The sequence below is a fragment of the Bacillus paranthracis genome (genome assembly GCF_024296885.1).
GTDB classification, from domain to species: domain Bacteria; phylum Bacillota; class Bacilli; order Bacillales; family Bacillaceae_G; genus Bacillus_A; species Bacillus_A paranthracis.
In genome coordinates, this window is record NZ_CP101135.1 from 2,738,937 (window position 1) to 2,796,304 (window position 57,368).

Annotated in this window: 64 protein-coding genes and 3 pseudogenes (2 of these 67 cut by a window edge); 13 read left to right on the forward strand and 54 right to left on the reverse strand. The window is 33.5% G+C overall.

Annotation, left to right across the window (positions count from 1 at the left end):
- Together NLJ82_RS14075 and NLJ82_RS14080 are read left to right on the forward strand one after the other, a co-directional pair.
- Positions 1-241, forward strand: partial view of a DUF2975 domain-containing protein gene (locus tag NLJ82_RS14075; protein WP_000809096.1) — the 3' end only. 242 nt of this gene lie to the left of the window's left edge; 241 of the gene's 483 nt are visible here — the last part of the coding sequence; its start codon lies off the left edge, out of view; it ends in the stop codon at positions 239-241.
- A gap of 10 nt (positions 242-251) precedes the next feature.
- A complete protein-coding gene (locus tag NLJ82_RS14080; RefSeq protein WP_000974621.1) occupies positions 252-467 on the forward strand; it encodes a helix-turn-helix domain-containing protein in 216 nt (71 codons plus the stop codon).
- A 40-nt stretch (positions 468-507) separates the two neighbouring features.
- Here the strand turns inward: NLJ82_RS14080 and NLJ82_RS14085 are convergent, their stop codons facing one another.
- The 8 genes from NLJ82_RS14085 to NLJ82_RS14120 all read right to left on the reverse strand — a co-directional run bounded on the left by NLJ82_RS14085 (position 508) and on the right by NLJ82_RS14120 (position 5,820).
- Complete coding sequence (locus NLJ82_RS14085) at positions 508-819, reverse strand: hypothetical protein (RefSeq protein WP_000845971.1); 312 nt, start codon at positions 817-819, stop codon at positions 508-510.
- 110 nt (positions 820-929) lie between these two features.
- Positions 930-1,316, reverse strand: a complete 387-nt coding sequence (locus tag NLJ82_RS14090; RefSeq protein WP_001253793.1) for a DUF3887 domain-containing protein — start codon at positions 1,314-1,316, stop codon at positions 930-932.
- A gap of 2 nt (positions 1,317-1,318) precedes the next feature.
- Positions 1,319-1,996, reverse strand: a complete 678-nt coding sequence (locus NLJ82_RS14095; RefSeq protein WP_001013696.1) for a YhfC family glutamic-type intramembrane protease — start codon at positions 1,994-1,996, stop codon at positions 1,319-1,321.
- A gap of 89 nt (positions 1,997-2,085) precedes the next feature.
- Positions 2,086-3,402, reverse strand: coding sequence for a GHKL domain-containing protein (locus NLJ82_RS14100; RefSeq protein ID WP_254754511.1), 1,317 nt, complete (start codon positions 3,400-3,402; stop codon positions 2,086-2,088).
- On the reverse strand, positions 3,402-4,136 hold the full coding sequence (locus NLJ82_RS14105; RefSeq protein ID WP_000021640.1) for a response regulator transcription factor: 735 nt from the start codon (positions 4,134-4,136) through the stop codon (positions 3,402-3,404). The genes NLJ82_RS14100 and NLJ82_RS14105 overlap by 1 nt, the downstream gene beginning before the upstream one ends.
- Positions 4,137-4,298: 162 nt before the next feature.
- Positions 4,299-4,880: a kinase gene (locus tag NLJ82_RS14110; protein WP_000107744.1), complete on the reverse strand. Its 582-nt coding sequence runs from the start codon at positions 4,878-4,880 to the stop codon at positions 4,299-4,301.
- Positions 4,880-5,422 (reverse strand): GNAT family N-acetyltransferase, encoded by a 543-nt coding sequence (locus tag NLJ82_RS14115; RefSeq protein ID WP_000506662.1) that lies wholly within the window; start codon positions 5,420-5,422, stop codon positions 4,880-4,882. Before NLJ82_RS14115 ends, NLJ82_RS14110 begins: the two co-directional genes overlap by 1 nt.
- 14 nt (positions 5,423-5,436) lie before the next feature.
- Complete coding sequence (locus tag NLJ82_RS14120) at positions 5,437-5,820, reverse strand: VOC family protein (protein ID WP_001049848.1); 384 nt, start codon at positions 5,818-5,820, stop codon at positions 5,437-5,439.
- Between the two features lie 283 nt (positions 5,821-6,103).
- Here NLJ82_RS14120 and NLJ82_RS14125 point away from each other — a divergent pair, with 283 nt between their 5' ends.
- A complete protein-coding gene (locus NLJ82_RS14125; protein WP_000433609.1) occupies positions 6,104-6,349 on the forward strand; it encodes a hypothetical protein in 246 nt (81 codons plus the stop codon).
- 373 nt (positions 6,350-6,722) lie between these two features.
- On the opposite strand, the gene NLJ82_RS14130 is transcribed toward NLJ82_RS14125, so the two are convergent.
- The gene (locus NLJ82_RS14130; RefSeq protein WP_000448688.1) at positions 6,723-7,250 is read right to left on the reverse strand and encodes a DUF2812 domain-containing protein; all 528 of its coding nucleotides are present in this window, start codon (positions 7,248-7,250) and stop codon (positions 6,723-6,725) included.
- A gap of 7 nt (positions 7,251-7,257) precedes the next feature.
- Positions 7,258-7,575, reverse strand: a complete 318-nt coding sequence (locus NLJ82_RS14135; protein ID WP_001092642.1) for a PadR family transcriptional regulator — start codon at positions 7,573-7,575, stop codon at positions 7,258-7,260.
- A gap of 206 nt (positions 7,576-7,781) precedes the next feature.
- Here NLJ82_RS14135 and NLJ82_RS14140 point away from each other — a divergent pair, with 206 nt between their 5' ends.
- From NLJ82_RS14140 to NLJ82_RS14150, 3 genes are read left to right on the forward strand one after another with little or no spacing between them, the layout of a single operon-like run.
- Positions 7,782-8,711, forward strand: a complete 930-nt coding sequence (locus NLJ82_RS14140) for an AAA family ATPase (protein WP_000608757.1) — start codon at positions 7,782-7,784, stop codon at positions 8,709-8,711.
- The gene (locus NLJ82_RS14145) at positions 8,708-9,871 is read left to right on the forward strand and encodes a DUF58 domain-containing protein (protein WP_001014372.1); all 1,164 of its coding nucleotides are present in this window, start codon (positions 8,708-8,710) and stop codon (positions 9,869-9,871) included. Before NLJ82_RS14140 ends, NLJ82_RS14145 begins: the two co-directional genes overlap by 4 nt.
- Positions 9,846-10,955, forward strand: a complete 1,110-nt coding sequence (locus NLJ82_RS14150) for a DUF4018 domain-containing protein (RefSeq protein ID WP_000708194.1) — start codon at positions 9,846-9,848, stop codon at positions 10,953-10,955. Before NLJ82_RS14145 ends, NLJ82_RS14150 begins: the two co-directional genes overlap by 26 nt.
- A gap of 56 nt (positions 10,956-11,011) precedes the next feature.
- Here the strand turns inward: NLJ82_RS14150 and NLJ82_RS14155 are convergent, their stop codons facing one another.
- A complete protein-coding gene (locus tag NLJ82_RS14155) occupies positions 11,012-12,469 on the reverse strand; it encodes an MFS transporter (RefSeq protein ID WP_001186942.1) in 1,458 nt (485 codons plus the stop codon).
- A gap of 238 nt (positions 12,470-12,707) precedes the next feature.
- Entirely contained in the window at positions 12,708-13,925 is a 1,218-nt protein-coding gene (locus NLJ82_RS14160; protein WP_001286496.1) for an aspartate aminotransferase family protein, read from the reverse strand.
- Between the two features lie 272 nt (positions 13,926-14,197).
- On the opposite strand from NLJ82_RS14160, the gene NLJ82_RS14165 reads away from it, so the two are divergent.
- Positions 14,198-15,574, forward strand: a complete 1,377-nt coding sequence (locus tag NLJ82_RS14165; protein WP_000344202.1) for a catalase — start codon at positions 14,198-14,200, stop codon at positions 15,572-15,574.
- Between the two features lie 81 nt (positions 15,575-15,655).
- Here the strand turns inward: NLJ82_RS14165 and NLJ82_RS14170 are convergent, their stop codons facing one another.
- The 14 genes from NLJ82_RS14170 to NLJ82_RS14235 form a co-directional block, all read right to left on the reverse strand.
- On the reverse strand, positions 15,656-16,480 hold the full coding sequence (locus NLJ82_RS14170) for an ABC transporter permease (protein ID WP_000114664.1): 825 nt from the start codon (positions 16,478-16,480) through the stop codon (positions 15,656-15,658).
- Between the two features lie 14 nt (positions 16,481-16,494).
- Positions 16,495-17,274, reverse strand: coding sequence for an ABC transporter ATP-binding protein (locus NLJ82_RS14175; RefSeq protein WP_000255349.1), 780 nt, complete (start codon positions 17,272-17,274; stop codon positions 16,495-16,497).
- Positions 17,275-17,288: 14 nt separating this feature from the next.
- Positions 17,289-18,311, reverse strand: a complete 1,023-nt coding sequence (locus tag NLJ82_RS14180; protein ID WP_000239835.1) for an ABC transporter substrate-binding protein — start codon at positions 18,309-18,311, stop codon at positions 17,289-17,291.
- Positions 18,312-18,485: 174 nt separating this feature from the next.
- Positions 18,486-19,931, reverse strand: a complete 1,446-nt coding sequence (locus NLJ82_RS14185) for an aryl-sulfate sulfotransferase (protein ID WP_000509955.1) — start codon at positions 19,929-19,931, stop codon at positions 18,486-18,488.
- Between the two features lie 89 nt (positions 19,932-20,020).
- A complete protein-coding gene (locus NLJ82_RS14190) occupies positions 20,021-20,500 on the reverse strand; it encodes a MarR family winged helix-turn-helix transcriptional regulator (RefSeq protein WP_001044427.1) in 480 nt (159 codons plus the stop codon).
- Positions 20,501-20,836: 336 nt separating this feature from the next.
- Positions 20,837-22,585, reverse strand: coding sequence for an adenine deaminase C-terminal domain-containing protein (locus NLJ82_RS14195; RefSeq protein ID WP_000531412.1), 1,749 nt, complete (start codon positions 22,583-22,585; stop codon positions 20,837-20,839).
- A gap of 370 nt (positions 22,586-22,955) precedes the next feature.
- Positions 22,956-24,122, reverse strand: a complete 1,167-nt coding sequence (locus NLJ82_RS14200; protein ID WP_000747140.1) for a serine hydrolase domain-containing protein — start codon at positions 24,120-24,122, stop codon at positions 22,956-22,958.
- Between the two features lie 327 nt (positions 24,123-24,449).
- Entirely contained in the window at positions 24,450-24,956 is a 507-nt protein-coding gene (locus NLJ82_RS14205; RefSeq protein ID WP_000843808.1) for a DUF3902 family protein, read from the reverse strand.
- Positions 24,957-25,214: 258 nt separating this feature from the next.
- Positions 25,215-25,943 carry a hypothetical protein gene (locus NLJ82_RS14210; protein ID WP_001284543.1) on the reverse strand — a complete coding sequence of 243 codons (729 nt, stop codon included), beginning with the start codon at positions 25,941-25,943 and terminating at the stop codon, positions 25,215-25,217.
- 15 nt (positions 25,944-25,958) lie between these two features.
- Complete coding sequence (locus NLJ82_RS14215; RefSeq protein WP_001075919.1) at positions 25,959-27,068, reverse strand: DUF58 domain-containing protein; 1,110 nt, start codon at positions 27,066-27,068, stop codon at positions 25,959-25,961.
- Positions 27,065-27,997 (reverse strand): AAA family ATPase, encoded by a 933-nt coding sequence (locus NLJ82_RS14220; RefSeq protein WP_001094248.1) that lies wholly within the window; start codon positions 27,995-27,997, stop codon positions 27,065-27,067. Before NLJ82_RS14220 ends, NLJ82_RS14215 begins: the two co-directional genes overlap by 4 nt.
- 144 nt (positions 27,998-28,141) lie before the next feature.
- Positions 28,142-28,435 carry a putative quinol monooxygenase gene (locus NLJ82_RS14225; RefSeq protein WP_000583825.1) on the reverse strand — a complete coding sequence of 98 codons (294 nt, stop codon included), beginning with the start codon at positions 28,433-28,435 and terminating at the stop codon, positions 28,142-28,144.
- A 46-nt stretch (positions 28,436-28,481) separates the two neighbouring features.
- Positions 28,482-29,120 (reverse strand): nitroreductase family protein, encoded by a 639-nt coding sequence (locus tag NLJ82_RS14230; protein WP_000185399.1) that lies wholly within the window; start codon positions 29,118-29,120, stop codon positions 28,482-28,484.
- 18 nt (positions 29,121-29,138) lie between these two features.
- Positions 29,139-29,567 (reverse strand): MarR family winged helix-turn-helix transcriptional regulator, encoded by a 429-nt coding sequence (locus NLJ82_RS14235; protein WP_000204172.1) that lies wholly within the window; start codon positions 29,565-29,567, stop codon positions 29,139-29,141.
- 266 nt (positions 29,568-29,833) lie between these two features.
- On the opposite strand from NLJ82_RS14235, the gene NLJ82_RS14240 reads away from it, so the two are divergent.
- Positions 29,834-31,777 carry an elongation factor G gene (locus NLJ82_RS14240; RefSeq protein ID WP_000207774.1) on the forward strand — a complete coding sequence of 648 codons (1,944 nt, stop codon included), beginning with the start codon at positions 29,834-29,836 and terminating at the stop codon, positions 31,775-31,777.
- A gap of 46 nt (positions 31,778-31,823) precedes the next feature.
- Here the strand turns inward: NLJ82_RS14240 and NLJ82_RS14245 are convergent, their stop codons facing one another.
- From NLJ82_RS14245 to NLJ82_RS14270, 6 genes are all read right to left on the reverse strand, one after another.
- Positions 31,824-32,471, reverse strand: coding sequence for a hypothetical protein (locus NLJ82_RS14245; protein WP_000238502.1), 648 nt, complete (start codon positions 32,469-32,471; stop codon positions 31,824-31,826).
- A gap of 18 nt (positions 32,472-32,489) precedes the next feature.
- Positions 32,490-32,957: an NUDIX hydrolase gene (locus tag NLJ82_RS14250; RefSeq protein WP_000366239.1), complete on the reverse strand. Its 468-nt coding sequence runs from the start codon at positions 32,955-32,957 to the stop codon at positions 32,490-32,492.
- Positions 32,958-33,317: 360 nt separating this feature from the next.
- Positions 33,318-33,611, reverse strand: coding sequence for a YfzA family protein (locus NLJ82_RS14255; RefSeq protein ID WP_000768433.1), 294 nt, complete (start codon positions 33,609-33,611; stop codon positions 33,318-33,320).
- A 29-nt stretch (positions 33,612-33,640) separates the two neighbouring features.
- Complete coding sequence (locus NLJ82_RS14260; RefSeq protein ID WP_000933347.1) at positions 33,641-34,258, reverse strand: ABC-2 transporter permease; 618 nt, start codon at positions 34,256-34,258, stop codon at positions 33,641-33,643.
- Positions 34,246-35,118 carry an ABC transporter ATP-binding protein gene (locus NLJ82_RS14265; RefSeq protein WP_000432461.1) on the reverse strand — a complete coding sequence of 291 codons (873 nt, stop codon included), beginning with the start codon at positions 35,116-35,118 and terminating at the stop codon, positions 34,246-34,248. Before NLJ82_RS14265 ends, NLJ82_RS14260 begins: the two co-directional genes overlap by 13 nt.
- Complete coding sequence (locus NLJ82_RS14270; RefSeq protein WP_001167463.1) at positions 35,106-35,495, reverse strand: GntR family transcriptional regulator; 390 nt, start codon at positions 35,493-35,495, stop codon at positions 35,106-35,108. Before NLJ82_RS14270 ends, NLJ82_RS14265 begins: the two co-directional genes overlap by 13 nt.
- Positions 35,496-35,797: 302 nt before the next feature.
- Here NLJ82_RS14270 and NLJ82_RS28905 point away from each other — a divergent pair.
- Positions 35,798-35,884: pseudogene (locus NLJ82_RS28905) on the forward strand (DUF4240 domain-containing protein); the annotation flags it as partial.
- Between the two features lie 89 nt (positions 35,885-35,973).
- Here NLJ82_RS28905 and NLJ82_RS14275 read toward each other — a convergent pair.
- The 5 genes from NLJ82_RS14275 to NLJ82_RS14295 form a co-directional block, all read right to left on the reverse strand.
- Entirely contained in the window at positions 35,974-36,996 is a 1,023-nt protein-coding gene (locus NLJ82_RS14275) for an SDR family oxidoreductase (protein ID WP_000697719.1), read from the reverse strand.
- Positions 36,997-37,158: 162 nt separating this feature from the next.
- Entirely contained in the window at positions 37,159-37,830 is a 672-nt protein-coding gene (locus NLJ82_RS14280) for an ABC transporter ATP-binding protein (protein ID WP_000053193.1), read from the reverse strand.
- The gene (locus NLJ82_RS14285) at positions 37,830-39,095 is read right to left on the reverse strand and encodes an ABC transporter permease (RefSeq protein WP_000984542.1); all 1,266 of its coding nucleotides are present in this window, start codon (positions 39,093-39,095) and stop codon (positions 37,830-37,832) included. The genes NLJ82_RS14280 and NLJ82_RS14285 overlap by 1 nt, the downstream gene beginning before the upstream one ends.
- A complete protein-coding gene (locus tag NLJ82_RS14290; RefSeq protein ID WP_001048977.1) occupies positions 39,092-40,186 on the reverse strand; it encodes an FtsX-like permease family protein in 1,095 nt (364 codons plus the stop codon). Before NLJ82_RS14290 ends, NLJ82_RS14285 begins: the two co-directional genes overlap by 4 nt.
- A 74-nt stretch (positions 40,187-40,260) precedes the next feature.
- A complete protein-coding gene (locus NLJ82_RS14295; protein ID WP_000838457.1) occupies positions 40,261-40,629 on the reverse strand; it encodes a hypothetical protein in 369 nt (122 codons plus the stop codon).
- Between the two features lie 460 nt (positions 40,630-41,089).
- On the opposite strand from NLJ82_RS14295, the pseudogene NLJ82_RS14300 reads away from it, so the two are divergent.
- Positions 41,090-41,227: pseudogene (locus tag NLJ82_RS14300) on the forward strand (IS3-like element ISBt2 family transposase); the annotation flags it as partial.
- Positions 41,228-41,427: 200 nt separating this feature from the next.
- On the opposite strand, the gene NLJ82_RS14305 reads toward NLJ82_RS14300, so the two are convergent.
- From NLJ82_RS14305 to NLJ82_RS14340, 8 genes are all read right to left on the reverse strand, one after another.
- A complete protein-coding gene (locus NLJ82_RS14305; RefSeq protein ID WP_000053193.1) occupies positions 41,428-42,099 on the reverse strand; it encodes an ABC transporter ATP-binding protein in 672 nt (223 codons plus the stop codon).
- The gene (locus tag NLJ82_RS14310) at positions 42,099-43,364 is read right to left on the reverse strand and encodes an ABC transporter permease (protein WP_041185179.1); all 1,266 of its coding nucleotides are present in this window, start codon (positions 43,362-43,364) and stop codon (positions 42,099-42,101) included. Before NLJ82_RS14310 ends, NLJ82_RS14305 begins: the two co-directional genes overlap by 1 nt.
- A gap of 2 nt (positions 43,365-43,366) precedes the next feature.
- The gene (locus NLJ82_RS14315) at positions 43,367-44,452 is read right to left on the reverse strand and encodes an FtsX-like permease family protein (RefSeq protein ID WP_001055045.1); all 1,086 of its coding nucleotides are present in this window, start codon (positions 44,450-44,452) and stop codon (positions 43,367-43,369) included.
- Positions 44,453-44,517: 65 nt separating this feature from the next.
- Positions 44,518-44,889 (reverse strand): hypothetical protein, encoded by a 372-nt coding sequence (locus NLJ82_RS14320; protein ID WP_000838697.1) that lies wholly within the window; start codon positions 44,887-44,889, stop codon positions 44,518-44,520.
- A 207-nt stretch (positions 44,890-45,096) separates the two neighbouring features.
- The gene (locus tag NLJ82_RS14325; protein ID WP_000844674.1) at positions 45,097-46,044 is read right to left on the reverse strand and encodes a serine hydrolase domain-containing protein; all 948 of its coding nucleotides are present in this window, start codon (positions 46,042-46,044) and stop codon (positions 45,097-45,099) included.
- A 24-nt stretch (positions 46,045-46,068) separates the two neighbouring features.
- The gene (locus tag NLJ82_RS14330) at positions 46,069-46,959 is read right to left on the reverse strand and encodes an AraC family transcriptional regulator (RefSeq protein WP_000428662.1); all 891 of its coding nucleotides are present in this window, start codon (positions 46,957-46,959) and stop codon (positions 46,069-46,071) included.
- A gap of 49 nt (positions 46,960-47,008) precedes the next feature.
- Positions 47,009-47,479: a GNAT family N-acetyltransferase gene (locus tag NLJ82_RS14335; RefSeq protein ID WP_001266035.1), complete on the reverse strand. Its 471-nt coding sequence runs from the start codon at positions 47,477-47,479 to the stop codon at positions 47,009-47,011.
- Positions 47,480-47,496: 17 nt separating this feature from the next.
- Complete coding sequence (locus NLJ82_RS14340; protein ID WP_000610475.1) at positions 47,497-47,904, reverse strand: DUF3980 domain-containing protein; 408 nt, start codon at positions 47,902-47,904, stop codon at positions 47,497-47,499.
- A 96-nt stretch (positions 47,905-48,000) separates the two neighbouring features.
- Between NLJ82_RS14340 and NLJ82_RS14345 the strand changes: the two genes are divergently transcribed.
- Entirely contained in the window at positions 48,001-48,453 is a 453-nt protein-coding gene (locus NLJ82_RS14345) for an NUDIX hydrolase (protein WP_000624033.1), read from the forward strand.
- A gap of 33 nt (positions 48,454-48,486) precedes the next feature.
- Here NLJ82_RS14345 and NLJ82_RS14350 read toward each other — a convergent pair whose 3' ends face one another.
- Complete coding sequence (locus tag NLJ82_RS14350) at positions 48,487-49,398, reverse strand: DMT family transporter (RefSeq protein WP_000832969.1); 912 nt, start codon at positions 49,396-49,398, stop codon at positions 48,487-48,489.
- A 124-nt stretch (positions 49,399-49,522) separates the two neighbouring features.
- Here NLJ82_RS14350 and pdxR point away from each other — a divergent pair, with 124 nt between their 5' ends.
- Both pdxR and NLJ82_RS14360 read left to right on the forward strand, forming a co-directional pair.
- On the forward strand, positions 49,523-50,965 hold the full coding sequence (gene pdxR, locus NLJ82_RS14355) for a MocR-like pyridoxine biosynthesis transcription factor PdxR (protein ID WP_000454924.1): 1,443 nt from the start codon (positions 49,523-49,525) through the stop codon (positions 50,963-50,965).
- Positions 50,966-51,045: 80 nt separating this feature from the next.
- Complete coding sequence (locus NLJ82_RS14360; RefSeq protein ID WP_000708746.1) at positions 51,046-51,486, forward strand: YaiI/YqxD family protein; 441 nt, start codon at positions 51,046-51,048, stop codon at positions 51,484-51,486.
- Between the two features lie 86 nt (positions 51,487-51,572).
- Here NLJ82_RS14360 and NLJ82_RS14365 read toward each other — a convergent pair whose 3' ends face one another.
- From NLJ82_RS14365 to NLJ82_RS14400, 8 genes and pseudogenes are all read right to left on the reverse strand, one after another.
- The gene (locus tag NLJ82_RS14365) at positions 51,573-51,887 is read right to left on the reverse strand and encodes a DUF3892 domain-containing protein (protein ID WP_000358165.1); all 315 of its coding nucleotides are present in this window, start codon (positions 51,885-51,887) and stop codon (positions 51,573-51,575) included.
- A gap of 63 nt (positions 51,888-51,950) precedes the next feature.
- Positions 51,951-52,945 (reverse strand): annotated as a pseudogene (locus tag NLJ82_RS14370) (sensor histidine kinase).
- Positions 52,942-53,613, reverse strand: a complete 672-nt coding sequence (locus NLJ82_RS14375; RefSeq protein ID WP_000870359.1) for a response regulator transcription factor — start codon at positions 53,611-53,613, stop codon at positions 52,942-52,944. Before NLJ82_RS14375 ends, NLJ82_RS14370 begins: the two are co-directional and overlap by 4 nt.
- Before the next feature lie 34 nt (positions 53,614-53,647).
- A complete protein-coding gene (locus NLJ82_RS14380; protein WP_000722773.1) occupies positions 53,648-54,634 on the reverse strand; it encodes an alpha/beta fold hydrolase in 987 nt (328 codons plus the stop codon).
- 106 nt (positions 54,635-54,740) lie between these two features.
- A complete protein-coding gene (locus NLJ82_RS14385; RefSeq protein WP_001006694.1) occupies positions 54,741-55,565 on the reverse strand; it encodes a DUF2785 domain-containing protein in 825 nt (274 codons plus the stop codon).
- Positions 55,566-55,693: 128 nt separating this feature from the next.
- The gene (locus NLJ82_RS14390) at positions 55,694-56,365 is read right to left on the reverse strand and encodes a nucleoside/nucleotide kinase family protein (protein WP_001080540.1); all 672 of its coding nucleotides are present in this window, start codon (positions 56,363-56,365) and stop codon (positions 55,694-55,696) included.
- A 173-nt stretch (positions 56,366-56,538) separates the two neighbouring features.
- Positions 56,539-57,282 carry a metallophosphoesterase family protein gene (locus NLJ82_RS14395; RefSeq protein WP_000357615.1) on the reverse strand — a complete coding sequence of 248 codons (744 nt, stop codon included), beginning with the start codon at positions 57,280-57,282 and terminating at the stop codon, positions 56,539-56,541.
- Positions 57,283-57,295: 13 nt separating this feature from the next.
- Positions 57,296-57,368 carry the end of an aminoglycoside phosphotransferase family protein gene (locus tag NLJ82_RS14400; RefSeq protein ID WP_001002791.1) on the reverse strand. It continues 854 nt past the right edge of the window, so only the last 73 of its 927 coding nucleotides appear in the window; its start codon lies beyond the right edge, outside the window; its stop codon occupies positions 57,296-57,298.

Genomic DNA, 57,368 nt, shown 5'->3' on the forward strand with positions numbered 1-57,368 from the left:
TGAGCTGTCTGTTAAAGCTTTAAAAAATATTAAGTACAGCGCACTAGCCATTAGTGTATTATATGTATTAGGTATGCCACTTTTCTATCTTGTGGCAGAGAGAGATGACGCCCCTGGCATTATTATTATTGGAATGATTATAATTTTTGCTTCAATGGTAATCGCGGTCTTTGCTGCCGTACTCCAAAGACTATTAAAAGATGCGATAGATATAAAATCAGAAAATGATTTAACGGTCTGAGGTGAATAATATGGCAATTATTATTAATATTGATGTAATGTTAGCGAAAAGAAAAATGAGTGTAACAGAGCTTTCGGAGAAGGTTGGAATTACAATGGCTAACCTTTCGATCTTGAAAAATGGAAAAGCAAAAGCAGTCCGTTTTTCAACTTTAGAAGCCATTTGTAAAGCATTAGAATGCCAACCTGGAGATATTTTAGAATATCAACCGGAAGAAAGCGAATAAAAAGAGTCCTTCATACGAGAAGGACTCTTTTTACTGCACATTACGGCGCAAAACTAATTTGACCAGTAAACAATAAGATAATTGCGATGATCCAAAATATAAAAAATGATGAGGACAGTATGAATGAAAGAATAGCAATCCCCTTCTTCTCTGTTTTTTTCGTCATTGTAATGATAGAAAGTATGATACCTGCAACTGTCAGGGCAACGGTAATATAATCTCCCACTATATTACCTGCATTCGCTATCCTTGTCGGTGTAATAAATACGAACAAAAAACATAAAATACCGATGAGTAAACATATGTAGCTTATTATACTGTACTTCTTTTTAGGAACTAGTTCAGTTTTCATACTAACTCACCCCTTCTATATAGCTATAAGTTCATATTAGCACAAATAACCATAATTTGGTTAAATCAATAAAGAACAGATACAGCGGGAACTTCCACTGTATCTGTTTTTTATTTAATAACTAAACCTGCTATTTCTTCTTTATCATTATAAGTTATAATGAATGTCCGTTGTTCTTTACTATATTTTGCTACAAGAATAACAGTATATAAGCCATCTTTTTCTTCAATCGATTGTTTTTCAATTTTTTCAAATGTACCAGCTTTCTCTATTATAGGTGTAAGATCTTTCATCTTTTCTTCTGACAATGCAGCTTTCATTTTACTATCAATTTTTTCACGCACGTCTTTATACTTTGCCTCATTTAATAATGATACAATTTCTTCCGCCTTTGGAATAAACTTTTTTGACGTACTTTCATCTACTTTATTACCGGTACATGCTGCGAGCGCGAACGCCGCGATAGCACTTATAATAATAAGTAACATTCTTCTCATTTTCATACACCCTTTCTTTTTAAAATGAAACTATAACTAAAAGTGAGTAACGCAAAAATTGCTATTGAAACTTCTGACATAATAATCCCGCTTTTCCCTGGCACATATAGCGATATAATGCCAGCTAATGCATTTACAGTCCCATGGATGAGAATTGCATATACAACATAACGAAATTTCTTTTGGACGACAGCTTGCAATACAATGAAAGAAAGCCCAACATGTAATACCATCGCAAAGATGCGCTCAATACCACCGAGATAATAACTGTCACCATTTTGAATGACTGTTTGTGATAATAATAGGGATATTACTGGGATACCGACTATCAACACCGCCTCAATACCACCATGCCCTGCTCCAAATAAAAAACCAGACTGCCAATCTCGTTGCTTCATAAAATAACGCATTGCGATAAAACGAGCTATCTCTTCAAAAATTCCAGCTGATATACTAAGCAAAACCGCAAATAGTATAGGCTGCATAACAGAAAACATTTGAAAATCTGTGCTAGTTCCATTTAAATAATTTAGTATTGGTATGCGAATCAATATTTGTGATACAACAAAAGCCAATATACCTAACATATATGGAATATAGCGTTTCTTCCAAAAAGCATATAAAAGTGCTATAAGCGGTAAACCAAAGCTAATCATTGTTGTAAAAATAAGACCATTCATCTCGCTTCACCTCTTACTTGAAGTGTATAAAATTGAGTGCAGAAAGTATGTAGTTATTTCTTATTCGGTTTCCTTTTCATCATAGATGGTCATTTCATCTCACTTAATATAAATGTTTGTGTGAAATAAGGACTTACATAAGTTGTTTCTAACGTCGCATTATTTGTTTTATTTATGATTCGTTTTAACGAAAATAGCCCGTACCCTCTAGCACCTTCTTTACTTGAATGGTTTTTTTCATAAATTTTTTGTAAATCAATCGCTTCCCCCTTTGAACTATTACACACGATAAAATATTGTCGTGAATCCATTTCAAAGAATGCGATTTGTAATATCTTTTCCTCACTACATACTGCTTCCTCAATTGCATTATCTACTAAAACTGAAATGATACGAATAAATGAAATAATCGTCATCGAAACACTTTCAATGTTCTCTGGTATATCAAGCATTACTTTTATTTGTTGCTGCTGAGCAGTGCTAACTTTTGCTCTTAATACGCTTCTTACTTCAGGAATTTGTATGCGGGATAATTTTGCGATATCAAGTTCATGATCATTTATTGTTTTTAATGTGGGAGCAATAACATCGTAGTACACTTGCTCAATTTCTTTCACATTTTTTGTACGTATTCCTTCTTCTAACGATAGTAATACATTCATATAATCATGACGAAAACTAGCAAGCTCATCATGCATATCCTCTAATTTTTCCACATAATCTAATAACTCTTTATCTAAACGTTTTTCATGCTCTTCTCGTAACTTTTCTTTCGATAAATGTGAGCTTATTAGTACGATGATTAGTAATAATAAAAAAATAATAACCGCTGAATTATAACTTACTTCACTGTATTGTTGATTTATTTTTGCTAAAAACTCAGTTGACGGCTGAGTTAAAATTAATTCAATAATAAACCCGATCATTAATAATATATAAGTTACATAGTATAACGGACTACTTACTATATATTGAGCGATTTTTTGAATTCTTTTTCGCGCTACTAAAATACCGATAAAAGTAAGGATTGATACGATAAGATGAATAATACTACCTGTCCATAAATATAAATTGAATGGCGTTAACATAAAGATTTTCATCCCTAAATCTAATAGCAACATTTTCACTAACGTTATAATCACCATACTCACCAGTGCAAAATATAAATTATGCTTAAATTTCAATTCATTTTGCATTAATCCTAAACTTATTAAAAATAACACAATCGTACTATTCAATTCTGGATATCTCGTTACTGTTACGACAATAGCAAGTAAAATAATGAATACCGTACTTAAAGCTATTAACATTCTAACTGACAATCTGTTGTATCGGATTAATTGTATATATAAAAACGTATGACACATACTAGTAAGCAGTATTGCAAATAAATCATAAATATACATTACATCTCACCCTTTAACATGTTACGTACTTTACTCACTAAACGCCGTGACACTGGAATGCGTTTCCCGCTTTTTAAAACTATCATTTTTTGTTTCGCATCGTAAGAAGACATTTGCTTCGTATTCACGATATATGACTGATGGCAACGAAATAAACGTTCATCTATTATTTCTATCTCCTTTAATGCTCCATAAAAATAAACGATTCGATCTAACGTCACTAATGCTAACCGGTGCGGTTCATCAGTCATAACATATTCAACTTCATGAAAAGGAACCCGCACAGTGGCATTACTATTTGCAACGATAAAGTCATCCGACGGAATAATATGCTTATTTCTTGCTTCATATTGAAGTAAACATTGTTCAAAAACTTTATATCTCTCCTCGTATGGCAACCCTTTATCAATAAAAGTTAAAGCTGATACCATGTATTGATATGAAATAGGTGCAAATTCAGAATGCGTCGTTACAAAAACAATAATTCCTTGCGTATCATACTTTCGTATCTCTTGTGCTACTTGTAACCCTTTACGCTCTTCCCTTTTAATCTCTATATCTAAAAAATAGATTGGGACATACTTCGCCTTCGGAATATTAGTAATAATATTTTCACTTTTACTAGTCACCTCAATAAAATCAAAAGGCAACCTATACTTCTCACAAATCTCTTCAACTAGCCGCTTCATTTGCTGTGCTTGTATGACATCGTCTTCTAAAATGAAAATACTCATGTAATCACTCGCTTTATTGGAATCTTTTCATCTATAGATTTATCTATAAATATATAATTCAAATTATAATAATATTCTCCTTCTCATTAATTGAAATAATTAATCTGCTATTACATAGAGAAACCTCAACTTTTCAAACAAAAAGTTGAGGTTTTCTTCAAATTAATTTATAACTAAATCCGCCCAATCCTTCGGCAATTCCGTTTCTAAGTAATAATCCTCTGCTTTCCAATACCTATTCTTAAACTTTGAAAGGTTCTTCTGCGTTTCCGGACTCTCCCGAAGAAAACGTGTCTCTCTTGGACAATCCAAGTACACCATATAATGAAAGAAATCTCTCCATTCTTTTCGCTGTAGAAAAACACCTTCAATTACTATGACACCTACTATGGGGATCTGTACTTTTTTCATTTCGCATGAGTCTGTCTTATCATTATAGAACGGTAATTTTAGTTTTGTTTCATTTTGTAACTTTCGAAAAAATTTCTGCCGAAGCCACTCAATATCCCATTGTAAATAATAATACTCATACCATTCTTCAAATCCGGTATCATAGCGTTTATTACGCTCCACTATATAATCATCAATATGAAAAATATGAAACGGAATGCTTTCCTGTTTCATATTTTCCTTTAAATTTGCAACAAATGTTGTTTTTCCTGAACGACTTAAACCATCTATACCTAAAATGAACCTATTTTCTTTATGCTTCTTCATAACATTTATCAATTCACTCGTACTCATTATTTCTTCCACTCTTCTTTTAATAAAGAATATAAAATCGTATCATGCGCAACTCCATTTTGAATCATATGTTTTCGAAGTAATCCTTCTTCTTGAAATCCTGCTTTATTTAATAATTTTTGAGAAGCTTTATTTTCTACATATACAACAGCAGCAATTCTTATAAGTTGCAACGTTTCAAACCCATAAGCTAAAATTGCTTGTAATGCTTCGGATGCATACCCCTGTCCCCAATATGTATCATCTAATTCATAACCAATTTCTGCTCGCTTATGATGATTGTTTATTAAATGAAAACCGCACGTTCCGATTAATTGGCCCGTCCCCTTTTTCTCTATTCCCCAGCGAAATACATTTCCCTCTTCATAACGATTTTTAAACGTTTGAATCGTTGTTTTCGCTTGCTCAATATTTTCGAAAGAATCCATTCCGAAATAACGTATAACAGATTCTTTTGAAAAATAACGGAACATCGTTTCTGCATCTAACAGTGTTAATTCTCTTAATTGTAAACGTTCTGTTTCTAGTTTCGGAAACCCCATCTCTTTTTCTCCTTCTATTCTAATGAACTGCAAATTTCAATATAATTTCCATCTGGATCGGCAATATATGCAATTGTTTGTCCCCACGGCTTTACAATTGGTTCAACTAAAATCGTAATACCTTGTTCTCTAAATTGCTCAATTGTTTTTTCTACATTTTCAACAACGAATCCTAATTCAAAATGAGAAGATTGTAACTCGCCTTCTGTAAGTGGTAATCCTGTTAATTCTTTCACGTCTTGCCGCGTATTCATTGCTAATATTGTAGATCCCGTATTAAATTCAATATATGTACCGTGCTCTGCTTTTATAGGCAACTGTAAAATATCTTTATAGAATTTTAAACATTCCTCAAACTTTTCTACATATAAAATGATGTACTTCATTTTTAAATTCATTTTACTTCCCCCTTTATATCCATCCCTAAAATTTCGACAAAAGTCTCATAAAAACCTTGTTTCCTATAGTAGCGAGCATAAAAAAATGAGGCCGATTTCTCGGCCCCCCAGCTTATTGGCATAAAACAGGAGATTTGGTTTGGACATAACCAGTTCGTACTCTTATTATATTTTATTTTTTCTGAATTTTAAATACATTAAATACCTATTTATATTGAGAAAGTTTTTTTATTTGCATAAAATTAAAGAATTTAAGAAATGCTACAAATGGAGGTGTATACATATGGAACCAATGCTATGTCCAAGCTGTAAAACGAACCGTACCCGCTTTAATATTCTTGAGCAACAAGTAAAACCCGTTAAGTTAAATCCACAAACTGGTCAAGTAGAAGAAGAATATACAAATGAAACGATGAACGCTTTTCATATGGCCTATCAAGGACCTACTTACAGAGTCCAATGCGCTGTATGTGGGCTTGTTGAAAATCCTGAACAATTTATTAAACCTGCTCAAAATCAGTCTTTCTAATAAAAACATGATTATCCCTTGTAGAAATAGATTTTTCTATAAGGGATTTTTTCGTTTTATACTTTAATAAAAAACGTGTTTCTTCCTTATTATAAGTTACACCCCACACCGCCTTAGCCACCTTTTATTTTTGCTACTGCTCGCTTTCTTTTACCTTATCACTATTTTAAACATCAAACATCAAAAATCAAATAAAATAATATTAATTGGTAGTTCATTATATGAATCGTATTTCTTTACTTATTACTTTTCGGGTATTGTTCTGGTTATTAATTTTACTCCTTAAATATACAATCTTTTATTATGTAATAAAAACTGAACAAAATAGACATATATAGAAATTAAATAAGATGATCCCGAATATATTTATTTGTTACAACATTTCCTTTTTCAATTTATTTATCTTCCAATATAAATTAACAAGTATATATAAATATACGAAAGCAAAAAACCCTACCATACCTTTATATAACCCAGATTCTGATATCCCCAAAAAACTTAAGTAAAGTGCCGGCATTAACGTTACGAACATAAATGCAAAGACCTGTAATAACTCAGTGAGCTTTTGTATCCTCGTTTCCTTATCTGAATATATATCAGGTAACTCATTCTCCTCTTCTACTTCTTTACAAAAATAATTCCATTTCGCAAAACTCGTTACATGTTTCCACCCGCACATTTCATATATTTCAATATACTCTTTTTGTTTTTCTTTTGAATCTTTGTAATCCAATCTAAAATCAGCTTTATATATTACATCTTTCGGCTCCGTTTTCTTAAACGTATACATTACATTATACTTTTGTAGTGCCCAGCCTTGTTGATGCATTTTTCTTAAAAAGGCTTCCTCTTTTTCTAAACTCCATCCCGCATAAAACTTGAATACCCTTTTTGTCTCCATCTTCCATTCACTCCCCTAATATACTATTCCCATTCCTTACAGATCTCTGCAACCTGTTATACTCTAGCTCTAACACTTCTTTACCAAGTGGAGTTAACTCATAGCACTTCTTTCTATCTGTTGAGGCAACTTCAACAATTAATTTCTCTTTTAATAACTTCGTCGTATTCCCGTATAAAGTTCCAGGACCGAGCTTTACTTCTCCATTTGTCATCTCTTCTACCATTTGCATAATTCCATAACCGTGCATTGGTTTCACTAGTGATAACAGTATGTAATATGTCGCCTCAGTTAACGGAATATATTTTCTCGCTTTTGTATTCATTATAACCACCTCCGATACATCGTCTCATGATATATCGACTCGCGATACATCGTATACCGATATTATATATTCACACTCCAAAATATGCAAGAGTATAATTTAATAATTGAATATTTATTTCTTTGAATTGAAAAATCATATAAATTTTCTGAATAATTTGTTAAAATATAGAAATATCCGTTTATATTTTGAAAGGAATGATACATATGATAAATAAATTGAAGGAAAATATAGAATCAGTTTTTGTAGGTAAAGAAAATGTTATAGATCTATTAATTGTTTCCTTGCTTGCTGACGGTCATGTACTTCTTGAGGATGTACCTGGTACTGGGAAAACGTTACTTGCGAAAACACTTTCAAAAAGTATTGGTGGTAATTTTTCTCGCGTTCAATTTACACCGGATGTACTTCCGAGTGATGTGACAGGTATTGAATATTTCAATCCGAAAACGAGCGAATTCGAGTTAAGACTCGGACCAGTCGTGGCAAACATTCTACTCGCAGATGAAATTAACCGTGCAATGCCGAGAACACAGTCTAGTTTATTAGAAGCGATGGAAGAACGACAAGTGACGCTTGAAAAGCAGTCAACTCCTCTTCCAAAACCGTTCTTTGTTATTGCGACGCAAAATCCAATTGAATCACAAGGAACGTTCCCTCTTCCAGATGCACAGCTTGATCGCTTTTTAATGACAATTTCTATAGGTTATCCGAATTCTGAAGATGAACTACAAATGATGCGACGTTTTCGTAACGATGCACCACTAGAAAGTGTCACATCTGTTATTACTTTAGATGATATTTTAGAGGCACAGAAACGAGTAAAAGAGATTTTCGTATCAGAACCGTTAGAACATTACATTATTAAACTTGCTCATGCTACAAGAAATCATGATTATATCGCTAACGGTGTAAGTCCGCGTGCCACACTTGCTTTAGTACGTGCAGTTCAAGCTTTAGCCTTTTTACGTGGGAGAGAATATTGCACACCAGAAGATATACAATTGTTAGTTCCTTCTGTTTGGAATCACCGTATCGTCTTATCAATGGAAGGTGCATTACGTACGACAAAAAATGAAATGATGCAAAAGATTTTAAAAGAGGTTGACGTACCAGTGGAGATTGAGCAAACATGAATGGACAGCGCGTTGTAACTGTACCTTTATTTTTTCAACTTCATATTATTCAACTATCTGTTCCAGGCGCGATACTATTTACATTTTTTATGCCGCAACGAATCATTATGTTTTTCTTTTTCTTCTACTATTTATTTGCGATTTTCATTTATAAATATGTCGCATATATAGAGAAACAGTTTCAAGTGCTAAACGAGAAACAAACAACTCGTTTATTTCCTAATGAATCTGGACAGTTTTTTATTCATTTAAAAAATGGAGCAAACATACCACTCGTTAACGGTGTTTGTTATTTTCATTTAGACCCGTCCCTACTACCGAATAAAGATCAAGGAATTGAACAAATATCAAAAACACTATTCTCTTTCCCATTTTCACAACCTGCTCATTCAGCGCAAAAATGGGATTTATCATTAACTGCAACGAAGCGTGGCGTGTTTCAAATTGAACAGTTCGAATGTGTTTTGAAAGATCCTTTTCATTTATTATCTGTACATTTACCTGTATTTGATAAATTAAGAACTGAAATTATTGTGTACCCTTCTCCTAAAGAAGTAGCAGGTTTGCAAGAACTTCAGCAACTTTTAAATGGATCTTATCGAACGAATTTTTCTTTTTACAATGATGAAACATCTATTATTGGTGTGAAACGATATGAACGTGAGTCTTTCCGTTCTATTCATTGGAAAGCATCTGCTAAAATGCAGGAATTACAGGCGAAGCAATATGAACCTGTAAAAAATTATAGTTGGACAATCTGTCTTTCTTTAGCTGCTGATCGCGGGTTTGGTTGGAAAGATAATATAGAAGATCTTATTTCATTTGCAACATACATTTGTCAATATGCTACGAAGCATCAAATACCGTTTGAATTATTTATTAGTATATTAGCTGAAGGTGGTCCTCTGCACTTACCATTAAATGAAGGGCAAACACATTACGCAAAAGCTTTAGAGGAATTGGCACGTATTTCAGACGATAGCACATTAATTCCGAAACAAGGATTTCTCCATTATACAAATAGAAAAGGAGAACGATCGTCTACGATGATTTACATTGGCTTGCAGAAGAATGACCTCTCTCTTCTATCGCAACCTACGTTTCTCATAAATAACGAAGGGATGGTGGAAAAGCTTGAAAATTTGGCTCTATCACGTTAATGACTTTATTCTGCTGCTCCTCCTTTCGTTATTAACAGAAAGGGACGAACTTGTTGCTATTGCTATATTTTTAACAACTGGCTATATTGGAGTATTTCTTATTCATAAATTCATGGAAAAAAGAACGCTAGGATTTGTCATACTGTTAATAACTCAAATAATCGGTTGTTCTATCTTTCTCCCTTTCTCTCTATTTGGCACAATTATGTTACCACTTTTCTTCTTTATCGTACATGTAGTCGGACCTGGCTACCAAGTTCAAAAATCGTTAGGCGGTATTGTTTGGTTTGGTGTTTCGGCTATATTTTATGCTCCCTTTCCAACGCTCGGGAAACTGTTACTATTAGTTATACACATTATGATTACATTTTGGTTAACCGGGGCAAATCGGAATCAACAGTTATTACGTTTCGCTTCTATTATTACGATTGGTGTAATGAGTATATTAATTGTTCAAGTATTTCCTTTTATTCGAGTCATTTTTAGTTTTATCATAGAAATAGTCGCATTAGGGGTCGGTTATATTATAAATCCGTTTCTCATAGCAGCTGAATTAAAAGATACTGAAGGAGTTTGGGCGAGTAAAGGTCATCTCTTAAAACCACAAATTGAAGATGGAAAAACACCTCCTGATTTTGATCCAACTCTTATAAATAGCATTACCATAATAGCCTGTGTAGCCATTGCTATTTATGTCGTTTGGAAAATAATAAAAAAACGAAAACAATTCAGTTTACCAAATATACCTGTCTTTGAATCTACTATCATCACTGATAAAGAAGGAATGAGCCAAAAACGTTTGAAACGAAACAAACCGCCACATAACGAAATTCGAAAAGAGATTTTTAAGCTTGAAAGTAAGTTAACTCCCCCTTTAAATAGAAATCGAGGAGAAACTATTGAGGCATGGTTAGATAGAATAAATAGTGAAGAAGATGTAAATATTCAGAGTCATATTATTAGTAATGCTTATAATACAGTGCGTTATTCAAATGGGGAAAACACCGTACTTTTGTATGAATTTAAGGAAGAAATCCATAAACTCTATGCATATCAGAAAAGTTTAAAGAAAAGAAAGAAATAACACAACAAAAAGACTCCTATTTTCATAGGAGTCTTTTTATACTTCTACGTTACTTTTTAAATTGAGGCGTTTTTCCCTGCTTCAATCTCTAATGACTCTTCATGCCACCAAAGTGTTTCTTCAGGATCTTCTTTAGCAATTTGGTGTGCTTCTTTTTTCGATTCTACTGTAGGATATGAACCTTTTAGCGCACGTCCTGATGTTGTAACGAATAGTACACTAAATACAACTAATCCAATAATACTTACACCTGTTAAATAAAATGCCGGTGCAAGCGGGTTACCGGTTGCATGAACTAAGTATGAACATACAAGTGGTGTTGTACCACCAAATATCGATACAGAAATATTAAATGAGATCGAAAGTGCTCGATAACGTACATCAGTGAAAAAGAGTGATGGTAATAATGAAGGTAATGTTCCTTCATATACACTTAGGAAGAAACCTAATACGAAAATACCTGCAAATATAGCTGCAATATGCCCGTTACCTATTAGTAAAAATGCAGGGATTGCAAATACAGTTAAACCAAGTAAACCAATTTGCACGACGCGTTTATTACCAATTTTATCACTTAATTTACCGAAATATAGTGCTAGTGGAATCATAAGTGCCATCGTAATAGAAATAATTAGTAAGCCTGTTGTTTCTTCGACTTTAAGTACTTGAGTTAGATAAGAAGGAATATACGAAAGAATCATATAATTTGTAATATTAAAGAAGGCGACAATTACTGTGCTTAATAAGAAGTCTTTTTTGTGATATTTCATAATATCCATAAATGAAAATTGTTCATTGTCTTCAGATTCCTCTTGTGCTTTTTCCATCTCTTCAAAGATGGGAGATTCATCTAAATGACGGCGTAAGTATAAACCGACCAAACCAATTGGTGCAGCTATTAAGAAAGGAATACGCCAGCCCCAGCTGAGCATTTGTTCATCTGTTAACAATAACGTCAAAATGGTAACAATTACCGATGCAGCAATGTAACCTGAGAGTGTTCCAATTTCAAGACCACTACCGAGTATACCACGCTTTTTATCTGGAGAAGATTCTGCGATATAAACCATTGCTCCTGAATATTCGCCGCCTGTAGAGAAGCCTTGAATCATTCGGGCAACTAAAAGTAGTATTGGTGCCCATACACCAATTTGTTCATAGGTTGGTAGTAATGCGATGAATAATGTAGAAAGTGCCATTAAAATAATAGTAGTACTTAACACGATTTTTCGGCCGTACTTATCTCCTATTCTACCAAAGAATACACCTCCGATTGGTCGAACGAGGAAGGCCGCTGCAAATGTACCGAATGTAAGTACAAGTTGCAATCCACTATTATCAACACCTGAGAAGAATAATTGACTTAAAATTACCGCTAAATACGCGTATAATCCGAAGTCAAACCACTCCATTGCGTTCCCTATACCAGTAGCAACTACTGCTTTCCTGGCTTGTTTAGGATTAACAATATTAACGTCTTGAGGTTCAAAATTTAAATCATTATTTTGTTGCATATAATAAAACAGCTCCTTATTTAATTTAACTTCTTTAAGCACACCTTCTCTTATTGAATAAAATTAATTCGAAGCACTTAAGGAAAATTAACGTCTCCTTATCTGTTATTATTGTTTCACATAATTAATTATTTGTCCAATGAGATGCTCTCTAGGTTAAGTAATTTACTATTTTAAAAAGCTGAAGAAGTCGCTATTTTAGCGGCTTCTTCAGCTTTTTATATTTTTTTATATTTTTTTAAATACTTGCTGTAGCAGCTATGTTATGAACACAAGAAATAAACTCATAAGTGAATGCGTCAATTTCCTCTTTCGTAATAATATACGGCGGAAGTAATCGAATAATATTCCCTTGTGTTACATCGACCAACATTCCTTTACTCATTAACTCAATCTGTAATTTCTTCACATTTTCATTCGTGTCATTCACACTTATTCCAAACATCATCCCCGCATGACGCACTTCCTGAATATAATAAGAATTTTCTTTCTGAATGTCTTGCAGTTTGTCATTCAAATATAGTGACGTTTCATATGCTTCTTGCATTAAACCATCGTCAAGTAATGTATTTAATACCGTTAAACCTAAAGCCGTTCCCATTGATGAATGAGCAAATGTGGTGCCGTGATCTCCTGGTGCAAATACATCACATAACTTTTCACCTACAATAATTCCGCCAAGTGGTATCCCGCCTCCTGCTCCTTTACCAATTTGAATAATATGTGGTGTAATATTGAAATTTTGATAAGCGAATAGTTTTCCTGTTCTCCCCATACCACTTTGAACCTCATCAACGATAAGTAGTACATTATATTTCTCACATAAATTTTGAACACCATGTAAATATTCACCCGATAATGGATAAATTCCCCCGCTTCCTAATACAGGTTCTAACAGAATTGCAATTGGATTTTCATGAATAATTGTTTCTTCTAATTGCTCTATATTCTCGCGCTCAACTTCATATACCGGGATCGATGTTTTAGGGAAATTTTGATATACACTTTCTTGTCTCGTAAAATGAAGTGCTCCTAACGTACGCCCGTGGAAACTATTCTTCAGCACTACAATTCCTTCACGTTCTTCATGCATAATAGCTCTATATTTATCAATTAATTTCAACGTTGTTTCTGTCGCTTCCGTACCAGAGTTTGTAAAAAAGACCTTTCCGTTTTTTAAAGAGCAATCAACTAATTTCTTTGCATATTCAATCGCAACTGGGTTTAAAAAATGAAACGGTAGATGCAACGACTTCGTAACTTGATCCATTGTCGTTTGCACAATTTTCGGATGATTGTATCCTAATACATTTACGCCTACACCAGAAAATAAATCTAAATACTCTTTACCATCCACATCATACAGCTTACACCCTTCTCCTCTTTCTATCGCAAGCTTTGTACGACAGTACGTTGACATCATATACTCTTTATCTAATTGAAACCAATCCGACATGTTACATTCCTCCTAGTTATTCTCCCTGTTTTATTTCTGTTCATTTTCTTTAAATTCATATATAAATTCATTTTTAAGTTTAAAATTTTAATAGTAATGTTCTTCCCGATATTCATTTTTCCATAATTTCTTCTATTTCAACAGGTCCACTACATACGCGTTTTTCTCATCTAGCGGTCTGTTACTAGTTTGAACTTAGCGTGTTATACATAATCAACGCTATAAAATCATATTTAGTAACAATGGACAAAAAAGATTTGGAGGCTATATTGATGGATGAAAACTATGATAAACAGAGGCAATCTTTACTAGGGAGAGACTTTAATGACAATGGAGTACGTAATGAACAAGCTATACTTCACTCTCAAACAGTTGGTTCACGTGGACCTGTTCTAGAGCAAGATAGTGTGCTTCACGAGGCGTTACAACAATTTATTCACGAAAAAATTTTAGAAAGACCTGTTCATGTAAAAGGATTTGGTGCATTTGGTTATTTTCAAACGATCTATCCAATGTCTGAACATACGAAACTAAGTTTTCTACAACATTCTAATGAGAAAGTTCCTGTTATGGTACGATTTTCACTAGCTGTTAGTACGAAAGGAACACCTGATACTTCTAGAAATGTACGCGGTTTTTCTACAAAATTTTATACAAAAGAAGGTATTTTCGATCTATTATGTAATCACATTCCTGTCTTTTCTGTACGCGATCCGATGCGTTTCCCTGAAACAATTCAAGCGTTGTCACCTTCACCTAAAAATAACTTAATAGACCCTAATAGATTTTGGAGCTTTGTCGCTAGAGCACCTGAATCCATACATTTCGTTGTCCGTTTGTACTCTGATAATGGTACAGCCAAAAGCCTTCGCCACATTCCAGGACATAGTGTAAATACATATGTTTGGAGAAATGCAGAAGGTAATCGAAAGTACGTAAAGTATCATTGGTACCCATTTGAAGGTGTACAATTCATTACTAGCGAGGAAGCAAATAAACTGGCTGCCGAAAACCCTGATTATAGCGGGAAAGATTTATATGATGCAATTGCAAACGGTAAACCAGTGGAATATGGTTTATATGTCCAGCTCATGGACCCGAAAGATGAAGCGCATCTTTCTTACGATCCTTTAGATGATACAAAAATATGGGATGAAAAAGCGTATCCTCTTATACCAGTCGGCAAAATGGTATTAAATAAAAACCCTGAAAATTATATGGAACAAGTAGAAAAAGTCGCTTTCTCCCCTTCTAATTTACTTGACGGTGCTGAATTATCAGATGATAAAATGTTGCAAGGGCGAGCTAACATTTATAGTGATTCCCAAAGAAGAAGAATTGGTCCCGAATTTCGGAAATTAACGATTAACCAACAGCAAAATTGGACACCTGCTAATCAAATAACGAGCGGTGACGGAAGATACGTTGAAGGTAAAATTGAAAGAACTTCAATAACGAAACAAGATGACTTTACGCAGGCTGGTGAATTTTATACGAAGTTAAAACCGATAGAAAAAGAACATCTTGCCGAAAACTTAGCTGGTGATTTGAAAGTTATATCTGATGATATTAGAAAGATAGTGTTAGAGTATTTTCATAACGTGTCAGCTGATTTGGTGAAGAGGATTGAAACCAAAATAGAAAAATAATAAGAAGTAAGAACGCATCGACTTTTTTCATAAAAAAGAGCCATTTATCTAACCTTTTTTAGTCAGCTAAATGGCTCTTTTTTATTTTTTCACCACATTATATCTTTTCAGAACTACACTTCCGAATTTATTAAATATCCGATCCATCAAGAAGCCCATCAATCCAAGAATAACAAGACCGACAAAAATCCAATCTGTTTTGAAATATAACCTTGCATTCCAAATCATATAACCAATTCCTTCATTAGCTGCAACCATTTCAGCTCCAACAATGGCCATAAATGAGGATCCCATTGCAAGCTTTGCCCCCGTATAAATATAAGGAAGTGCTGCTGGTATGATGACATGGAACATAATTTGCCATTCTGATGCTCCCATACTTCTCGCTGAGCGAATTTTATCTTCTTCAACAGCTTGCACACCGGTAATTGTGTTAATCGTCACAATAAAGAAAGTTGCATACATAATGAGAAAAATTTTAGATTGCTCTCCAATACCAAACCAAAGCATAAATAATGTTATAAAGGCAAGAGGTGGAATAAAGCGAATAAAATTGATAACTGGATCAAAGAGCGCTCTTAACCATGGGATTCGGCCAATTAATAATCCTACCGGAATGGCTACAAGATTCCCTAAAATCCATCCAGCTATTACTCTTAAAAAACTAACTCCTATATATATAAATAAGGAACCATTTTGACTCAGTTCAATTGCTCCATACAAAACTGCTATCGGACTTGGCAAAAATTGCGGATCAGAAAAATTCGCTACAACACTCCATATCGTAAGAATAAGTATCCAAGCGATAATTCCACTTTGTAATAGCTTCTTTTGTAAACCAATCTTGAAATTATTTGTTTCATAAATAGTCTCTTTTCTTGCAATCTCATCTTTCAACACGCTCATATTTGGACCTCCTTTCAATCAAAGTGTGATTGAATCATTTGATAATAGTAATTAAATTCTTTATCTGTAAATGTTCTCGGATACGGTAGTGGAATATCGTAAATCTTTTCAATTTTTGAAGAAGGTCCTTTAGACATTACCCCTATTCTTTGCCCAAGTAATAGCGCTTCTTGAATATCATGAGTGACAAAAATAATCGTTTTGTTTGTTTCTTTCCAAATTCGTATTAACTCTATTTGCATTGTTCTTCTAGTCATTGCATCGAGTGCTCCAAATGGTTCATCCATTAATAAAAATTGCGAGTCATTGGCTAACACACGTGCTAATTGAACTCTTTGTTTCATTCCTCCAGAAAGTTCTCTTGGATATTTTCCTTCATGCCCATCTAGTCCAACAAGTTTTATATAGTGAGAGGATATATCATTTCGGGTCTGCTTTATCATTTTTTTCATTTTTAAACCAAATTCAATATTTTCTTTAATTGTTAGCCACGGAAAAAGCGCTGCGTCTGCTTGTTGAAATACGACGCCACGATTTCTATCAGGCTTAATTACCTCTTCATTATTGACTATTAGTTTCCCTGATGTCTTTTCAACAAATCCAGCAAGCATACTTAATAACGTAGATTTTCCACATCCGCTTGGGCCAAGTAATATAAAAAATTCACCATTCCCAATTGTTAAATTTACATCTTCTAAAACAAATTGTTCGTTATTAAATGATTTAGATAACCCAGAAATAGAAATGGCCACAGGAGATTTCAATACTTCTTTTTCACTTACTGTACTCACCATACTTCACTCCTATTCTATTTATAAGTAACAGATTCAGGGAAAGCTTTCTTTAGTGATTCAAGATCAATCTTATCTTTCAATTCATATTTATCTTTCAGCTTCCCTTTTTCTTCTAACCATTTTTTCATATCTTCTAGATGCTTAGCATCTTCTTTTGTAAATCCAAGAACATAGTTCTGTCTTTCAATATCTTTTAATGCATCTTTCTCGGGTAGTTTCAATTGTTCAAAAGCAAGTTTTGCTGTTTCTTTTTTATTGTTTTCTACGTACTTTATACCTTCAGAAAGAGCCTTAATTGTATTTTCAACGGCTTTTGGATTCTTCTCGACGAATGATCTTTTTGCTAGTAAATAGCTGTCAATTGTGACACCAGCACTTTCTAAATCACCTAATTTTGTTACACCTTTTATATTTTTAAATTTATCCTTTAATGCACCAGAACTCCAAACAGCATCTATATCACCATTTTTCATTCCTACAATAGCTTCGTCTGGTGTACTATATGGAACGAAGGTAATATCCTTTTCATTAATATGTTTCGCTGCCAAATATTTCGCCCAAACATACTCCGTTACAGTCCCTTTAGGTACGCCTAACTTTTTACCTTTTAAATCATTTTCTGTTTTAATACCCTCTCTAACTAGAAGCTCATTGTCTTTTGATGATTTTTCATTTCCTCGCGTAAGTGTTGAAATTACGACCATATCCCCTTTTCCTAACGAATTTAAAAGCGCATAATCAGCAGCAAGACCTGTATCAGCTTGTTCGGTTAATACCGCATTAACTGTATCAATTCCATAAGCAAAATTCGATAGTTGAGCTTTAATACTATTTTTCTCAAAATAGCCTTGTTTCTCGGCAGCTCTAAACTGAAAAGATCCGCCCGCAGCTGTATCTATAGCCATTTTCACCGTGGCCGTTTCTTTCCCATTACTTTTTGTCGTTCCCACACTTTCTTTTGAAAAGTTTGAGCACCCTGCTACAGCTAAACTAGTAATCATTGATAAACTTAAAAATAAAGGCTTTAATTTCACCATTTATCATTCCTCCATAACAATTTGTTCAAGCTTGAAGTAAGATTTGTTTAACCTAAATATTACGTTAAATTATTACAAATAAAGAAATGGAAACGTTTTGTCATATAACAAACCTATCAAGTTCATTTTAATAAGTGGGGGAAATGACTCTCCCCACACTTTAAATTACTAGCGTTAATCTCGTATTTTATTTATTTCTTCCAATGTCGCTACACAGAAATCTCCGGTGCCGTAAGATATTGTTCCTTCGACTGTCACAACAGATTCCGTACCAGCTTCTGCAGCATTCGGGACTCTAAATGCTGCTATATCAAGAGGAGTAATTTCTTTCTCCTCTGGTTTTTCTAGTTGAGGTACCCACTCATACGGTACACGATACGCACGGTAAACCATATTGGAGTTTCTGTTATTTTTATAAGGTGAAATATATTCCCATACAAGCTCATGCTCACGAGTAACTTCAAAAATCCGACCATCTGCTCCTTCTGTAATCAATGTATTTCCGTTTGGTAGCCTTTGGGCAGAACTAATATATGGACTGTAAAATCGATACGAATCTAAAGGAGCTTGATATCCAGCTTCAGTTGACGTATATTGCCACTCAATTTCTAAAGTTACTGGATTAATTTCTAGAATCCTCGAGTGATCACGAACAGCATTTTTGGAACCGTATGGAGATGCAGGGTTTGGAAGACCGTATCCTGCCCAACCACCATTATCAAATACAAGTAAATTCCCTTCTCCAGGCAATCCTTTCGGAATGATATGTGCATGATGTTGTCCAATGATCCATCCTAAATGCTTAACATCTGGGCTAGAATAATCAGGACCGAGTTTCCAAACTATATTTCCTGTCTTCTTGTCAATAATGGCAATTATATTTGACTCCCTAGCATCCCAAATAATATTTTCAGGATGAAAACGTTCATCTCCTTGGTCATAAAACTTATTCGGACCAATTGTAGACATAGAATTTATATGCATCCAATCTCCATCCGAATTACCACCAAAGGATCTAATATTAGGATTACGGAATAGTACATTTTTAGCACTTTCATCAAATCCAAGTTCTTCAAAATGATCACTGACAGCCCACTCCCATATAATATTCCCTTCCCAATCTACCTCAATAATGACATCATCTAATAACGGCTTATCGGATATATTCGGATTATGTACATTTTTGTGTGCTAAAATTAACGTATTTCCACCATCTGTTTTCGGTTCTAATTCTGGTGCATAGTAACCCACGGGATTTCCCTCACGCTGATAATCATGATGAGCTCTAGCCATCCACTGCGGATCATGGCCTGGGTCTTCAATGTGTTCCAGACGGTTAAATCTCCAGACTATGTTTCCTTCCCAATCTACTTGAACTAAATCTACTTCATCTTGAAAACCGTACTCAGGATCTCTTTGTGCTGTATGACCAAAAACATATCCGCCTGGTAATAACTTATTTGGAAATCCACGCAGTCCTTTCCATAAGTGTACTTCCTTTCCATTCATATCAATTAATAACGCACCATGATCTGCAGCTTGATAAATTGTATAACCACTCCAAGCTTTCCCGGGATTATATACTGTTGCCCCTGTTGGATAAATTGTTGGATGTCCCATTCTTTCCACTCCTATTCATATTATTAATAAGTCACCTTTTAATAGTTTGAATTTTCAGACCCAAATAACTAGAGTAATAGTATTCTTTGTTATTCCTCTGTATTCTCATTACTTAGTTTCATAATCCTATCCGAAAGGTGTTCTAAATTATAGGCTAAGCGTTTAAAAATTTCGGCCTGCACGTGTAATTCTTCTATTGAAAATCCATCGAATAAAACAGACATAAAACTTGTTCTTATTTTATTATTTCGCTTTATAAATTTCAGGCCATCTTCAGTAATATCAAGTAAAGTGATTCGTCTATCTTCCTGATGACGTTTCCGAATAGCCAAGCCTCTTTCTTCTAACTTATCGCATAATGCCGTAATCGCTCCTGATGTAAAATCCAGTTCTTCTGCTAAGTCAGTTAGACGCTGCTCACCATCTCGAATAATTTTGTTTAATATTAAGATGCCCGGCAACATAATACCTTCAATCTTAATTTTGTCACGTTCCTTTACAAACTTACGGACCATTTTACGAAACAACCAATCTGTTTCTTCGATTAATGTTGGCATCGTTTTATTCATATCTCCTCCGCTCCTTGCTCTATGAATAATACAAAAAGGCACGAACACATTTCAAAATTATGAAATGTATACGTGCCTTTGGTTATCCAATCAGCTATTCAATTTGTTTTAGCATTAAAATAATGAGTGGTAAAATAAGTAATATCCACATATTAATCCATTAATTCCTATGAGTCAAGTATGTTTTAAAAATATATTTTCCTAATTTATCTATTTGTTCTCGTTTAAGGTTATTTTTGAGATTATTTATATGTAACCCTATTTATAACAATACATCTAAAATATAAAACTCCCCCACTTTACATAACTACTGTAGCGGAGGAGTTCTTTCTAATATTACTTTATCAAATTCACCGGCGAAGCAACTACCTTTCCACTTTTCACATCATATAGCCCTATAGGCGTTACCCGTATAAAAGGCAAGTGCGTCGCAGAAAAGAATAAAATTGTAAATGCTGGATCATCATACGCGTAGCCACGCTCTTGTAGTAATTTCACCATCTGTTTCTCTTCCTGTATTAATTCACTCATTTTTAAATTAGACATAATTCCGAGCAATGGTAATGCGATTTCATGTAATACTTCATTCTTCTCAGCTATTACCATTCCCCCGCCAAGCTCTTTTACTCTATGAAAAGCTATAAGCATATCTTCTTTTCTTTTTCCGATAAGAATGATGTCACCTGTACCAGAATAAGAGCTAGCAAGCCCACCTAGTTCTTTCGCAAAACCTTTCACAACTGTATTCACTCGCCAACTTCCATCACGAGCAATCATCATAAGGAAACATTCATCATGATCTGTGGACAATTCATTACATTCTATGTTGATTTTACTAGTATATGGTTTTGTAATAACGTTATTTAATAAGTGTATACCCGTTTTATTAGAGAAAATCATATCCTCTTTTTCTATGGACCAATCTAATGATAATGGAGTTACTTTACATTTACCCCAGTCTATATGTAATGCTTCATGCGTATTTACACCGTCACGCTTCACCCATTTCCCCTTTGCAATAACGCTCGCTGGCACTGGGTTTTCTTTACTTTCTAAAATATTGATATTAGCAATTCTCCCTGTCGCAATCGAACCATGTATATGCTCCATATTATAATAACGAGCAATATTATAACTTGCCATATGATATGCATCTATTACTGGAACACCTTGCTTTATAGCAGTAGTAATCATTACATTCGTCATTCCGTTTTCATAAAAGGACGGATGAGAACCATCTGTTGTGAAAAAGAATCTATCAAATTGCTTCACACCTAATTCCAATAGTTCTTTTAATAAAACTTCTAAATCTGGTCGGATGGAAGAGTTTCTAAGAGAAACAGTGTAACCTTGCATAAGACGAGTTAACGCCTCTTGCCCCGTCATTGCTTCATGATCACAGTCTGTACCTAACAGTTTTAATTTTACTAACGTTGCTTCAGATGCTCCTGGGAAATGTCCTTCTACTTTTTTCTGTAATCGCTTTGTTTCCTGAACCCAAGTTAGCATTTCATCATCGCCATGTAATAATTTTGGCCATGCTGTTAGCTCTCCTCCTTGAAGAACTGCTTCATGCTGTAGCCACTCTATCATTTCTTCCCTATTAAATAAAGATTCCCCATTTTGCAATTCAGTTTGTCCATCAAAACGGCACCACCAATACATACTAACTGGAAGCTTTTTAAATTCATCTAATAAATGAAATGATTCTTCACGCTTTAATGTGAAAAATAGAGTTAAATTATCATTAATAAAAGTTGTTGTCCCAGATTGCATCGCATGATTCGCTAACGTCTCTGGATTATATAATTGATATGGATGTGCATGCGGTTCTATGTAACTAGGAACGACATACTTTCCATCACAATCAATGACTTCACATTCATATAGTTGCTCTGGCAACTTTTCTCCTACATATATAATACGGTCATCATAAATCCAAATATTTGCTTGCATCCATTCACGTATATAGGAATTTAAGTATGTTGCATTCTTTAATAATTTGTGTGGACTTCTTGTACCGTCTATTATTTCAACATGTTCTCGTAATTGCTTGTTACTCCATCTAAACTGATTTTGTCCCAATGTATTTCACTCCAAATCAATTTACTTTTTTTATTAAAACAAAATAATTAACAAACTAAAGTATTATTCATTCATAACTCCCCTGTATAGCCCCTATACCTCTCATTATATGGAATACTCTCAAAAATAACAATTTTCAAAACAAACAACAACTCTTTGTCCCACAACAAAAAGGATGTCATGCAACTGACATCCTTTTTATACTAAACTATAAGATTGAATTGCAATTTGAAATACCCTTGTATCATATTTATGTTCTACATATACTTAATACCATATCATGAATGTTAATACTGTCCTTATTTGTGAAATTTAAAAAGCATCTCTTTTATTTAAAACTATCGCAGAAACCTATTCGCTTTTTCTTCATCTATTTATTAAATTCAACTTGCATCATTTTATTAAACTGTGTAAGGATTTCAACCGGACCTAAAGAATTAGCATTGACAGCAAATGTATGCTTGCCTCCAATTACTCCACCAGCAAAAGTCATAAACCCAGGAATTGATCCTCCGTGCCCCCAAACTGAGACACCATTTGGAAGTTTCGTCTCATAGATTCCAAGGCCATATCCATCACCAACCCCTTTTCCTTCTATAGGAACTGTAGTAAGCATTTCTTTTAACTCGCGTTCCTTCAGTAACTTACCACCGAGTAAAGATGAAAAGAACTTGTTTAAATCATCCGCATTAGAAATCATATCTCCAGCTGCATTAGCTAAACTCGGATTATAATACGTAATGTCTTTCAACTCGCCTGTTTCGTCCATTTTCACATATCCACGAGCATGATTCTTTCCTGGGATGACGGGTGAATTTCCTGGTAAAAACGTATTTGGCAAGTCCAGAGGTTCAATAATTCGCTTTTCAATTTCTTCCGCATAACTATTACCAGTTATTTTTTCAATAAGCATTCCTAGTATTACGTATCCTGTGTTTGAATACAACCAGTCTTTACCCGGCGAGAAATCTGGAGGTAGAGAAAGACCTATTTTCACTATTTCTTCAGCTGTATACGTTTTTTTCGAATTCATTATGTCAGCATCTTTTGACTTTAAGTATTCAGCGATACCACTTGTATGATTCAAAAGTTGGCGTATCGTAATTTGATTGCCATCATACCCATTTCCTTGAACGAGACCCGGTAACCACTTCTCAATTGAATCGTCAAGTTGTACGCGATTTTCTCCAACTAATTGAAGAACCGTCGTGGCGGTAAAAGTTTTCGTCACACTACCAATTCGAAAGCGATAATCTGATTTCACCGGTTTCTTTGTGCTTAAATCTGCTACGCCAGCAGTATAACTACTAATTTTCCCTTTATTAGACGTCTTAGCTAATACCCCTGGCGCTCCAATTTGAATTGTTTCCTGCATGACCCTTTTCCAACCATTCCGATTCTTTTGATCATGTGCTTCTGACGAATTAGAAATATTTTGAGTAGACTCTGCTTTTACAGTAAAACCTGGTGTGAATACAGTGGTACCCGCTAATAAAACTGCCAAACTTGCTAACTTCATTGGATTACGTTTTTTCATAAGATTCTCTCTCCCCTATTCATATCATTTTGATTCGAAATATACTTTTATCCTATATGATAAAACTCTCTTTTTTCTTATCCATTCCTTACAAAATACTTACGTTTAAAGTTTGATACGATCTGCTAAGAAAGAATTATGTATGAAAATAAAAAGGACATAAAAAATAAGGAAAGTCCCTTAACCTCCCCCGTTTTTATTTCACCTTATCTTAATTATTTTAAGATGTTTCATTGTGTTCGTATTAAAATGAATAAAAAAGAACGTGTTTTCATTTTTTATGTAAACACGTTCTCTTTTATTTAAACAACTAATCTATATTCACCTTTACCATCCTGCACTAGCGTTCATACCATTTCCGATAATAGAAAGTAATAGTGGCCATAATACTGGTCCTAACGTAAGAAATAAATTTAGCAGTATAAGTATTCTATATCTCCTAGGAATATGGTGATTTTTACGATTAACAAATACTAAAATCACTAATAATATTATCGTCATTACAAATAAAAGTAATACTAACAACCAATACCAAACCATTAGACTGAGACTCCATGGCTGCAATAGCTCGTGTACAATACCAAAGGTGATTCCCAATACTGCAAAACTAAAAGTAGTAACTGTTGCTTTAATAAACAATTTACTTAATTTTTTATCGTATGTATACTTACAATATAAATCTATTAACACGTATAAAGATAAAAATGCCATTAATACACCTACCCAAGACAATAACCAGTCTCCGCCTCCTCTAACTAATATAAACAGAAACCAACACATCCCTGCTGCAGAAAAAATAAAGGAAAGGAGTATGTTTTTCAATACCGATTTCATTCTATTTTCACACCCTTACAAAAATTTAAACATAAATAATAATTTTTTATTTATATGCTACTCGTAATTATTTCATCTGTTTTTCATTCTATATTGATGAAATGAAGATAGCCTCACAAAAAATGTAACGAGCAATACTCTACTAAAGTAACCTTTTTCCATTGGTAGCGATATAAAAAAGTAAGTATACATTACCACGTAATTAAATATAAGTAAATAAAATTAATTTACAGTTAATTTTATTTACTTATATTAACTTCAAACCTTCCCGTCTCGCTCTATCCATTGCACAGTCTTTTCCACATCTAACTCTGTATACGTCTTTTCTCCATATCGGACAGACTCATATATCGGAATAATATCCCTCGTTCTACAAATTCTGCTTAACCATTGTTGCATCGTTTCATAGGACCTTCTCTGTTCGTGAAATGGTAAAGTTCTTTCCCATTCAACTAATGTTTTCCTTATCGTATTTGTCGGTAACGGCTGTTCAAACTGATGCATCACTTTCTTGTTCTTTTCGGTTCTATCCGTATTTTCTTTTGTTATCGATTGTTTATCCTGTTCTATTTCTGATTTCGTTACCTTTTTCCTCATTAATTTATAAACAGCATATAAAATGACCACTGCAATAATTACATAAAAAATGACACTAATCCATGAATTTGAAAGAACAGAAAACACATCAGTCCATGAATTTTTTCGTACAAAAAGTGGAATTTCCCTATCTATTTTCGTTCTTGTATCTACAACTCCTGTTTCTTCATCTATAATTCTTTCAGATTCATCAAACTGTGCGTCTACACTAGTAAAATCATAATTTCTTTCTAATATTATCTCCGTCTTACTAGAAAAAAGCCCTTTTACTATGTCTTGTACATACACAACACCTTGTGATAACGTTATCGCACTAATCGCAAAGAAAAGTATGATTAAAGTTCTTACACCCCATAACTTCACTTTCATATGTCGCTTTTTATTCGCCATGACATAAGCCCCTTCTTATTCTTTCATTACAATCCATTTATTCGTTCTACTGTATTTCTTTGGTGAAGTACCAATAATTAAAGGAACCGCATCCAGTTCCTTTCGACGAAAGCCTGCTGTGTAAAAATAAGAAGAAGATACAGGCGTATCTTGGTCTGATATCGAGGCAAGTACCCTTAATACATTTTGCAAGTGTTTCCGATTATCCCCATTTTTTATATGTAGCAAACCGTTATCTTTTATACTATTGATCCATACTTCAAATGAACAGTTTTGCATGAGCAATTGTTTACATATACCCGCCGTTAATTCGATTAGTTCCTCTGTATCATTTCGCAAAGAAACACCACTTTTATTTTGCAAGTTGAGATAAATCGCATATTTATCTGATTGCGTTCGCTCATACTTTTTCGCAGTTATCGCCCCTGTTTTCGCTGTCGCACTCCAGTGGATAGAACGAAAATCTTCATTTTCATACGACTTCACTCCCATTACTTTCGTTTCATCATATAAGGGTGATGACATCGCTTTTCGAAATCCTCGTGACCATTCTTGTAATTCAGGAACTTGCATTTTCGGAACAGCTGGTAAGACTAAATAAGAGGGCGCATCAACTTGTTTATATGTGATATGGTTCGTCATAAATCCAAAGGGATCTGTAATGACAATTTCAACTTCTTCCCATCTCGCGATGCCTCTTTTTAACGCTACAACTCGCAAATCAAATAAAACTGACTCCCTTCCTTTTAAATTAAAATTCATATAATAATTTGAACCTGTACTATGATTTTTGTTTATTTCATCATGATTCCAAGTTAGCTTATTTTCACATTTAAATCGAAATACAACATTAAAAATAGGAAAAATTGATTTGTTTGAAATTTTTATTTTGCATCTGTTCGTTTCACCTATAAAAACATTCGAATTTCCTTGACTGTATTCCCATTCAACACGAGATACTTTACGTATATAAACATGCATAGCACCTATTAAAATTACATATAAAAATACGAGAGATAATATGAGTAAATTACTTGAAAATACACTTAAAATAACGGCTACAACTGACATAACTCCTATTACGAAAGGCTCCGCTAAAGGTGTATACACAAGTTGTTGATTCATCGTACATTCTCCACTGGCACATTAATCGTATGAAGAATTTCTTTCATAATTTGTTCTTTCGTCGTTTTCATCTCTCCCTCAATCGTTAACGTTAAACGATGAGCACATATGGAAGCAGCAAGTTGTTTTATATCATCTGGCGTACAGTAATCTCTTTCATTTAATATTGCCCGTGCTTGAATCGCTCTCATAAATGCCAACGTTCCCCGCGGGCTTACACCAATTTCAATTAGCTCATGCTTACGAGTTGCTTCAATAATTTCAAGAAGATAATCTTGCACATCATTCCCTACTAGCACTTCTCTTGCACGTTTTTGCATCGTAATAATTTCTTCACTTGAAATAATAGAGTGTAATGTTTCTAACGGATCATTCGTTTGAAACCGATTCATCATTTCCTTTTCAGCTTCTCTCGTAGGATAACCTTGGCGTATTGTGAGTAAAAACCGGTCTAACTGAGCATCAGGTAAAGGAAATGTACCGGCCGATTCAAGAGGATTTTGCGTTGCAATTACTAAAAAAGGTTCTGGTAATAAATGTGTCTGTTTCGCAATTGTAACAGTACGTTCTTCCATCACTTCTAATAACGAAGATTGTGTTCTCGGTACAGCACGATTAATTTCATCCACTACTACTATATTTGCAAAAATAGGACCTAACCTCGTTTTAAATTCCGATTCCTTCACATTAAAATATTCGAGACCAATAACATCTCCGGGCAAAGTATCCGCTGTAAATTGTATTCTTTGAAATTTTGCGTCCACGCTTTTAGCCAAACTTTTCGCTAGTGTTGTTTTTCCTGTCCCCGGTACATCTTCTAATAAAATATGTCCTTTTGCTATTAGAGCAATGGCTGCAAGTTCTATGGATTCATCTTTTCCTATAATAACTTTCGAAATATTATTAGTGATTTTCTTTAATGTGTTCATCTATTTATCCCCCCCATTTTCTTTTATTCTGAAAATTAAGAATTATTATTTTCCAAATTATAACACATTACGGTAAAAGTAAATATATTCCTGTCAAAATAAAAAAGATGACCTTAGCACTATAAGCTAAAGTCATCTTTCTCATTATTTTACTAACTCTCCATTATAAGCTGTTATATCAAGAGGAGCAGTTAAAAACTGTTTTACTTTGCTAACGAAAGATGTGAAGTGTTCACTCGTATTATGACTCGCAACTGCTGCTTCATCTTTCCACACTTCAACCATTGTATACACATTTTCTTTTTCTATGTCCTTATACAAGTCATAAGAAATATTTCCACTTTCTTCTCTTGAACTATGAATCAGCGGACGAATCTCTTCTAAAAATGATTGTTGTTTCGCTGGATCTACTTGAAATATTGCGTGAATAATAATCATGGTGTTTCCCCTCTCATCTTTCACTTATTGAAGTTCTTTTATAAAATTATTTCCACTCTGCAACTTTTTCAATTGGAAGACGTACTGATTGGTAACCACTGTCAGCTGCTTTTCCGATTGAAATTAACATAACTGGTACGTAACGTTCTTTATCTAATCCGAACGCTTCAGCAATTTGGTCTTTTTCAAAACCACCAATTGGACAAGTATCATAGCCGTGAGCACGAGCTGCTAGCATAAATTGCATTGCTACAAGACCGCCGTCAATAAGTACAGTATCTTTCATTACTTCTGGTGTAACCATTGAGAAGTAAGCTGAAAGTTTTTTCATTTGGTCTTCTTTTACTTCTGCTGGCATGAAACCGCGCTCTACTGCTGTACCGTAAATTTCTTCTGCGTTATCAAAGTTGTTTAAATCACCAAATAAAGCGATCATTGCTGAAGATGTTTCTACTTGAGATTGATTGAATTTCGCAAGTGGTGCAAGTGTTGCTTTCGCTTCGTCACTTTCAATCACTACGAATCTCCATGGTTGCATGTTTACTGAAGATGGCGCAAGTGTTGCTTCTGTAAGAATTTCTGTCATTTCTTCTTTGCTAATTTTCACTGATGAGTCGTACTTACGAATGGAACGACGTCCTGTTAAAATTTCGTTAAAATCATTTGTTTTTACTGAGTTAGTCATAGTTGTATTCTCCCTTTTTTATAATTCTTTTATATTTTCTTGAATGTGATTTAACATATTTAAAAGATTATCGCGTTCTTCTTCACTTAATCCTTTAAATGCCGATGCTGCAAAACGTTCTTTTTCCTCTTGAAACGCTTGAATTTTATTTCGTCCCTCTTCAGTTAGAGAAACTAACGTAATTCTGTTATCATCTGGATTTTTACGTCTTACAATCATTTCATTAGCCTCAAGCTGCTTTAAATGCCTCGTAATCGCCGCATTATCAATATTCACTTCTTGCTGAAGTGCTTTTTGACTAATTTCACCTACTTCATATAACTGAAGTATAAGCTCTAAACGAGATTGGCTCATACCCGTACACCCTTCAAACTTCGAACTTACTTCCTTGTTTAGAAAGTGTAATTTATATAAAATAATCGCTTCTTTTGAGCATGAACTTGTCAAATTACCCCTCCTTTACAATCAAAACAAAAAACGTTTGATGTATCAATAGTTGATATGTCAATTAATATAATCTATATCGATTTAGAATGCAAGCTTTTTGTTTTCATTTTTATTTTTTCCAAATTAAGGCGCTTTGTCACGTTACAAAAAATGTAAATCACATTATAATAGTAATACTTTAAATGACTGGAGAGTGATTGTAATGCGGCAATACACAAATAGAAATGAGGAAATGAAAATGGAAAATGAAATGAGGATATTTATATATGACAACAATAAATATAGGGATTGTCGCGCACGTAGACGCTGGCAAGACGAGTTTGACTGAGCGTATTCTTTATGAAACGAATATGATTAAAGAAGTTGGCCGAGTTGATAGTGGAAACACGCAAACTGACTCAATGGAATTAGAAAGACAACGCGGCATTACGATTAAAGCATCTGTCGTGTCTTTCTTTATTGATGATATAAAAGTAAATGTCATTGATACACCTGGACACGCTGATTTTATCGCTGAAGTGGAGCGATCATTTCGCGTTTTGGACGGTGTGATTTTAGTTATTTCTGCCGTTGAGGGTGTGCAAGCACAAACGAAGATTTTAATGCGGACATTACAGAAACTCAACATACCGACTATTTTATTTGTTAATAAAATTGATCGTAGTGGTGCAAATACTGAAAAAGTTGTAAAGCATATAAAAACGATTCTTTCAAATGAAGCATTCCCCTTCTATTCTGTCCAAAACGAAGGAACAAAGGAAGCTCGTATTATTGAATATAAATCATATGACGATTGTATAGAACGATTAGCACCATATAATGAATCGTTACTTGAGTCATATGTAAATAACGAAATCGTAACGGACACAATGTTAAGAGAAGAACTCATTAAACAAATAGCGCAAGCAAATGTGTATCCGATTTTCTTCGGTTCCGCAATGACGGGTATAGGAGTATCTGAACTACTTGAAAATATTTCAACCTTACTTCCAGCTAATAATCTGTCTCAAGACGAAGAATTGTCCGGTGTTGTTTTTAAAATTGAACGTGAATCTTCTGGAGAAAAAATTGCTTACGTAAGAGTTTTTTCTGGTAGCTTACACGTTAGAAAACATGTTGATATACAGCGTGATCAGTCTCTACCACATAAGGAAAAGATTAAAAAAATGTGCATGTTTCATAATGGAGATGCTGTTCAAACTTCTACCGTTCCTAGCGGAGAATTTTGCAAAGTGTGGGGACTAAGTGATATTAAAATTGGTGATATTATCGGTGCACGGACTGATTATATAAAAGATATTCACTTTGCCGAACCACAAATGGAAGCTGCCATCGATGCAGTACCTAAAGAACGAATTCATGATTTATACGCTGCACTTATGGAACTATGTGAAGAAGATCCACTCATTAAAGTGTGGAAAGATGATGTTCATAATGAACTATATATTCGCCTGTTCGGTGAAGTACAAAAAGAAGTAATTGAAACGACTCTTTTTGAGAAATATAATTTGCAGGTTACTTTTTCAAGCACGCGAGTTGTATGTATTGAAAAACCAATTGGCATTGGGAATTCCGTTGAAGTAATGGGTGAAAAAGCGAATCCATTTTACGCAACAGTTGGATTCAAAGTCGAACGTGGTGAACTTAATTCTGGCATAACATATACATTAGGCGTTGAACTTGGCTCACTACCTTTAGCATTTCATAAAGCGATTGAAGATACTGTATTCCAAACGTTAAAACAAGGTTTATACGGTTGGGAAGTTACGGATATTTCTGTCACGTTAACGCATACAGGTTATGCTAGTCCTGTTACAACAGCGAGTGACTTTAGAAACGTAACGCCACTCGTTTTAATGGATGCTTTAAAGAAAGCTGAAACATATGTATATGAACCAGTAAATGCGTTTGAATTAACTGTACCGGAGCAGGCAATTAGTACCACAATGTATAAGCTCGCTGCCATTCCAGCAACTTTTGCAGAGCCTATATTCAATAATGATTCTTATCAATTAACAGGCTCATTACCTGTTACGAAAACAGAGAATTTTAAGCGAATGCTTCATTCATTCACTGAAGGAGAAGGAATATTTACAACGAAGCCAGCTGGTTTCACAAAAATTTCGGCTCCCTTCCCTACTCGAAAACGTGTTGATTATAATCCGCTGAACCGGAAAGATTATTTGCTTCATGTGTTGAAGGCTTATTAAAGTAAAAGAGGTGCAAATTGCACCTCTTTTTGCATGTATTGATAAGTTATTTTTTCCTAACAACTTCTTGAAGCTTTTCTATTATATTTGCTATCGCTTCAATTGAATTCCCTGTTTCATATTCCCCCACATTTACAGAATGATTTGCATTTTTGATAACATCGATCGTTAAATTCGTTTTATATAACTGCTTAACTTGATCTGCATTATATTGATGATCTTTATCCCCAATAACTAAAAGCCCTTCGTGACTACTATGTAAAATAGAATCAAAAATAGATTCAAAAGTTAGTAAAGGTGTAAGTACTATCATTTTTGACTGTAAAAACTCTTCTCTCTTCATTACATTATTTGCAATCGGAATCGTTCCGAGTGACTTCCCTAAAAACATAGTCTCGTTGTATTGCTCATCTTTTAATACTTCATTTATTACAGGATTAATATCATCCATCATTACTTTCGTTACTTCTTCCATTGGTTTATTCATTAATTGTCCATCATAAGAATAATGAATATGTACAACATCTATTTTATGTTCAAGCATAAGCATCGTCGCGTAATAAAATAACGGCTTATCATAATTGTATCCTGAACCTGAAAACATAAAGCAAACGGTACTGGAACTTTTTTCGATATGTGTATAATAAATTACTTTGTCATTTATATGTACCTCTTTTTTAGTCCCCTTCACCATTTTCCCCTCCGAATACGTTTAATCTTGTAATACGATATGTTCTGTATGTACTGCTATATCCTTTACTTTCTCTTTTATAAACGCGGGCTGTAAATTATATGCCTCTAACTCTTCTACTGGCACCCACTTAAACAAATATGTTCTATCCTCTTCTTCCAAAACATATTGATCTACTCCATTTGCAGGTAACTCATGTAGCTCTACTTCATAATAGAAACTAATTTCATGAAACTTTCGCTCAGAAAGTGTAAAGAAATTTTCTACTGACCATATTAATCTCTTCCCTTTAATAGGAACGCCTAGTTCTTCTGCAAGTTCTCGTTTTAACGCGTCTTCACTATTTTCTAGCATTTTCACTCTTCCGCCCGGCACATACCAAAAATCTTCACCGTCACCTTGCAGAATGAGTATTTTATTATTATGTTTACAAATTGCTCCGACGCGGTAATTAAAACATGTTTCCTCTACTTTAAATGTAAGATCCATCCGTAACGCCCCCTATGCTTTATTTAAAAATCGCTATAAACCTATTATGTATGTGTTGTACAAATAAGATTACTAAATTTTTCTAGTTCGTTCAATAATTTTAGAACTTTCCGAAAATTATACACATCATTTGTCATCACAAGTATAAATACATATGTCACAATTACTGCGCCCACTTTGGAAGCAGTATGGGGGACGAATGCATCTCTATCAATATACAACACTGAAAAATCAAATATTTTTCAAGAAATCATTGTAAAAGATAAAGTGAAACATCAATAAGTGGAGTTTTTATCTTTTTCCTGTTGTTTTTAAATATAGTTAAGACATTATTAAAAAGACGCAAGGTCAACTTATGTGCTAATTAATTCTTTTTCTAGAAAAAGCGTCTTTTATTGCACTTGTTACTACATTTAGGAATAATAAAATAGCCATAACTGCCGTTAGTACATTAAATTGCTTTGTTTTATAAGGAGCGAACCATTCCGTAAAGAACTCTGAATTAACGAGACGATCCCCAACTCCTCCTTCCTTGAAGTTCGGTATCCACGAATTCATGTCAAGGATGATAAAAATTAGTTGCATAACGAAAAATGCTCCAATAGTTTTCAGCCAATTTCGTATTCGACTAGGACGCTCTTTTTTTAATTTCATTTAAACCATCCTCCTTTTAGAACTTGCTATTAAAGAGCCTTGTTCTGATAGATACGAATAGATAATATCCATGAAACCCCATAGCACCCCACTGCTATGACAGCAAATAAAAGAAATAATTTCAAATCTGAAATCTCTTTTAAAAAGGTCAGTACGCCATTAGCATATTTATTTAATAAATATGGAGTATTTTTCATTAAATATATAACTCCAATAGATAAAAATATAAAAACTGGTACAAGTGTTTTCACTTTAAATGCAACAAAAAATGGGATGTAAAATGCTGTTATCAGCATGACTGCCAAGAAGCCTAGTATGTAACTTTCTATGGAAAGTTGAAATTCCATGCTGTCTAAAATGAAATATTTTCCAACTAAACAAAATGGGATGATTACTATTGTAAAAAGTAAAGTTCCAACGTATTTTGAACTTATAATTTCCTTCCTAGTATACGGTAATGAGTTTACTAAAATATTAGCATTATCTTTATCATCAGATTGATATGTGTTAATTACAAAAACGGCACTACAAATGATTATGACATATGCTACATCCATGCCGGCCCACAAATAGGTAACTAGAAATAAGAGATAAGCAGGCAAGAAAGTTTTTTGTAAAATCAAATCCTTTTTAATTAAATTAAGCATCTTGAATCCCCCTTTTTCATGAAATACATAATATCCTCTAAACTCGGTTTTTCAATCACCACATCCTTATCAAATAAATTTTCGATAGAATGTGCATTTTCAATCAATCCCTCGAAACCTGTATTTGCCTTACGTACAGAAATAAATTCACGCTCAGTATCAAACTTTAACAAATCTAGTGGTCCTTTGACTAAAACATAATCCTCTGCAATGGCATAAATATCTTTTGTGAAAATATGCTTCCCATTTTGAATAAATGTAATATAATCGGCAATGCGGTCTAAATCCGTTGTAATATGTGATGAGAAAAAGATAGTTTTCTCTCCATCCTGCATAATATTTTGTAGAACATCCAATAATTCTCTTCTGAATACAGGATCAAGTCCAGATGTAGGTTCATCCATAATAATTAGTTCAGCATGATGTGAAAGGGCAATTGCGAGAGAGGCTTTCATTTTCATTCCTTTGGAGAATGTTTTCATTTTTTTGTTTAATGGTAATTCGAACAGCTCTTTATAATATGTAAATTGGTTAAAATCCCATTTTTTATAAGCAGGTGCAATAATTTTAGTAATTTCCTTTAATGTGAGTTCATCATAAAACACATTATCGTCATAAACGAAGCCAATTCTTTCTTTAATTCGTTTCGCATCAGTCGAATAGTTCATGCCAAATAAGGAGACGTTTCCACTATCCGGGTTTATTAGATTCATAATCATTTTAATTGTTGTAGATTTACCTGATCCATTTCCTCCAATAAAACCCGTAACAAATCCTTTTTTTACTTCCATCGAAAAATTGTTTATTTGAAACCCTTTAAAAGATTTACTGACATTTTGAAGTTCTATTACGTTTTCCAAGAGTTTTCCTCCTCGTATAAAATTGTAAGCATTTCTTTTAGCTCATTTAAAGAAACATCCATTTGCTTAGCATTTTGAATCGCTTCACATAACTTTTCTTCAACTGTTTTTAATTTTTCTTCTTTCATAGTTTCAATGTTTTGTTCTGCTACAAAGGACCCTCTTCCGACAATTGAATTAATAAAACCGTCTTTTTCCAGTTCTTCATATGCTCTTTTCGTTGTAATAATACTTACTCGTAAATCTTTTGCTAACTGACGCATTGAAGGAAGAGCATCTCCTTGTTTTAAATCACCTAGTAAAATAAGCTTTTTTATTTGGGCACTAATTTGTTCATAAATAGGTTCCTTTGAAGTGTTCGTAATAGTGATTTGCATGCAAATACCTCTTTTTAAAAATATTGTATATATACTTTATATACAAAATATACTATCGTACATTTCAAATCAACAGAAATTTTCCAAAATATAGTTACAAACACAATCTAATAATGTAATTAATACAACTTATTTATACAGGCCTTCCTTGTATTAGCCGGATTTTGAGGCGGCGGTCTTGCTACTAGCTAATACACGATAAAGACTTCGTTGTGTTTTACAGAAAAATTGGCACAACTGATAGTGTGAAAAAGAAAGAGTTTAAAATAGAAGAAAAATTTGAGGAAGTTGATATCAAGTTAGACTAGGATGAGGATGACGAAGAAGGACTGAAAAATATGTTTTCTAAGCTGCGGGAAATGTACGAGGAAGAACCAATTGAATTATAAATTCACATACGAAAAACACCTTGTTTCTTTAGTAACAAGGCGTTTTTTCTTAATACTAGGTTTAAATTGTTATTTTTCCGCTAAATTTATTAATACCATCTTTCTAACAATTCCTTCTCCCTTTCGCCTGAAATACCTGCTTTTAATTCCCATTCGTCTGTGCTCTTCATCCACTCATACACGTCTGTAACTGTCTCTTCTATTCTTCTAAAAGTAAGCCCTTCTTTCACAGCATTCTCGACACTAATAGAAAACCCGCCTTTCCACGGCTTCGTCTCACCATCTAATGGAAAAGTTTCCGGAATCCATAAAGGCATTTCTGTCCACGGCTGCACATTATGTTCACTCATAAACGATTCGTCTACCCAAACGAATTCAGCATCACTATGCGTAACCTTTTTACACGTATTTAATAGTTCTTCCATCGTCAAATCATAATTTGGACCTGTTACATTGAATATACCTGCATTTTTGTTTTCTGCCATGTTTAGTCCCCAATTTGCGACGTCTTTTATATCAACTATCTGCACTGGACGGTCTTTTCTTCCTGGAACTAACACCTTACCTCCTTTTGCTACACGCTGAATCCAGTATGGAAGTCGATCTGTATAATCGAACATTCCTGAAAGAAGTCCTGCTCTTACGTGTAAAACACGCCGAGGCCAATACTCCTCTGCTTCTTTTTCACATAATACTTTCAGCGCACCGTAATACTCATAAGGAGATACTTCACCATTCTCTACAGCCTTTATTTGCTCTTTCGTTGGTTCAGGTTGTAATATATAGTCTTCTTTTATGTCATGCGGAATCCAATCTTTATATACGGAAAGGCTAGAGATGAATATATAATGTTTTATATTATCTTTTAAGACATCTCCAATATTCCGAATGTGATGTGGAGAAAACCCACACGTATCCACGACAACATCCCATTTTCGATTTTCTAAGCTTGATACACCACCATTTCTGTCACCGATTAACTGCTCCACTTCAGGAAAGAGTTCTTTGTTTGTTCCGCGGTTAAATAATGTAACTTCATGCCCTCTGTTCAAAGCCTCTTCTACAAATGCTCTGCCTAAAAATCGTGTACCACCTAGTATTAGAATTTTCATGGTTCTCCTCCATTCATCATTAAAAATCTTTTCTTTTGTTAAACGATTTTCTATCATAAAAAGTTACGGGGGGATTTTTTATTTTAATCCTACAAATAAAAAGAATCCGTCTTGAAAAATTAATCAATACGGATTCTTAAATTAGATATAATTGTTAAATTACTAACTCCGCACAACTTCCCCATCAACTAACTCAATAATTCTATTACACTTATTCGCTACTTCCATATCATGCGTTACAATAATAATTGTTCGTCCTTCTTCATTCAGTTGTAACAGTAGATTCATAATTTCTTCTCCTGTTTTTCTATCTAAATTTCCAGTCGGTTCATCTGCCAATATTAATTCTGGTTCACCTACTAACGCTCTTGCAATTGCGACACGCTGCTGTTGTCCACCTGATAGCTCGTCGGGTGTTTTATGCATATGTTCTTTTAATCCTACTTTTTCTAAATAGAACTTCGCCTTATTTTCTCTTTCCCGTTGCTTTAGCTTTCTATATGTGAGTGGTAGCACTACATTATCCAGTACAGTATGTTCTTTTAACAATGCAAAATATTGAAAAATAAATCCGATCATTTCATTTCTTGTTTTATGAACTTTATTTGCTCTAATTTCAGTTAATGTTTTTTCATTTAACGTATATTCACCCTCATTTGGCATATCAATTAACCCGATAACATTTAGTAATGTACTCTTCCCTGAGCCTGATCGCCCCATTACCGCTATCATTTCGCCCTTATTTATCGTTAAATTTATACCGTTTAACGCGAACGTATTATGGTTCTTGTTACTATACACCTTTTTAATATCTTTTAGCACAATCAAACTCATTATTCCATTCCTCCTATTAATGTTTTCGGTTCGAGCTTTCTAATAAATAAGAAGACAATTACATTCGAGACAACGATGATCAATAATAAGAATAGGAATACTAACAATAATATAGGTAGATTTAATTTAAAATCTAATACAGACGCCACGTTTAGATCTTTTGCTGTTTGGAGAAGAGCTCCATATCTCAATGAAAAGTACGATAGTGCCATTCCGAAACCAGCTATTCCTACTATAGTATTTTCTAAAACAATTTGAATGAAAACTCCAATCTTACTTTCTCCAAGAACCATTTTTATTCCGAATTCCCTTTTCCTCATCATAATAGAGACGATAGTGGTTACAACAATTCCTGCTATTGAAAATAGAATAAATAGTATTCCTACTATAAGCTGCGGGATTTCAGAGTAGCTATTAACCATAATATCTTTACTTATTTCTTCTCCCAATTTTTTCAAATGTAACGTAACGCTGTTTCCTTTAAGTTGAATTGTTTCTTGTAATTCCTTTACATCTGCACCTTTTCGTAAAGTTAATACGGTACTTTGATGCAACCTTAAAAACATTGATTCATATTCTCCATACATTTCAGATGACATAGGCAGTATCATCGCTTTATCCAGCTTTAAATATGTATTTGTTGAATTATTATTTACAATGAATTTATTTTCTGGTAAAAAACCGATAATTGTATATCGATTATTAATTGTATCCCCTACTTGAAAATATTCTTTAAAGTAAGAACCAGCTAACACATTCATTTTCTCTTCACCTTTTTTTTGAAAATCTTGGCGTGAAAACCCTTTACCATTTTTGAAAGAAAAATCAAGTAACCTATAATAGTTTTCATCTACTAGGATCGAATTAATAGTAGGTCTTTCATCATGAAAAGTTTTATTTTTCAAATCAGCAAGCATACTATTTTTAAGTAATCTATTACTCGATTCTAATTCTATTATTCGCTCTTCGTATGTTCCAAATGAAATCACATCTTTATTTTGTTGAATTTTATTATAAATCTGTTGAATTTGCTCTTTATTGAATTGATCACTTCTTAACCTATCTGTAGTCATATCGAAAGAAATTAAGTATGTGTTGTTCAAATCTAATACCGAACTGGAATTGTCATTGAGATAGTATAAATTCGAAAATACATTAATAGAACTCGTTATAGTTGATAATCCAAATGTAAATTGTATGAGGAGCAGCAGTGAAAATAAAAATCTCTTTTTTAAAGCTATTACAGCGCTTTTTATTCTCATCATATTTTTGACTCCTTCAAAGTTTTAGCAGGTTCACTTTTTAACACATAGATGAATGGTATGAAAGCGGTAATGAAAGATATAGAAAAAGCGCTAAATATACTCATTACAATATGGAAAAAACCGAAACTAATGCTATAACTTGTATATTCTAAAATCCTTGTACTCAAAATGCTTAAAATCCATTGTATACCTATTGCACAGGCTGCTGCTGTGATTGCACATATGAATAGTTGACTAAATATAAATATAAAAAGATTCAAGCTACTTGCTCCCAAGGCTTTCCTGAGTGATAGACTTTTTTTCTTCGTGTAAATCCAAAAATAACTTACAATTATGCAATTAATTAAAGCTATGAAAAGGAGTCTATATGGAAAACTTAGCAATTCTTCCACTGCTTGACTTGAGTTTTTTTCTTTCTCATAATTCTCTTTTTCATTTATCACTTTGATATTTGTATCTTTTTTCTTCTGCTTAACATGCTGAATGAAACTGTCTATCTCCTTTTTAGGATCCCCGTTAGACCTAACTATCATTTGAAATGTATTTTCATTCTGTATACTTCGTTTCACCTCATCTGGCATATCATTTAGCGAGACGTAAATTTTATAATTATATTCATCTCCAGTATTTGCTCCACCCACACCTTTAACTGTATATTCCTTATTAAATAATTTTATTGTTGCAGAATCTTTATAAATTTTCTTTCCTATAATTACATTATTTTCTTCACCTTGTTTCATGGGAGAACCTTTTAGCAGCGGTGGAGACCAATTCATATTAATAAGACCAATGATAGTCACTTGACCGATATTGGGAATAGTAGTGCGAATATCATTTGTAATAACGCTAGCATTTTTAAATTTAGATTCTGTTAATTTTTGAAATTCTTTAAAATTCAATTCTCCCATACCGGTTAGCTCAATGGAGTAGTAATAATTGAAATAACCATTTTTACTATCATAAAATTTCTCATCATAATAATCTCGAGTTGATATAGCTATAAGTATTGGTAATATCGTCAATACAAATCCAATAAATAACATACTGAATAGTTTCTTGTTCACCGCTATTTCTTTTAATATTAGATTCATATATCCTCCGAATTTTAAAAACCGTGAAAAGGTATAAAATTTTTTCACGGTTTTTATTATTATTTATATAGTTCTTACTTAATTGTCATAGCCTTTGATGTGTACGCACTATCGCCGACCATTATCCATTCATGGGATGAATTACCGCTGCTTACCGCCCCATTTGATGTAAAATTGACACTTACACGATCAGAGCTTGAAGCATTAGGCAATTGTCTAAAACCAGAGGATCCATCATTAAAACGAGCACTTACAGTCATCTTGTAATAATGAGGTTCATTTGTTTTTGCTGTATAAGCAGATGCAGAAGCTTTAGCTCCAGAACCCACCCATGCTGCACTTGAATCCCAGTTAATTGTGGCAAATGAAACTGGAGAAATCGTACCTACTACACAAGCTGTTATACCTAGAGTAGCCAATGTCTTTTTAATTAAGCTTTTCATATATCACTAATCCCCCTTGTTTAAAATATTCACTTAAATATTTAAGTATTTTCAGGCCGTGACCTCATTATATAAGATAAAATAGCAGAGAAGTGAGAACATTACTAAAATTAACATTTTTACATATCCTTTACATTCCTTCTAACAAAATGACATAAAATCTAAGTTACGCTATTTTTAAAATTGACTGTTGATTTTCATACACTAAGATTTTTCCTAATCCTGTTTTATTTCCCCCTGTACATTCAGATGAGCAACTTACTGATCATTAATATCCCAATAATATACCTTGTTTTAAAAAGCCTTCTGTAGTTATGAAGTGAACCTGAATAGTGGTACATGAAAAAAACCTCCGTTGAATTCGTATACTAAGTATGCAAATTCAACGGAGGTTTTTTTCGTTTGAAGACAGGAGTTCATTACCCAGAAGAAATAAAGTGGAAAGTCATTTAAAAATTGAAGCTTCTACTCACAAGAAATAACAAAAGTATCCAACATAACTGTGCGAAAGATTGTGCTAGAATACATTCATTACTACACTAGTGTGCGAATTCTAGAAAAATCCAACCATCTATTCCCTAAATTCTTTAGGGAATAGATGGTTTAGGTGTTTTGATAGGTGTCCAGTTTTAGAAGTTCACTTCAATTTAACAAGGCGTTTTTTCTTCATACTATGTTTAATTTGTTACCTTTCCACTTCATAAACATGCCTAAAGAAGGAGTAACCGACGTTCTACCATGATTATTAACCCTGCTTTGTTATAATAAGAACAGTATATATCCCCTTATTACTATCATTTAACTCCGCACAACTTCCCCATCAACTAACTCAATGATTCTATTACACTTATTCGCTACTTCCATATCATGCGTTACAATAATAATTGTTCGTCCTTCTTCATTCAGTTGTAACAGTAGATTCATAATTTCTTCTCCTGTTTTTCTATCTAAATTTCCAGTCGGTTCATCTGCCAATATTAATTCTGGTTCGCCCACTAACGCTCTTGCAATTGCGACACGCTGCTGTTGTCCACCTGATAGCTCGTCGGGTGTTTTATGCATATGTTCTTTTAATCCTACTTTTTCTAAATAGAACTTCGCCTTATTTTCTCTTTCCCGTTGCTTTAGCTTTCTATATGTGAGTGGTAGCACTACATTATCCAGTACAGTATGTTCTTTTAACAATGCAAAATATTGAAAAATAAATCCGATCATTTCATTTCTTGTTTTATGAACTTTATTTGCTCTAATTTCAGTTAATGTTTTTTCATTTAACGTATATTCACCCTCATTTGGCATATCAATTAACCCGATAACATTTAGTAATGTACTCTTCCCTGAGCCTGATCGCCCCATTACCGCTATCATTTCGCCCTTATTTATCGTTAAATTTATACCGTTTAACGCGAACGTATTATGGTTCTTGTTACTATACACCTTTTTAATATCTTTTAGCACAATCAAACTCATTATTCCATCCCTCCTATTAATGTTTTCGGTTCGAGCTTTCTAATAAATAAAAAGACAATTACATTCGAGACAACGATGATCAATAATAAGAATAGGAATACTAACAATAATATAGGCATATCCAATTTAAAGTCTAATACCGTTACTGTTTTTATATCCTTTGACATTTGCAATAGAGCCCCATATCTCCATGAAAAGTATACTAGTGACATCCCTAAGCCAACTATTGCTACAATAATATTTTCTAAAACAATTTGAATAAACATTCCAAATTTACTTTCGCCAAAAGCTATTTTTATACCAAATTCCCGCTTTCTCATCAAAATAGAAATAATAGTCGTTACTACAATTCCGACGATTGAGAATAAAATAAATAAGATTCCGACTATAAGTTGAGGTATTTCAGAATAGCTATCAAGAGTAACCCCTTCATTTATTTCTTCACCTAAACTTTTTAAATAAAACGTACCATCGTTTCCTTTAAGTTGAATTGATTCTTCTAATTTCTTTATATCTGCACCTTTTTGTAAATATAAAACTGTACTTTGATGTAGTCTTAAAAACATCGCTTCATATTTTTCATATCTATTAGATGACATAGGCATTATCATTGCGTAATCCAACTTCAAATATGTGTTCGTCGTATTATTATTTACGATAAATTTATTTTCTGGCAAAAATCCTGTAATTGTATATTGATTATTAATTGTATCCCCAACTTGAAAATATTTCTTAAAGTAAGAACCCATTAAAACCTTTGTTTTCTCTTCACTATTTTTTTGAAAATCTTCATGTAAGAAGCCTTCTTCAAATTTCAAAGGTAAATGTAACAATTTGTAGTAATTTTCATCTACAAAAATTGTTTTAATAGTAGGTCTGTCATCGTGATACGTTTTATGTTTCAAATCATTAATCATACTGGTTTGAAGTGGTCTATTACTTGACTCTATTTCAATAACTCTCTGCTCGTATGTACCATACGAAATCACATCTTTATTTTGTTGAATCGTTTTATAAACTTCTTGAATTTGTTCTTTATTAAATTTATTGCTTTGTGACCTATCTGCCGTCGTTTCAAAATTAATTAAATATGTTTTATCAACATTTAATACTGAGCTGGATTTATCGTTTAGGTGGTGTAAGTTATAAAATACATTAATTGAACTCGTTATAGTTGCTAATCCAAATGTAATCTGTATTAGAAGAAGTACCGAAAATAGAAGTCTCTTTTTTAATGCTAGGAACGCACTTTTTATTTTCATCATTTTTACTCCTTTAATGCTTTAGCAGGTTCACTTTTAAGCACATATACAATTGGTATTACAGAGAGGATAAAAGCTATAGTAAGTGAAAGAAATATACACATTACAATATGAGTAGACTGTAAACTAATGCTATAACTTGTAAACTCTAAAATATTTTCACTCAAAGTGCTAAAAATCCATTGTATGCATATTGCACAAACTGATGCAGCAATTGCACATAAAAACAATTGACTAAATATAAAAATAAAAAGATTTACATTACTTGCTCCCAAAGCCTTCCTTAACGAAAAACTCTTTTTCTTTGTATAAATCCAATAATAACTGACTATTATACTAGTAATTATAGCTATACAAAAAATTCTATATGGAAAACTGAGTAACTCTTCTACGGCTTCACTAGAGTTTTTTTCCTTCTCATAGTTCTCTTTTTCACTAAACACTTTGGCATTTATATCTTTATTGTTCTGCTTTACATGCTGTATGAAAGTTTCTATCTCTTCTTTAGGGTTTTCGTTAGAACGAACGATCATGTGGAATGTCTTTTCATTTTGTATCTTTTGTTTCACTTCATCTGGCATGTCATGTAAAGAGACATAAATTTTCATATCATACTCATATTCTGTATTTACTCCTGCTACGCCTTTAACTGTATATTCCTTATTAAATAGTTTTATTGTTTCCGTATTTTTATAAATTTTCCTCCCCACTATTACACTATTTTCTTCATGTTGTTCCATCTGAGAACCTTTTAGCAATGGTGGAGACCAATTTTTATTAAGGAGACCATTCATTGTTATTCGCCCGATATCTGGAATAGTAATACGAATATCATTTGTAATAACACTAGCATTTTTAAAATCAGATTCTACTAACGTCTGAAATTGTTTGAAATTGAATTCCCCCATATTAGTAAGTTGAACGGAATAGTAATAATTAAAATAACCATTTTTACTATCATAAAATCTCTCATCATAATAATCTTTCGTCGACATTGCGATAAGTATCGGCCATATTGTCAATACAAACGCAATAAATAACATAATGAATATCGCTTTGTTCACCACTATTTCTTTTAATACTAGATTCATATATCCTCCTTATTTTAAAAACCGTGAAAAAAGTATATATCCTTTTTCACGGTCTTTGTTGATTTTTATTTAATTGCCATTTCCTTATAGGCGAATGCACTATCATCCTCTACGACTGACCATTCATGAGTCGAATAACCACCATGCACTTTCCCTTTAGATGAAATTTCAAGATCTATACGATCTGTAATTCGTGCATTATCCACTTCTTCTTTTCTAAAAGAGCCATCACTAAATTTAGCTGTTACAGTCATTTTGTACATAAGAGGTTCATTTGATTTTGCAGTGTAGGCAGTTGCCGTAGCTTTCGAACCGGCTCCTGACCACCTTGCACTATTATCCCAACTAATCGAAGCAAATGAAACGGAAGAAACCATACCTAATAAAGAAGCAGTTAGTCCTGTAACAGCTAAAGTTTTTTGAAGTAAGCTTTTCATATATCCTTAATCTCCCTTTTTAAAATATTCACTTAAATATTTAAGTATTTTTAGGCCTTGTCCTCATTATACATAAAAAAAATAACCTCATACCTATAAAACCTAATATTTACATTCCTTAATATTTCTCTTACATTCCCCTGAACTTTTCGTCATAAAACAAAAAGATGGTATGAAACTCCAATTCACACCATCTTTTTACTAAAATTATTTATTTGACCGTATACAAGGAAGAATACATTTCACAATTAATTCCCATCTATCCCGTGCATTTGGTATAACTTCAGAAGCAATTACTACAACCAAATCCTGCTTCGGAATACAACAAATCATATTCCCACCGTCACCCATAGCACAGTATGAAAAGATTCCATCCTCTTCTCGTAACCACCATAAGTAACCATATTGATTTTGGTTCATTGTTGTCGATTCTTTTATCCATGATTTTGATAAAATTTGTTTTCCATTATGAATACCTTCATTCAAATACATCTGTCCAAACTTAGCCATATCTTTAACTGTTAACGTTAGTCCCCAGCCGCCTGTCGAAATACCATTTGGATCATGAACCCATCCTTTTACATCTTTTCCGAATAAGTCATCAAATCCAAACGCTTTCATATTGTAGTTTGGAATTTCTCTCATGTCGAGTGGCTGAAATAGCTGTTCATTCGCAAATTCACGCGCACTTTTTCCTGTTGCACTCGTGATAATTGCTGATAGTACATGCGCTCCTGCAGATGAATATTTAAAAGTTCCAATCTCTCCGCCGTTCCCCATTCTATGAAGTGTATACTGTACCCAGTCTGGTTGTGTACATAATTCTTCTAACGGTTCCTGCCAGTCTACAAAAGGATATGGAGCTGTCATTGTAAGTAAGTGTCGCACTGTTATTTCAGATTCCTTACGTTTATATTCAGGAAAAAACTCTATTACTTTTTGATCAACGCTTTTTATATAGCCTTTATCTATACATATCCCAATTAGGGCCGAGATTATCGTTTTTGTGACTGACGCTACATGAAATGCATCATCTGGACCATGCCCGTTATAATAGTTTTCAAAAATAACATTACCTTTCTGCACTACTAACATACCATTCATGTTTTTATATTCTTCTTGTATAATCTGATCTAACTTTTCAGCAGTTTTCATTATTCCTTCCCCTTTAACCTATAATTAAAAAGGTTCGATAGGTACATATATATCAACTATATGTTTATTTTCTGGGTGCTGCCTTGGGTCATTTTTATACATTTCAAAAGGATACGCATCTCTCGGTTTATATCCGCTATTTGGTAGCCATTCACCGTATAAAAAATCCCATGCTCCTTTATATTCATCTTGTTGTATTTCAAAATGACTTACCGCATACTTTCCAGAAGGTATTACCATTATTCCAATGTTGTTCGTTTCTACTGCGGATTCATCCGGAATTGTTATACATAAACTAGTCCTTAACTGATAGTCCTCTGTAAATTCATGATGATCGTGGTAAATGGTTAATACTTTCGTATCCTCAAATACATGATAGTTTTGCTTAGCTGCGTAATGAAATAATTTCTCTATCATTTTTGGAAAAGCTATAGTTAACTCCCTATATGTACCGATATGTCTTATGTATGCAACGTTTATATCGTCCGCTGTTACAATTTCAACATTTCCTCGAACCTTCTTACATTCATTGTATTGAGAAGTTCTTCTTACGTCTTTGCAATTCTTGCTATTATGGTTTCGATATTGAGACGGACTTACTCCGTAATAATTTTTAAATGTACGGGAGAAAACTGCCGAATCTGTGAAACCAAAATGGTAAGCGATGTCAGTAATCGTCATATCCGAACGGTATGTAAGAAGGTTTGTTGCCCTTTCTAACTTCAAGCGATTCACATACCGAGATAACGGCTCGTCTACTATTCCTTTAAAAATTCTATGAAAATGAAACTTTGAAAATCCTGCTACATTGGCTAGCTCTTCAATGGATAGTGAACTATCTATGTTGGATTCTATATAATCTTGAACTGTATGTATGCATCTTACATACTCATTTCTACTTTGTTTATTCTCCATACTTGTTATCTCCTCACAACAAAAAGGCTAACTTTTCGCTAGCCTACTTTTACACCTGTTTCAAAAATAAAACTCTACTACCGCCGTTCCCATCATAATTTGTATGTACCGATACACCCTCTACCTCATCATCCCCAGCCTCAATTCGAAAACCGATTTCTTGATGAAACTGTATCGATTTTTTATTAACTGGTGACGTAATTGCTTTTACAACTTTACGATTATTTGCACGTGCGACATCAAAGAAATACGAATACAATGTCGATGCAATTCCTCTTCTTCTATACTTCGGATTTACCCCGATAAAATGAACGTACGCTTCCTCTTTATGCGTTTGCGAAAAGAATCCGCATAAGAAACCTAACGTTTCGCCATCTTCTTCAATGATAAAACTCGTTTCTTGAAAGTGAACGAAAAACAATTTTGGCAACATGGCAGCCATGTCTCTCCCGCCCCACCAATCATTTAAAACAGAATGAATCTTTATATAATCTTCCCCTTGGATGTTTCTTACTCGCATACGTTTCTCCCTCTCACTCACTTCATTTTTTCATAAATTTTAATGACTGTTTCTACTAAAAGGATAAATACCCATATCCCGCAAAATACAAGAACTGACTGAAATATAGAACCTAACATCACAATACTTATTAAACCTACTTCCGATCCCGAAATAGAAATTTCATCAAACCTAAGATTATGTATAAATGGACCAGTTGAAAAAGCCATTAAAATAGATCCTATTAAATAAATCACACTTATTATTTTTAATATCTTTATAGAAAGATACGAAGTTTGTTCTTGCTCCACTTGTGATAATTCGATTTCTCCACTCGCAATTCCTTTTTGCAAACAGTCTTCACATAAAAATTCTTCCTTAATTTTTTTACCACCATGCAATGCACCTGTAATTTCTTTACAGCGCGAACACTTTCGATTTATCATTTTGTTATCACTCCAATCTCGTAAGATTATACTTATACAACTCTATTTTTACCTTATTATTCCTTTTATGTATTTTATAGAGAGGTGACGTGTTTTATGATATCTAAACTTACTTTTGGCTATAAAAATCCTACTGAACAATATGTATTACGACCTAGTTGTTATGCAATTATTTTTAACTCAACCTCTTCAAAGATTGCTATTATCCAAAAAGAAGAACGCTACTTTTTACCCGGAGGCGGTATGGAAGGGACCGAAACAAAAGATGAATGCTTACATCGTGAATTACTAGAGGAATTAGGATGGATAATTGAAATTGAGCAGTATATCGATAATGCAATGCGATATTTTTATGCGGAAAAGGAAGATACATATTATTTAAACGATGGGTTCTTTTATATTGCGAACATGGTACGGAAACAAACCGATAAGTGTGAAGAGGATCATATTTTAAAGTGGATGTCTCCTTTACATGCTGTGGAACTTCTACTTCATGATCATCAAAAATGGGCGATTGAACAAGCGCTTTTATTACGAAATGAAAAATGATCTCCTTCTATATGAAAGAGATCATTTGTACTGTTAACTTACCTTTTTCAAATTGAGAGCTGGCTTTTTGATTCCACCTTTTTTTACAACATATAAACCGATGAAGATAATAAGACCGCCAACGAGTTGCATCATGTTTATTTGCTCTCCAATTGTTACAGCCGCAAAGATAACTGCGAATAATGGAACAAGATACATGTATACCATTACTTTCGTTGAGCCTATTTGACTAATACCGACATACCACATCGCAAGTCCGAAGATTGTCGCGAAGACGATTGAATATGCTAGTGAACCCCAACTTGGCATGTCTACTGGCCACGTTAATGTGTTTACGTTGAATAAACAGTATATAACGAGAGGTACAATTCCAATTAAAGTAGACCATGATGTGACTCTCATTGCGGAGTATTTTGTAATAAGAGGTTGCGCTAATATCGGATACCATCCCCACGCAATTGCTGCGACTAATCCAATTATATTTCCGAGCCATGCATACTCGTAAGTAGCTCCTCCTGTATGACCTGTTAATAAAACGAATGCGGCACCAATAAAGGCTACTATTGAACCAATCTGTACTTTCATCGAAAAGCGTTCTTGTTTGTGCAATACTGCTAATATCCCTGTAAATATAGGTGACATCGCAATTAATAATGAGGCGTTCGTTGCTGAAGTATATTTCACAGATAGCATAAACATCGTTTGATACATTGTCGTACCAACGATACCGACTGCTACTAATCGTAACCAATCTTTTCTTTCAATGCGTAATGAGCGTTCCATTAAAAATGTAATAAGTAATAATACCGGTGATGCTACTAAAAATCGTAAACTATTAAATTGAATGGATGACATATATGCCACGCCATACTTTCCAATTGTATAATTCGCTCCCCATACTAATGCTACTGATACTAGGAGCCATTCCATTTGCCATCGTTTCATCCGAATCTCCCCTTCCATATTTAGCATAGTAAAATTGGCTGGATATAACACCGTCCAATTGGCTGTTTTTTTACCCAGCCAATTTGTTATACTGAATGTATATAAGAGTTACGGAGGCGTTTTTATGGAATGGAAGCTAGATAGCGACAGTAAAATCCCTATTTATCAGCAAGTTGTTGACTTTATTGAAAAACGTATTACATATGGAGAACTTCCTCCAGGTAGCTTCCTCCCTTCCGAACGGAAATTAGCTACACAGTTAAATGTAAACCGCAGTACAGTAACGACTGCTTATAATGAACTTCGTGCTATGGGAATTGTAGAAAGTACGACTGGTAAAGGAACACGCGTGAGTACACATATGTGGGGCGTTTCTCCAACATTAACGCCGAACTGGAGAAATTTCGTAGAAGGTGGTACGTTCTTACCAAACTTACCGTTACTTCGCCATATTCGGGCAGAAGTACAACAAAATGAAAATATTATTGATTTTGCAAACGGAGAGCTTGGTTGTAATCTTTATCCTCACGATCAACTACAAACGATTTTACGAGAACAACCGTTAACGCATGCATTAAGTTATGATCATCCGCAAGGGTACCTCCCGCTAAGACAAGCGGTAGTAAAATATATGAAAGAATATTTAAAAGTGGAAGCGACTGAACAATCGATTATGATTACATCTGGTGCACAGCAAGCCTTGCATCTTATCGTACAATGTTTATTAAATCCGGGTGATGCTGTCGCTTTCGAAAGTCCATCACACTGTTATTCCTTACCGTTATTCCAATCAGCAGGTATTCGTATTTTCCCATTACCTGTCGATGAACACGGTATTAATCCGGATGATGTGCAAGAGCTATATAGAAAGCATCGTATTAAAATGATTTTTTTAAATCCAAACTTCCAAAATCCTACGGGCACTATGCTGCATCCAAACCGTAGAAAAAAACTATTATCACTTTGTGCAGACTTACGAATTGCGATTGTGGAAGATGATCCGTCTAGTTTACTTACGTTAGAAAAGAAACAACCTTGCCCTACGTTGAAATCGATTGATGAAAATGGAACTGTCATTTACGTGCATTCTTTATCAAAGATGATTGCACCGGGATTACGAGTCGGCTGGCTTGTCGCCCCGCAATCGGTAGTAGAAAGGTTATCTGACGCACGACATCAAATGGAATTAGGTATGAGCATTTTCCCGCAGTGGCTTATGCAGCAGTTTTTTGAAACTGTACCATTTCAGTCTCATATCGTACCGTTACGAAAACAATTAGCAGAAAAAAGAGACGTTATCGTTCGTGCTCTAAACGAGCTACTTCACGATAAAATCTCTTTTTCAAATCCGACCGGTGGTATATACATATGGGGGAAATTAAAAGAACCGATAAACGAAAAACAACTCATTATGCAAAGCTTAAAACAAGAAATAGCCTTTATGCCGGGGAGTATTTTCGGCGCGAAAGATGGTTATATTCGTTTATCTTATGGAAAAGTGAATATTGATCAAATTGAGGAAGGGATTTCTCGTTTACGTGAGGCTATTTTGGTTTGTGAAAAGTAACTTTAGATACAAACCCTCGTTTGACAAAACCTAAATCTACCATTATCATCAACACGAACCTAGTTATAGGAGTGATACCAATGAAAATCTATGTTGATGCAGATGCTTGCCCTGTAAAAGATGTAATTATTTTTGAAGCTACGAAGGCAGAAATTCCTGTTACCCTCGTTACAAGCTTTTCTCATTATTCTAATGCAGAGCAGCCAATAGGCGTGGAAACAATTTATGTTGATTCTGGAGCAGATGCTGCGGATTACCGAATTATGCAGTTAGCCCAAAAAGAAGATTTAATCATAACACAAGATTACGGTCTTGCTTCGCTTGCTTTAGCAAAAGGTTGTATCGTACTACACCATAAAGGCTATAAGTATACGAATGATAACATTGAACAATTGTTACAAACACGATATTTAAGTGCAATGGTTCGAAAAAGTGGTAAACGTACAAAGGGACCGAAACCATTTACAGCAGAAGATAAAGAAAAATTTAGAGCGCTCTTTAAAAGTTTTATCGTACGTTAAAAATGAACCGTCTATTTGCAAGAAAAACTTCGTAAAATCAAGAAGAGAATATCCAAATGAACATTCTCTTCTTGATGTTTACCCGTTTAAAATGAAGGTAAATTATCTAGGTTATTTTCTTTTATTCCATCAGGTTCACTACGTATAATATCTCTGCCATACTTATGAAATACATCCACATGAGCTAACTTCCCTGATTTTGCTTCTTCAAGAGCAGTCATATAATCTAACTCTCTCCCGCTACTTGTTTTAAACGCTATTAAATCCCCATCATCATTTTTACGAACGGCAACAATTTGTTCTGCTTCTGAATTGACTTCATGGTCTACTTCAAATTGAGCTTGTTCTTCTCCTTGATGTAAGTAATCATTATACACTTTTTCAAAATCTTTTTTGTCCATTAAACTCACCTCCAAAACATTTTATTAGTATGGTTGGGAGGTATTGGTTTTATGTAATTTTCTCTAAACTTTAGTATTTTCAAATGAAAACATTGTCCCTCACTATTTGATTGTAAAGTGTATTTTATATCAAACATCTTTGATATATCTTCAATATTTTTCAAACCAAGTCCTGTTCCTTTACTATTTATATCGAACCCAATCCCATTATCTCTAAAATAAACAATATCTTCATCTATAATGATTTTAAGTTTTTTAGCTTTTGAATGTTTAAGGACATTTTGAAAAATATTATCAAATAGCCTTTGAATCCATAACTCATTACTATTCCATATCAACTCTTTATCTTGTGGATTATATACTAATTCAATTTTATGAATGCTATACAAATAGCTCCATTTTTTAGTCATATTTTCTATTAAATTATGTATATTCACTTCATCATGCACAATATAAGTATTCTCTAAGGTTTCGGTAGATTGCATATTAAATTCGTTAGTTAAATCACTTATATATTGTATCTGCTCATACAGTGATTCAAGTACTGGTGCTTGTTCCTTGTACTCACCTTCTAAATAATATAATTGTAATCTGACCGCTGTTAAGGGTGTATTAATATCATGCCGTAATTTATTTAATAGTTCCTTTTTTATTTGTTCCTGTTGTTGTAGTTCCAATTCTCGATAAGTTGTTCTTTCTATAAGCAAGTTTACTGATTTAATCAGTTCTCCCATTTCATCATCGCTTTTAACATCTATTATATTAGGGATTTTTTTATCACTCGCTAAATCTCGAATTGTTTGATTTAATATATTAATTTTATTTAATACGGTGTTAATCGACCTTGAAAATACAAAAGCTAATACTAATAATGATAACAAAAATATGATTAACATAGTAGGATATGCATAGGATTCGTGAAAAGGGATGTTCTTATTTTTAGTTTTAAAGACAGCATTATAAATAACTGATACAAAGATACTAATCGACAACAATAACAGTGGTACGCTAATAATAGCGGAGAATAATAGTAACTGATATTTTTTCTTTAAGTTCATTTCTTCATATAGGTATTTAATCTATACCCTTCTCCATATATGTTCTGAATAATATCACCTGTTTTATCATCAATTTTGGTTCTGATCTTCCTTATATGTACGTTCATGATATTTTGATTTCTATCTTCGAGTTGCCATAGGTAATCATAGAAGTGTTCTTTCGATAAAATTCTATCTCTATTTTCATATAAATAGAAGAATATTTTACGTTCAATTGCTGTAAAAGCAACTTCATTACGCAAATCATTAATAAAAACTCTTTTATATTCTGCATCTATAAATACATGGTTAATTTGCGTGAACATACCATATTGATTACCTAACATTTTCTGAATCCTTAACAACAACTCTCTAGGGTCAAAAGGTTTTATCATGTATTCTTCTCCAATAGTTAAACCTTTTAGTTTACTATCCATATCATTCCTTGCTGATAGAAATATAATTGGAATATTTAATCCTAGATTTTTTATTTTCTTTGTAATTTGATAACCATCTTCGCCTGGTAACATAACATCCATTACGACTAAATCTATTTCATGAATTATATCAAGAACTTTCTTTCCCTCTTTCTCCCAATACACATTATACTTCTCACGCTGTAAAATTTTTTGTAATAAATCTCCTATAATTAAATCGTCTTCAACAATTAATATGTTATATACTTTCATTATGTAGACCTTTCATCACTAAAATAACAATTGCTTAGTTCTTCACTACTTTATTCTTAATAAAATCCATAGCAATTTTGTATATTTCATCAGGAGCATATAAATAAATACTATGTGTACCTTCAATTATTTTCACATCAGCTATTAATAACTTGCTAGCAAACTCCTTATAATCTTTGTTTTTTTGCTTTGTATACTTCGAATCTTTATATTGCCTAGCAATCGCATCTATAAATAACATAGGTGTTTCTTTTGGGATCGATAAAGAATTTGATTTTTTACCGTTATTGTAGCTTTGTAAAAGTTCTTGCTTCATATCATCATTAAAAGCCCGCTTATACGTAAGCGCTTTATAAACATCTTTTTCCTGTTCGTTTAAAAAGGATTGACGAATGACTTCGGGATTATAAGTAATAGAGGGAGCTAATCTCTGAAAACCAATTTTCGTTAAAATATTCATCCCTTTTATTTTTAATGAATCAACCATACCTATTTTATTAGTCACGTACTGTTTAGGTAAACCAATATCTAACGCAATAATCCCTTTTACTTCACTTGGATATTTTTGTGCCCAATAAATGGCCTCAATACCCGATAGAGAGTGTGGTACTAAGATGTATGGTGGTTTATTCCCACTTCGAATAAGCGCTTCTCTTGTTTGTTCTAGTATCGTATCAATATCTCTATCATCTTGAAAAACATCACTGTATCCATAACCAGCTCTCTCAATTACAGAAATCTTGTTTTCTTTCGAAAATTTACTGTATAAGCCTTTCAACTCATAAACAGGAGCGGCAATTCCAGATCCGGCCATAAATACAAACGTATCTTCCCCGCTCCCCTCATTATAAACATTCACTTTTTTATTATCGAAATTAACAAGTTCACCTTTATTGTTCATTAATTTCGATTCCATTTTTAATTGACAGTTATGATATATAAATACAGCACCTGTACCAAAGAAAATAATACTAATACACATTAAAAAAATTATTTTCACTAACCTCAATATTTTTTTCATTTGACACCCCTTTCAGCCTATACTAAAAGGGTACAATGTAAAAATAAATTTCTAATAAATTTTTCAAAATTAATATTTATTCTTGGTTTCTAAGGCTGGAGCATTTTTAATACCTACGCAAACCCTTCAAAGTCTCCAATATATCATCTGTAAAGGCTGTACTACCCTCTGTCTCTAAAACTCTGAAATAAAAACTTCTTAAGAAAGTTCTAATATTTTGTACTAAAATAGCATGCTGCGGATGTCGGATGTCTTCAACAGTTGCTATACTATGTAGCCAATTGCTCCACTCTTCTTCCGTTAAAAGATCTTGGTTACGTAATGACATAATTGGCTTTACTAATCTCTCATCCTCAAAGTGTACATATACATAATCACTCAATCGAACCTTCTGACGAACAGCAGCTAATATTGCATATGAAAACTCACGATTTTGTATTGTACGTGCTAATGCATCGAGTGCATCCGCTGCATGTGCAGTAGAGTGTGCCCAGCCTTTTCCTTCTACATAACCTCTTACATCTTCTTCTAAATATACATATTCCAGCACTTGTTCTGCTACACTGTACAGTTGTTCTTCGGATAACAACGGTTCTCTTTCATGAACAGATAAAATAAGTGGTGGAATTAATACGGAGAACGCACGTTTAAATACAGAATCTGTTCCCTTTTCACCAATTTTATAAAATAAATAATCAGGACTAATTGCTTGTAACATTAATCCTCGTAATTCTTTTTGTCTAAACACATCAGTTGTAATCCATGTGTGAAGCGTACTATAAATTAAATCATCGCGTAATTCAGCATCTGGTGATCCGATATAATCTAGCATCCACTGCGCATATGGATAAGCATCTACGTCTTCTGGTACAGCATAATTATTATTTTTAATTTGTAGTAGTTCTTCTTTTAATTCTAGTACTTCATTCATTATATTTTTTCTCCCCTTTTTGCGTTTCTTATTGCCTTATCCCCCGTTTTTCACTTTCTAAAGCTAATATAATTATACGAGAATTATAACTATTAATAAAAGGCTATACATATTCTTTTGATTGTGTATTACATTCGCTCTTGAAATATAACTTCTGGATTTGCTAAATCACTATTCCGAAATACAACATCTGCACAATCTTTCGGATTATGCTCCTCTATATACATCTTACAGGCCGCATGATACCTGTTTAAAAACATTTTTTCAGCTTTTTTATAACTTCCAAAAGCCTCTGTCTCCCGCTTCGCACCACGTTTTCTCGCAATCTCAAAATTTGTATCTACAAAGATTTTGTAATCAAATAAATACGCATAGTCTTTTTTTAATAGAAACGTTCCATCTACTATGAGTACCATATTGGGTTGAGCGAATATAGGCGTACTATATACAGGAATATCCGTTATTAAGTTATGAGAAATCGTTTCATACTGTAAATTCCCGTTTGGTCCTAAAGGCTTTAATAATCTTTCCTTGAAAGCTGTATAATCGTGTGCATCTTCATAATACCCTCTTGCAGATTCTTTTCCTTTTGCATAGCGAATCTTTCTTGGATTATGAAAATCATCAATGCTTGCGCGTGTTACTGGTAACCCTCGTTTTTTTATTTCTTCCGCTAGTTCATTTGCAAATGTTGTTTTTCCTGAAGCTGTAATACCACTTACTCCAACTCTTGTTGGGTGAGTTAAGTTTAATTTTAAAATATGATCTACAATTTCTTTAATTTGTTGTTTTCGGTTCATGATATTTCCCCCTTCATTTAGTTTACATAACAAAATTATAATTAACTTTTTATGTCACTATTTGTCGGTAAGTCGATATCCTATGTCGAATCGTCGATAAATCGAAAAAATCGTTGATATATTTTAAGTTACGATAGATATATTTGAAAAATCGTTGATATATTTTGATTGGCTTACTTTCCCTTAAACCCTCGATATAAAGCAGTCCGTAACTCTTGTTTGTATTCTTCAATTTCTGGCATATCGAGCTCTTCTGCCAGCCTGATAGCTAATTCAATATCATACGGTACTCGTACAAGTTGGATGGAAAAACTTGCTGCTTCTTTTTTATTGTAAGTTCCTTCGAATATTAAATAAGAAGCTTGTGTAATTTCAAGCGGATTTCCTACGCTACCAGTGTTACATAACGTTTTGCCTCTGAAATTTTGAACGAATGCTTGGTGAACATCACCGTAGCAAACGACATCTGGTTTTCTTTCTCCTTCTATATTCTCCGTGAGCTCACTGTTTTCGAACATACTAATACGCTCTTCTCTTGAAGCGTGTGGTTGTATTCTTTCATATAAACTTCTCGGTGAAGCATGAAACATTCGAATGAGTTTTCCACTCATATAAAACTCGATTGAAAATGGCAAGCTTCTTAAATAGTCATTTTGTTCTTCCGATAGTTGTTTTTGATGCCATTTTAATGCTTCAAATTCAGTTGGCTTTGTAATAAAATCATCCCAGTTTCCCATTACGACTACTTCACATTCTTTACGAATGATTTCAATTACTTCGCTAGAATGAGGACCTTTCCCTACTAAATCTCCAAGACAAATTATGCGTTTGATTCCTCTCAATTTAATGTCTTGTAGTACAGATTCTATAGCCGGAATATTACCATGTATATCTGAAATTACTGCTATTTTGTCCATATGAATTCCTCCTTTATTTATTAAATTCACTTGATTGATACCATTTTGGAATATAGGATGAAAATTGATTATGATCTTCTAAAATT

Bases quoted from the DNA above. Each gene is read 5' to 3' on its own strand.
- NLJ82_RS14200 (WP_000747140.1), bottom strand. From the start codon at position 24,122: ATGAAAAAACGTAATCCAATGAAGTTAGCAAGTTTGGCAGTTTTATTA.
- NLJ82_RS14255 (WP_000768433.1), bottom strand. From the start codon at position 33,611: ATGAAATTAAAAAAAGAGCGTCCTAGTCGAATACGAAATTGGCTGAAA.
- NLJ82_RS14205 (WP_000843808.1), bottom strand. From the start codon at position 24,956: ATGAAATCGGTATTGAAAAACATACTCCTTTCCTTTATTTTTTCTGCA.
- NLJ82_RS14385 (WP_001006694.1), bottom strand. From the start codon at position 55,565: ATGAATGAAGTACTAGAATTAAAAGAAGAACTACTACAAATTAAAAAT.
- NLJ82_RS14185 (WP_000509955.1), bottom strand. From the start codon at position 19,931: ATGGGACATCCAACAATTTATCCAACAGGGGCAACAGTATATAATCCC.
- NLJ82_RS14095 (WP_001013696.1), bottom strand. From the start codon at position 1,996: ATGAATGGTCTTATTTTTACAACAATGATTAGCTTTGGTTTACCGCTT.
- NLJ82_RS14190 (WP_001044427.1), bottom strand. From the start codon at position 20,500: ATGAATAAAACGATGCCAACATTAATCGAAGAAACAGATTGGTTGTTT.
- NLJ82_RS14250 (WP_000366239.1), bottom strand. From the start codon at position 32,957: ATGGATCTTACATTTAAAGTAGAGGAAACATGTTTTAATTACCGCGTC.
- NLJ82_RS14365 (WP_000358165.1), bottom strand. From the start codon at position 51,887: ATGGACAAAAAAGATTTTGAAAAAGTGTATAATGATTACTTACATCAA.
- NLJ82_RS14305 (WP_000053193.1), bottom strand. From the start codon at position 42,099: ATGAGTTTGATTGTGCTAAAAGATATTAAAAAGGTGTATAGTAACAAG.
- NLJ82_RS14380 (WP_000722773.1), bottom strand. From the start codon at position 54,634: ATGAAAAAAATATTGAGGTTAGTGAAAATAATTTTTTTAATGTGTATT.
- NLJ82_RS14395 (WP_000357615.1), bottom strand. From the start codon at position 57,282: ATGGACAAAATAGCAGTAATTTCAGATATACATGGTAATATTCCGGCT.
- NLJ82_RS14170 (WP_000114664.1), bottom strand. From the start codon at position 16,480: ATGAGCGTGTTGAAAGATGAGATTGCAAGAAAAGAGACTATTTATGAA.
- NLJ82_RS14270 (WP_001167463.1), bottom strand. From the start codon at position 35,495: ATGCAAATCACTATTACGAACACTTCAAAGGAACCTATTTATGAACAA.
- NLJ82_RS14090 (WP_001253793.1), bottom strand. From the start codon at position 1,316: ATGAGAAGAATGTTACTTATTATTATAAGTGCTATCGCGGCGTTCGCG.
- NLJ82_RS14310 (WP_041185179.1), bottom strand. From the start codon at position 43,364: ATGATGAAAATAAAAAGTGCGTTCCTAGCATTAAAAAAGAGACTTCTA.
- NLJ82_RS14110 (WP_000107744.1), bottom strand. From the start codon at position 4,880: ATGAGTACGAGTGAATTGATAAATGTTATGAAGAAGCATAAAGAAAAT.
- NLJ82_RS14295 (WP_000838457.1), bottom strand. From the start codon at position 40,629: ATGAAAAGCTTAATTAAAAAGACATTGGCTACTCTAGGTATAACAGCT.
- NLJ82_RS14325 (WP_000844674.1), bottom strand. From the start codon at position 46,044: ATGAAAACTGCTGAAAAGTTAGATCAGATTATACAAGAAGAATATAAA.
- NLJ82_RS14340 (WP_000610475.1), bottom strand. From the start codon at position 47,904: ATGATAAATCGAAAGTGTTCGCGCTGTAAAGAAATTACAGGTGCATTG.
- NLJ82_RS14275 (WP_000697719.1), bottom strand. From the start codon at position 36,996: ATGAAAATTCTAATACTAGGTGGTACACGATTTTTAGGCAGAGCATTT.
- NLJ82_RS14390 (WP_001080540.1), bottom strand. From the start codon at position 56,365: ATGAACCGAAAACAACAAATTAAAGAAATTGTAGATCATATTTTAAAA.
- NLJ82_RS14140 (WP_000608757.1), top strand. From the start codon at position 7,782: ATGATAAATAAATTGAAGGAAAATATAGAATCAGTTTTTGTAGGTAAA.
- NLJ82_RS14315 (WP_001055045.1), bottom strand. From the start codon at position 44,452: ATGAATCTAGTATTAAAAGAAATAGTGGTGAACAAAGCGATATTCATT.
- NLJ82_RS14135 (WP_001092642.1), bottom strand. From the start codon at position 7,575: ATGAATACAAAAGCGAGAAAATATATTCCGTTAACTGAGGCGACATAT.
- NLJ82_RS14375 (WP_000870359.1), bottom strand. From the start codon at position 53,613: ATGAAAGTATATAACATATTAATTGTTGAAGACGATTTAATTATAGGA.
- pdxR (WP_000454924.1), top strand. From the start codon at position 49,523: ATGGAATGGAAGCTAGATAGCGACAGTAAAATCCCTATTTATCAGCAA.
- NLJ82_RS14165 (WP_000344202.1), top strand. From the start codon at position 14,198: ATGGATGAAAACTATGATAAACAGAGGCAATCTTTACTAGGGAGAGAC.
- NLJ82_RS14125 (WP_000433609.1), top strand. From the start codon at position 6,104: ATGGAACCAATGCTATGTCCAAGCTGTAAAACGAACCGTACCCGCTTT.
- NLJ82_RS14230 (WP_000185399.1), bottom strand. From the start codon at position 29,120: ATGACTAACTCAGTAAAAACAAATGATTTTAACGAAATTTTAACAGGA.
- NLJ82_RS14155 (WP_001186942.1), bottom strand. From the start codon at position 12,469: ATGCAACAAAATAATGATTTAAATTTTGAACCTCAAGACGTTAATATT.
- NLJ82_RS14175 (WP_000255349.1), bottom strand. From the start codon at position 17,274: ATGGTGAGTACAGTAAGTGAAAAAGAAGTATTGAAATCTCCTGTGGCC.
- NLJ82_RS14080 (WP_000974621.1), top strand. From the start codon at position 252: ATGGCAATTATTATTAATATTGATGTAATGTTAGCGAAAAGAAAAATG.
- NLJ82_RS14280 (WP_000053193.1), bottom strand. From the start codon at position 37,830: ATGAGTTTGATTGTGCTAAAAGATATTAAAAAGGTGTATAGTAACAAG.
- NLJ82_RS14145 (WP_001014372.1), top strand. From the start codon at position 8,708: ATGAATGGACAGCGCGTTGTAACTGTACCTTTATTTTTTCAACTTCAT.
- NLJ82_RS14350 (WP_000832969.1), bottom strand. From the start codon at position 49,398: ATGAAACGATGGCAAATGGAATGGCTCCTAGTATCAGTAGCATTAGTA.
- NLJ82_RS14225 (WP_000583825.1), bottom strand. From the start codon at position 28,435: ATGATTATTATTCACGCAATATTTCAAGTAGATCCAGCGAAACAACAA.
- NLJ82_RS14330 (WP_000428662.1), bottom strand. From the start codon at position 46,959: ATGGAGAATAAACAAAGTAGAAATGAGTATGTAAGATGCATACATACA.
- NLJ82_RS14085 (WP_000845971.1), bottom strand. From the start codon at position 819: ATGAAAACTGAACTAGTTCCTAAAAAGAAGTACAGTATAATAAGCTAC.
- NLJ82_RS14215 (WP_001075919.1), bottom strand. From the start codon at position 27,068: ATGAATCAACAACTTGTGTATACACCTTTAGCGGAGCCTTTCGTAATA.
- NLJ82_RS14285 (WP_000984542.1), bottom strand. From the start codon at position 39,095: ATGATGAGAATAAAAAGCGCTGTAATAGCTTTAAAAAAGAGATTTTTA.
- NLJ82_RS14345 (WP_000624033.1), top strand. From the start codon at position 48,001: ATGATATCTAAACTTACTTTTGGCTATAAAAATCCTACTGAACAATAT.
- NLJ82_RS14260 (WP_000933347.1), bottom strand. From the start codon at position 34,258: ATGCTTAATTTAATTAAAAAGGATTTGATTTTACAAAAAACTTTCTTG.
- NLJ82_RS14290 (WP_001048977.1), bottom strand. From the start codon at position 40,186: ATGAATCTAATATTAAAAGAAATAGCGGTGAACAAGAAACTATTCAGT.
- NLJ82_RS14320 (WP_000838697.1), bottom strand. From the start codon at position 44,889: ATGAAAAGCTTACTTCAAAAAACTTTAGCTGTTACAGGACTAACTGCT.
- NLJ82_RS14245 (WP_000238502.1), bottom strand. From the start codon at position 32,471: ATGGTGAAGGGGACTAAAAAAGAGGTACATATAAATGACAAAGTAATT.
- NLJ82_RS14160 (WP_001286496.1), bottom strand. From the start codon at position 13,925: ATGTCGGATTGGTTTCAATTAGATAAAGAGTATATGATGTCAACGTAC.
- NLJ82_RS14210 (WP_001284543.1), bottom strand. From the start codon at position 25,943: ATGGCGAATAAAAAGCGACATATGAAAGTGAAGTTATGGGGTGTAAGA.
- NLJ82_RS14130 (WP_000448688.1), bottom strand. From the start codon at position 7,250: ATGGAGACAAAAAGGGTATTCAAGTTTTATGCGGGATGGAGTTTAGAA.
- NLJ82_RS14180 (WP_000239835.1), bottom strand. From the start codon at position 18,311: ATGGTGAAATTAAAGCCTTTATTTTTAAGTTTATCAATGATTACTAGT.
- NLJ82_RS14120 (WP_001049848.1), bottom strand. From the start codon at position 5,820: ATGAATTTAAAAATGAAGTACATCATTTTATATGTAGAAAAGTTTGAG.
- NLJ82_RS14220 (WP_001094248.1), bottom strand. From the start codon at position 27,997: ATGAACACATTAAAGAAAATCACTAATAATATTTCGAAAGTTATTATA.
- NLJ82_RS14240 (WP_000207774.1), top strand. From the start codon at position 29,834: ATGACAACAATAAATATAGGGATTGTCGCGCACGTAGACGCTGGCAAG.
- NLJ82_RS14115 (WP_000506662.1), bottom strand. From the start codon at position 5,422: ATGGGGTTTCCGAAACTAGAAACAGAACGTTTACAATTAAGAGAATTA.
- NLJ82_RS14335 (WP_001266035.1), bottom strand. From the start codon at position 47,479: ATGCGAGTAAGAAACATCCAAGGGGAAGATTATATAAAGATTCATTCT.
- NLJ82_RS14360 (WP_000708746.1), top strand. From the start codon at position 51,046: ATGAAAATCTATGTTGATGCAGATGCTTGCCCTGTAAAAGATGTAATT.
- NLJ82_RS14100 (WP_254754511.1), bottom strand. From the start codon at position 3,402: ATGTATATTTATGATTTATTTGCAATACTGCTTACTAGTATGTGTCAT.
- NLJ82_RS14105 (WP_000021640.1), bottom strand. From the start codon at position 4,136: ATGAGTATTTTCATTTTAGAAGACGATGTCATACAAGCACAGCAAATG.